At 34.9% G+C, this 57671-nt stretch carries 48 protein-coding genes and 1 riboswitch (1 of these 49 running past the window's edge); of the genes, 39 read left to right on the top strand and 9 right to left on the bottom strand.

Features of this window, described 5'->3' with window-relative positions:
• The 9 genes from BLV35_RS09625 to BLV35_RS09585 all read left to right on the top strand — a co-directional run.
• Nucleotides 1–229, top strand: partial view of a sulfate adenylyltransferase subunit 1 gene (locus BLV35_RS09625; protein WP_091088741.1) — the 3' portion only. 1016 nt of this gene lie to the left of the window's left edge; only the last 229 of its 1245 coding nucleotides appear in the window; its start codon lies beyond the left edge, outside the window; it ends in the stop codon at nucleotides 227–229.
• A gap of 284 nt (nucleotides 230–513) precedes the next feature.
• Nucleotides 514–2604 (top strand): HEPN domain-containing protein, encoded by a 2091-nt coding sequence (locus BLV35_RS09620; protein WP_091088737.1) that lies wholly within the window; start codon nucleotides 514–516, stop codon nucleotides 2602–2604.
• Nucleotides 2597–3391 (top strand): uroporphyrinogen-III C-methyltransferase, encoded by a 795-nt coding sequence (gene cobA, locus BLV35_RS09615; protein ID WP_091088734.1) that lies wholly within the window; start codon nucleotides 2597–2599, stop codon nucleotides 3389–3391. Before BLV35_RS09620 ends, cobA begins: the two co-directional genes overlap by 8 nt.
• Nucleotides 3378–3962 (top strand): precorrin-2 dehydrogenase/sirohydrochlorin ferrochelatase family protein, encoded by a 585-nt coding sequence (locus BLV35_RS09610; protein ID WP_091088731.1) that lies wholly within the window; start codon nucleotides 3378–3380, stop codon nucleotides 3960–3962. Before cobA ends, BLV35_RS09610 begins: the two co-directional genes overlap by 14 nt.
• 249 nt (nucleotides 3963–4211) lie before the next feature.
• Nucleotides 4212–5264, top strand: coding sequence for an NAD(P)/FAD-dependent oxidoreductase (locus tag BLV35_RS09605; RefSeq protein WP_091088727.1), 1053 nt, complete (start codon nucleotides 4212–4214; stop codon nucleotides 5262–5264).
• Nucleotides 5265–5357: 93 nt separating this feature from the next.
• Nucleotides 5358–5478, top strand: a riboswitch (SAM riboswitch).
• Nucleotides 5479–5724: 246 nt separating this feature from the next.
• Nucleotides 5725–6726: a homocysteine S-methyltransferase family protein gene (locus tag BLV35_RS09600; protein ID WP_091088724.1), complete on the top strand. Its 1002-nt coding sequence runs from the start codon at nucleotides 5725–5727 to the stop codon at nucleotides 6724–6726.
• Between the two features lie 349 nt (nucleotides 6727–7075).
• Nucleotides 7076–9757, top strand: a complete 2682-nt coding sequence (metH, locus tag BLV35_RS09595) for a methionine synthase (protein WP_091088722.1) — start codon at nucleotides 7076–7078, stop codon at nucleotides 9755–9757.
• Between the two features lie 106 nt (nucleotides 9758–9863).
• Entirely contained in the window at nucleotides 9864–10820 is a 957-nt protein-coding gene (gene metF, locus BLV35_RS09590) for a methylenetetrahydrofolate reductase [NAD(P)H] (RefSeq protein ID WP_091088720.1), read from the top strand.
• A 118-nt stretch (nucleotides 10821–10938) separates the two neighbouring features.
• A complete protein-coding gene (locus BLV35_RS09585) occupies nucleotides 10939–11391 on the top strand; it encodes a RodZ family helix-turn-helix domain-containing protein (RefSeq protein WP_091088716.1) in 453 nt (150 codons plus the stop codon).
• A 110-nt stretch (nucleotides 11392–11501) separates the two neighbouring features.
• Here BLV35_RS09585 and gldA read toward each other — a convergent pair whose 3' ends face one another.
• On the bottom strand, nucleotides 11502–12401 hold the full coding sequence (gene gldA / locus BLV35_RS09580) for a gliding motility-associated ABC transporter ATP-binding subunit GldA (protein WP_091088714.1): 900 nt from the start codon (nucleotides 12399–12401) through the stop codon (nucleotides 11502–11504).
• 164 nt (nucleotides 12402–12565) lie between these two features.
• On the opposite strand from gldA, the gene tnpA reads away from it, so the two are divergent.
• From tnpA to queA, 16 genes are all read left to right on the top strand, one after another.
• On the top strand, nucleotides 12566–13027 hold the full coding sequence (gene tnpA / locus BLV35_RS09575; protein WP_091088711.1) for an IS200/IS605 family transposase: 462 nt from the start codon (nucleotides 12566–12568) through the stop codon (nucleotides 13025–13027).
• Between the two features lie 623 nt (nucleotides 13028–13650).
• Nucleotides 13651–14904, top strand: coding sequence for a dicarboxylate/amino acid:cation symporter (locus BLV35_RS09570; protein WP_091088707.1), 1254 nt, complete (start codon nucleotides 13651–13653; stop codon nucleotides 14902–14904).
• Nucleotides 14905–15296: 392 nt separating this feature from the next.
• Nucleotides 15297–16124 (top strand): prephenate dehydratase, encoded by an 828-nt coding sequence (locus BLV35_RS09565; RefSeq protein WP_091088703.1) that lies wholly within the window; start codon nucleotides 15297–15299, stop codon nucleotides 16122–16124.
• An 87-nt stretch (nucleotides 16125–16211) separates the two neighbouring features.
• The gene (locus tag BLV35_RS09560; protein ID WP_091088699.1) at nucleotides 16212–17357 is read left to right on the top strand and encodes a pyridoxal phosphate-dependent aminotransferase; all 1146 of its coding nucleotides are present in this window, start codon (nucleotides 16212–16214) and stop codon (nucleotides 17355–17357) included.
• A 234-nt stretch (nucleotides 17358–17591) separates the two neighbouring features.
• Nucleotides 17592–18449 carry a prephenate dehydrogenase gene (locus tag BLV35_RS09555; protein WP_091088694.1) on the top strand — a complete coding sequence of 286 codons (858 nt, stop codon included), beginning with the start codon at nucleotides 17592–17594 and terminating at the stop codon, nucleotides 18447–18449.
• Between the two features lie 74 nt (nucleotides 18450–18523).
• Nucleotides 18524–19606, top strand: coding sequence for a bifunctional 3-deoxy-7-phosphoheptulonate synthase/chorismate mutase type II (locus BLV35_RS09550; RefSeq protein WP_091088692.1), 1083 nt, complete (start codon nucleotides 18524–18526; stop codon nucleotides 19604–19606).
• Between the two features lie 189 nt (nucleotides 19607–19795).
• Nucleotides 19796–20773 (top strand): ribosome small subunit-dependent GTPase A, encoded by a 978-nt coding sequence (gene rsgA / locus BLV35_RS09545; RefSeq protein ID WP_091088689.1) that lies wholly within the window; start codon nucleotides 19796–19798, stop codon nucleotides 20771–20773.
• Between the two features lie 38 nt (nucleotides 20774–20811).
• Nucleotides 20812–21264, top strand: a complete 453-nt coding sequence (gene dtd, locus BLV35_RS09540; protein ID WP_091088686.1) for a D-aminoacyl-tRNA deacylase — start codon at nucleotides 20812–20814, stop codon at nucleotides 21262–21264.
• A gap of 146 nt (nucleotides 21265–21410) precedes the next feature.
• On the top strand, nucleotides 21411–23321 hold the full coding sequence (locus BLV35_RS09535; protein WP_091088683.1) for a DUF3857 domain-containing protein: 1911 nt from the start codon (nucleotides 21411–21413) through the stop codon (nucleotides 23319–23321).
• Between the two features lie 5 nt (nucleotides 23322–23326).
• Nucleotides 23327–25339 (top strand): transglutaminase family protein, encoded by a 2013-nt coding sequence (locus BLV35_RS09530; protein WP_091088680.1) that lies wholly within the window; start codon nucleotides 23327–23329, stop codon nucleotides 25337–25339.
• A gap of 5 nt (nucleotides 25340–25344) precedes the next feature.
• Nucleotides 25345–27414, top strand: coding sequence for a transglutaminase-like domain-containing protein (locus BLV35_RS09525; RefSeq protein WP_091088677.1), 2070 nt, complete (start codon nucleotides 25345–25347; stop codon nucleotides 27412–27414).
• A gap of 5 nt (nucleotides 27415–27419) precedes the next feature.
• Nucleotides 27420–29408, top strand: coding sequence for a DUF3858 domain-containing protein (locus tag BLV35_RS09520; RefSeq protein ID WP_091088673.1), 1989 nt, complete (start codon nucleotides 27420–27422; stop codon nucleotides 29406–29408).
• Between the two features lie 4 nt (nucleotides 29409–29412).
• Nucleotides 29413–31413: a DUF3857 domain-containing protein gene (locus BLV35_RS09515; protein WP_091088670.1), complete on the top strand. Its 2001-nt coding sequence runs from the start codon at nucleotides 29413–29415 to the stop codon at nucleotides 31411–31413.
• 31 nt (nucleotides 31414–31444) lie between these two features.
• The gene (locus tag BLV35_RS09510) at nucleotides 31445–31771 is read left to right on the top strand and encodes a nucleotide pyrophosphohydrolase (RefSeq protein WP_016988618.1); all 327 of its coding nucleotides are present in this window, start codon (nucleotides 31445–31447) and stop codon (nucleotides 31769–31771) included.
• Nucleotides 31772–31870: 99 nt separating this feature from the next.
• Nucleotides 31871–33100: a 3-phosphoshikimate 1-carboxyvinyltransferase gene (aroA, locus tag BLV35_RS09505; RefSeq protein ID WP_091088665.1), complete on the top strand. Its 1230-nt coding sequence runs from the start codon at nucleotides 31871–31873 to the stop codon at nucleotides 33098–33100.
• Between the two features lie 184 nt (nucleotides 33101–33284).
• Nucleotides 33285–34334, top strand: coding sequence for a tRNA preQ1(34) S-adenosylmethionine ribosyltransferase-isomerase QueA (gene queA / locus BLV35_RS09500; RefSeq protein ID WP_074721045.1), 1050 nt, complete (start codon nucleotides 33285–33287; stop codon nucleotides 34332–34334).
• 214 nt (nucleotides 34335–34548) lie between these two features.
• Here the strand turns inward: queA and BLV35_RS09495 are convergent, their stop codons facing one another.
• Nucleotides 34549–35283 carry an SIMPL domain-containing protein gene (locus BLV35_RS09495; RefSeq protein WP_091088660.1) on the bottom strand — a complete coding sequence of 245 codons (735 nt, stop codon included), beginning with the start codon at nucleotides 35281–35283 and terminating at the stop codon, nucleotides 34549–34551.
• 169 nt (nucleotides 35284–35452) lie between these two features.
• Here BLV35_RS09495 and kynU point away from each other — a divergent pair, with 169 nt between their 5' ends.
• Complete coding sequence (gene kynU / locus BLV35_RS09490) at nucleotides 35453–36733, top strand: kynureninase (protein WP_091088656.1); 1281 nt, start codon at nucleotides 35453–35455, stop codon at nucleotides 36731–36733.
• A gap of 113 nt (nucleotides 36734–36846) precedes the next feature.
• Here the strand turns inward: kynU and BLV35_RS09485 are convergent, their stop codons facing one another.
• Nucleotides 36847–37485 carry a flavin reductase family protein gene (locus BLV35_RS09485; RefSeq protein WP_091088653.1) on the bottom strand — a complete coding sequence of 213 codons (639 nt, stop codon included), beginning with the start codon at nucleotides 37483–37485 and terminating at the stop codon, nucleotides 36847–36849.
• A 403-nt stretch (nucleotides 37486–37888) separates the two neighbouring features.
• Here BLV35_RS09485 and BLV35_RS09480 point away from each other — a divergent pair, with 403 nt between their 5' ends.
• The 3 genes from BLV35_RS09480 (at nucleotide 37889) to BLV35_RS09470 (ending at nucleotide 42277) form a co-directional block, all read left to right on the top strand.
• Nucleotides 37889–38299: a YMGG-like glycine zipper-containing protein gene (locus tag BLV35_RS09480; protein WP_091088649.1), complete on the top strand. Its 411-nt coding sequence runs from the start codon at nucleotides 37889–37891 to the stop codon at nucleotides 38297–38299.
• A gap of 168 nt (nucleotides 38300–38467) precedes the next feature.
• Nucleotides 38468–40858, top strand: a complete 2391-nt coding sequence (locus BLV35_RS09475) for a penicillin acylase family protein (protein ID WP_091088646.1) — start codon at nucleotides 38468–38470, stop codon at nucleotides 40856–40858.
• Between the two features lie 60 nt (nucleotides 40859–40918).
• On the top strand, nucleotides 40919–42277 hold the full coding sequence (locus BLV35_RS09470) for an FAD-dependent oxidoreductase (RefSeq protein ID WP_091088642.1): 1359 nt from the start codon (nucleotides 40919–40921) through the stop codon (nucleotides 42275–42277).
• 162 nt (nucleotides 42278–42439) lie between these two features.
• On the opposite strand, the gene BLV35_RS09465 is transcribed toward BLV35_RS09470, so the two are convergent.
• From BLV35_RS09465 to BLV35_RS09455, 3 genes are all read right to left on the bottom strand, one after another.
• Nucleotides 42440–43861, bottom strand: a complete 1422-nt coding sequence (locus BLV35_RS09465; RefSeq protein ID WP_091088639.1) for a carbon starvation CstA family protein — start codon at nucleotides 43859–43861, stop codon at nucleotides 42440–42442.
• Between the two features lie 82 nt (nucleotides 43862–43943).
• Entirely contained in the window at nucleotides 43944–44303 is a 360-nt protein-coding gene (locus BLV35_RS09460; RefSeq protein ID WP_091088635.1) for a cupin domain-containing protein, read from the bottom strand.
• 54 nt (nucleotides 44304–44357) lie between these two features.
• Nucleotides 44358–45902 (bottom strand): helicase HerA-like domain-containing protein, encoded by a 1545-nt coding sequence (locus BLV35_RS09455; RefSeq protein ID WP_091088631.1) that lies wholly within the window; start codon nucleotides 45900–45902, stop codon nucleotides 44358–44360.
• A gap of 374 nt (nucleotides 45903–46276) precedes the next feature.
• On the opposite strand from BLV35_RS09455, the gene BLV35_RS09450 reads away from it, so the two are divergent.
• The 8 genes from BLV35_RS09450 (at nucleotide 46277) to BLV35_RS09415 (ending at nucleotide 52906) form a co-directional block, all read left to right on the top strand.
• Nucleotides 46277–47095 (top strand): MotA/TolQ/ExbB proton channel family protein, encoded by an 819-nt coding sequence (locus BLV35_RS09450; protein ID WP_091088627.1) that lies wholly within the window; start codon nucleotides 46277–46279, stop codon nucleotides 47093–47095.
• Nucleotides 47096–47131: 36 nt separating this feature from the next.
• Entirely contained in the window at nucleotides 47132–47743 is a 612-nt protein-coding gene (locus tag BLV35_RS09445; protein WP_091088623.1) for an ExbD/TolR family protein, read from the top strand.
• A gap of 18 nt (nucleotides 47744–47761) precedes the next feature.
• Complete coding sequence (locus BLV35_RS09440) at nucleotides 47762–48325, top strand: ExbD/TolR family protein (RefSeq protein ID WP_091088618.1); 564 nt, start codon at nucleotides 47762–47764, stop codon at nucleotides 48323–48325.
• Nucleotides 48326–48364: 39 nt separating this feature from the next.
• Complete coding sequence (locus tag BLV35_RS09435; RefSeq protein WP_091088614.1) at nucleotides 48365–49159, top strand: energy transducer TonB; 795 nt, start codon at nucleotides 48365–48367, stop codon at nucleotides 49157–49159.
• Nucleotides 49159–49383, top strand: a complete 225-nt coding sequence (locus tag BLV35_RS09430) for a hypothetical protein (protein WP_091088610.1) — start codon at nucleotides 49159–49161, stop codon at nucleotides 49381–49383. Before BLV35_RS09435 ends, BLV35_RS09430 begins: the two co-directional genes overlap by 1 nt.
• A gap of 9 nt (nucleotides 49384–49392) precedes the next feature.
• Nucleotides 49393–50316 carry a PstS family phosphate ABC transporter substrate-binding protein gene (locus tag BLV35_RS09425; RefSeq protein WP_091088607.1) on the top strand — a complete coding sequence of 308 codons (924 nt, stop codon included), beginning with the start codon at nucleotides 49393–49395 and terminating at the stop codon, nucleotides 50314–50316.
• Between the two features lie 22 nt (nucleotides 50317–50338).
• Nucleotides 50339–52012 carry a tetratricopeptide repeat protein gene (locus BLV35_RS09420; protein ID WP_143031851.1) on the top strand — a complete coding sequence of 558 codons (1674 nt, stop codon included), beginning with the start codon at nucleotides 50339–50341 and terminating at the stop codon, nucleotides 52010–52012.
• Between the two features lie 261 nt (nucleotides 52013–52273).
• The gene (locus BLV35_RS09415; protein WP_091088599.1) at nucleotides 52274–52906 is read left to right on the top strand and encodes a 7-carboxy-7-deazaguanine synthase QueE; all 633 of its coding nucleotides are present in this window, start codon (nucleotides 52274–52276) and stop codon (nucleotides 52904–52906) included.
• 61 nt (nucleotides 52907–52967) lie between these two features.
• On the opposite strand, the gene BLV35_RS09410 is transcribed toward BLV35_RS09415, so the two are convergent.
• On the bottom strand, nucleotides 52968–53513 hold the full coding sequence (locus BLV35_RS09410; RefSeq protein WP_091088595.1) for a YfiT family bacillithiol transferase: 546 nt from the start codon (nucleotides 53511–53513) through the stop codon (nucleotides 52968–52970).
• A 65-nt stretch (nucleotides 53514–53578) separates the two neighbouring features.
• The gene (locus tag BLV35_RS09405) at nucleotides 53579–54286 is read right to left on the bottom strand and encodes a class I SAM-dependent methyltransferase (RefSeq protein WP_091089270.1); all 708 of its coding nucleotides are present in this window, start codon (nucleotides 54284–54286) and stop codon (nucleotides 53579–53581) included.
• 86 nt (nucleotides 54287–54372) lie between these two features.
• Here BLV35_RS09405 and BLV35_RS09400 point away from each other — a divergent pair, with 86 nt between their 5' ends.
• Complete coding sequence (locus tag BLV35_RS09400; RefSeq protein WP_074721079.1) at nucleotides 54373–54867, top strand: YkgJ family cysteine cluster protein; 495 nt, start codon at nucleotides 54373–54375, stop codon at nucleotides 54865–54867.
• A gap of 28 nt (nucleotides 54868–54895) precedes the next feature.
• On the opposite strand, the gene BLV35_RS09395 is transcribed toward BLV35_RS09400, so the two are convergent.
• The gene (locus tag BLV35_RS09395; protein ID WP_091088592.1) at nucleotides 54896–56194 is read right to left on the bottom strand and encodes an exo-beta-N-acetylmuramidase NamZ family protein; all 1299 of its coding nucleotides are present in this window, start codon (nucleotides 56192–56194) and stop codon (nucleotides 54896–54898) included.
• A gap of 86 nt (nucleotides 56195–56280) precedes the next feature.
• Between BLV35_RS09395 and BLV35_RS09390 the strand changes: the two genes are divergently transcribed.
• Nucleotides 56281–57516, top strand: coding sequence for an ABC transporter permease (locus tag BLV35_RS09390; protein WP_091088590.1), 1236 nt, complete (start codon nucleotides 56281–56283; stop codon nucleotides 57514–57516).
• The last annotated feature ends 155 nt before the right edge of the window (nucleotides 57517–57671 follow it).

The raw sequence follows: 57671 nt of genomic DNA, 5'->3' as shown, positions 1-57671 counted from the left end.
CACCAACAGAGTTTTGGCTAAAATTGATAGCGTGAAAAATGTGATTGCAACTGATTTTTCAGGAACAACAGAAGCGTCTCAATTAGCAATTAATGAAATAGGTGAAGTAAACATCAAGTTAAGCAAAGCAATTTATTTTGATGCTTACAATGATAATAAATCAAATGGTGCTTTTATCTTAATCGATGCAGCAACAAATACAACAGCAGGAGTAGGGTTTATTAGGTAGGAATCCCCACCCCGGCCCTCCCCGAAGGGGAGGGAGAGATTGTCGATAAACTTTGTGGTTATAAAATTTATTGTTTAAATGTTAAAATGGCGATAATAATTTTTACCGAACAGGTAATTACGATTAAATAACAAGAATCAAGCTCCTCAATGGCTTTTGTCTTTTTGAAATTGAATAGTAAAGATGAATTGAAAATTCAGAACCAGAATATAACATAATAAAGCTCCTCAATGGCTCCCCCTCCTTCGGAGCGGGCCGGGGGGAGGATAATAGTAAAAATAGGTATGGAAAGTTTTAGAACCGAAATAGAAAACCCGATTGTCCAAAAAGAGATCATCGATTTAGAAAGAAAAATAGCATTATTCAAAGACGGTAAAATTGATGATGAGCGTTTTCGTTCGTTGCGTTTAGCACGTGGTGTTTACGGTCAGCGTCAAGAAGGCGTACAAATGATTCGTATCAAATTGCCTTATGGTAAAGTTACTAGCGAGCAATTGGTGCGTATTACTAAAGTTTCTGATGAATATTCTACGGGGCGTTTGCATATTACAACGCGTCAGGATATCCAGATTCACTATGTGAGTTTAGATAGAACTCCAGAACTTTGGGCACAATTAGCAATCGATGATATCACACTTCGTGAGGCTTGTGGGAATACAGTTAGAAATATTACTGCAAGTGAATTAGCGGGTGTAGATGTAGACGAACCTTTTGATGTGTCGCCATATGCACACGCTATGTTTCAGTTCTTCTTGAGAAATCCTATTTGTCAAGAAATGGGACGTAAATTCAAAATGTCATTTTCATCTTCAGATAAAGATACTGCCTTGAGTTACTTGCATGATTTAGGATTTATTCCAAAGATTGTAAATGGTGAGCGCGGTTTTAAAGTAATGCTAGGTGGAGGATTAGGTTCGCAGCCACATCACGCTGAGTTATTATCAGAATTTATTCCTGTAAACCAAATCATCCCAACTACAGAAGGTGTTTTAAGAGTTTTTGATCGCTATGGCGAAAGAGCCAAACGTTTAAAAGCACGTATGAAATTCTTAATTAAAGATATTGGTCGTGATGAATTTTTACGTTTAGTTGACGAAGAGAAAAAAGCATTATCCTATCAATCATACGAAATTGAGACTACTGCTTTTGACGGTGCAATTCCAGCTACTTTGTTAGAAGTACCTGCAGTAACTATTGAAGATACTGCTGCTTACGAAGCTTGGAAGAAATCTAATGTGATTGCTCAAAAACAAGCGGGTTATTATGCAATTGGTATCAAAGTACTTTTAGGAGATTTTTATACGGATAAAGCGAGAACTTTAGCTGCTTTAATCAAAAATTACGGAGCAAATGAATTGCGTTTTTCACTAAAGCAAAACATTGTTCTTCGAAATATAAAAGAAGAGAATTTACCTTTCTTCTACCAAGAGCTAAGCAAACTAGATTTTGTAACTCTAGGTTACGATACGATTGGCGATATTACCGCTTGTCCAGGAACAGATACTTGTAATCTTGGAATTGCGAGTAGTACTGGAATTGCCGAAGAATTAGAACGAGTTTTAAAATTAGAATTCCCACAATACAAAGAGAACCGTGAAATCACGATAAAAATCAGTGGTTGTATGAATGCTTGTGGACAACACAACATGTCGGCAATTGGTTTTCAAGGAATGTCCATTAACTCCGGTAAATTAGTAGCTCCAGCCTTGCAAGTATTGCTTGGAGGTGGAATTTTAGGAGATGGAAAAGGTCGTTTTTCTGATAAAGTTATTAAGATTCCAAGTCGTAGAGGACCAGATGCATTGCGTTATATCTTAAACGATTTTGAAGCGAATGCTAACGGAAAATCCTTCTTAGATTATTATGACGCTCAAGGTGAAAAGTACTTCTACGAATTCTTAAAACCTTTGGCTGATGTTACTAATCTAACTGACGAAGATTTCATCGACTGGGGAAATGCCGATAACTATGTAAAAGCAGTAGGAGTAGGAGAATGTGCTGGAGTTGTAATTGACTTAGTGGCTACTTTAATTTTGGAAGCAAAAGACAAATTAACTTTCGCTCAAGAAGCTTTCGAAGATAAAAATTGGGCTGATGCTATTTATTTGGCATATGCAGGTTTTGTAAATGGAGCTAAAGCATTGTTATTGGCTGAAAACCAAAAAACAAACCACCACGCGGGAATCATCAATTTGTTTGATACTGTTTTTGTTGAAACTAACAAAATCACTTTAGATAGTAACTTTAAAGATTTAGTATACCAAATTAATCAAAATGAACCATCTGAGGCTTTCGCCAAAAAATACATACAGGAAGCGATTGCTTTCTTTCAAAATATAGAAACCTACAGAGCAAAAGATTTAGCTAATGCATAAAACAGTAAAACCCATAGTAACTTTAGTAGGAGCAGGGCCTGGAGATCCAGATTTGCTAACAATAAAAGGAGCAAAAGCACTTGCCGAAGCCAATGTGGTTTTATACGATGCTTTGGCTAATGAGGAGTTGTTAAGCTATGCGCCTAAGAAAGCTTTGAAAATATTTGTTGGAAAAAGAAAAGGATGCCACGCGTACACACAAGACCAAATCAACCAACTAATTGTAGATAATGCCTTGACTTATGGTCATGTCGTTCGTCTTAAAGGTGGTGATCCTTTTATTTTTGGTAGAGGAAGTGAAGAAATAGAATTCGTAGAAAGCTTTGGAATTCCTACATTTGTAGTTCCTGGAATTTCTTCCTCGATTGCCGTACCTGCTTCTCAAGGAATTTCCTTGACAAAAAGGGGCGTTTCAGAGAGTTTTTGGGTAATAACAGGGACAACTTCTGCACGAAAACTATCAACAGATGTGGCTTTGGCGGCTCAATCATCAGCAACAGTTGTTGTTTTGATGGGAATGAGTAAGTTAGACCAGATTGTGTCGATTTTTCAAAGTGAATCTAAAGGAGAAACGCCTGTAGCGATTATTCAAAACGGAACCACTCCAGAAGAGAAGATAGGAATAGGAACAATAAATTCGATTCAGCAAGTAGTTGCCGACAAGAATTTAAGTTCTCCAGCCATTATCGTAATTGGAGAAGTAGTAGCTGATAGTAAGAAAAGCAGTGGGTTTTATAAAGAATTAAAATCCATTAGCAACAAACAACTAATATATGGAAAGGAATGAATTATACCCCGTATTTCTAAAACTCAACAATCTTAATGTATTGATTGTTGGAGGCGGAAATGTAGGTTTAGAAAAATTGACATTCATGCTGAAATCCAGTCCTAACGCTAATGTTGAGGTGGTTGCTCCACGTTTTTTACCAGAATTAGTTGAGTTGGTCAATAAGCATGATTCGGTAAAGTTGACCATGAAGAAATTCAAGAAAAAGATGCTCAAGAAAAGGCATATGATTATTGCTTGTACCGATGATCTTGAAGTCAATAAAAGGATTTATGATTTATGTAGAGAAAGATATTTAATTTGTAATATTGCCGATACGCCGCCACTTTGTGATTATTATTTAGGCGGAATCGTAACCAAAGGGAATGTGAAAATCGCCATATCAACAAATGGAAAATCACCAACAACGGCCAAAAGATTAAGAGAGTTTTTTGAAGAAGTAATTCCAGAAGACATCAATAAAATGGTCGAAAACCTAAATGAATATCGCAAAACCTTAAAAGGAGATTTTGAAGAGAAAGTTCAGAAAATGAATGAGATTACCCAAAGTTTGAAGAATAAAGAGAATTGAGGTTAGATTTAAGAATCAAGAGCCAAGAGGAAAGAGGAAAGAGCCAAGAATAAAGAGAATTGAGGTTAGAAGCAAGATTTAAGAATTAAGAGTAAAGTGTTCGGATGATATTTATCATTTATATTTGAAACATTCAGTCGTTCCTTTGCAAAAAGAATAATAAGTAAGAACTAGTATAACAAAAGAAACTCTACACAGTCTCCCCCTCCTTCGGAGGGGGGGTTGGGGGGAGGAATAAAATTATTGAACATGATTAAAACAGATATCCTTATAATAGGAGCCGGGCCAACTGGTTTATTTGCCGTTTTTGAAGCAGGATTATTAAAATTAAAATGCCATATATTAGATGCATTGCCACAAGTAGGGGGACAGCTTTCAGAGTTATATCCTAAAAAACCCATCTACGATATCCCAGGATTTCCAGAGGTTTTAGCTGGGGATTTAGTAGATAATTTAATGGAACAAATCAAGCAATTCGAACCAGGATTTACACTTGGAGAACGTGCTGAAACAATAGACAAACAAGAAGACGGAAGTTTCATTGTTACCTCTAATAAAGGGACGCGAATTCATGCTGCAGTTGTTGCTATTGCAGGAGGTTTGGGAAGTTTTGAGCCTAGAAAACCACTAATTGACGGGATCAATTTTTACGAAGACAAAGGGGTAAAGTATTTTATCAAAAATCCAGAAAAATTCAGAGATAAAAGAGTTGTTATTTCGGGCGGTGGAGATTCTGCTTTAGACTGGAGTATCTTCCTGTCAAATATCGCTTCCGAAGTAACTTTAATTCACAGAAGAAATGAATTTAGAGGAGCATTAGATTCTGTAGAAAAAGTACAAGAGCTAAAAGATGCAGGGAAAATCAGATTGATTACTCCGGCAGAGGTAGTAGGTTTAAACGGAGCAGAACATATTGAATCAGTCGATCTTGATGAAAATGGAGCACACCGTACTATTCCTTGTGATTACTTTATTCCACTTTTTGGTCTTACACCAAAATTAGGTCCAATAGGAAACTGGGGGTTAGAAATCGAAAAAAATGCCATCAAAGTAAATAATGCCTTAGATTATCAAACCAATATTCCGGGAATTTTCGCCATTGGAGATGTAAATACATACCCAGGAAAATTAAAGTTGATTCTTTGTGGTTTCCATGAAGCGACATTAATGTGTCAGGCAGCATACCAAATTATCAATCCAGGTAAACGTTATGTACTAAAATACACAACGGTTTCAGGAGTTGACGGATTTGATGGAACTCGTAAAGAAGCTCCAAAAGCAGTGGTTAAAGCCATTGTATAACAATTCGCATAAAAACCAATAAAAAAATATAGCGTTAATACTTGCAAGTGTTAGCGCTATATCTTTTCTTTGCAGTGTTCCTATATTTATTGATCGTTATCACGAAAGGCGGAGGGAAAGACCCGATGAAACCTTAGCAACCCTTTATCTTATAAAGAAGGTGCTACATTCTACTTTATGCTGAACTTATTTCAGTATCTAAGATAGATAACACAAGAATACTTCCATAGTATTTCTCAAACCTTTTCTTGACAACTTTTATATTATTTTTTTAGAGCGAATGATTGGTGTTTTTTTGCCATCATCCTTCCTGCTGTACGCTATATCTTTTATTCTGAACCCCAGAATAAAAGGATGCCGCTTCCATCAGGGCTAAAGAGAGACAATAGTGAACTTTTGTAATTAGTAATCAAAAGTAAAAATCCCAATTCCGATTGTGATTTACAAGAAATAAAAAGTTATGTCCAACATTCACGAAGCCATTAAAAAAAACATACTCATCCTCGATGGAGCTATGGGAACCATGTTGCAACGCTACAATTTCTCCGAAGAAGATTTTAGAGGAGAACGTTTCAAAGATTTTCCACATTCTCTAAAGGGAAACAACGATTTGTTGTCTATAACCCAACCAGAAGCCATTCGAGATGTTCACGCTAAATATTTTGAAGCGGGAGCAGATATTGTAGAAACCAATACTTTTTCAAGTACCACAATCGGTATGGCCGATTACCACCTTGAAGACATTGTTTATGAATTAAACTATGAATCGGCAAAAATTGCCCGTGAAGTAGCCGATGAATTCACCGCCAAAAATCCAGATAAACCTCGTTTTGTAGCCGGTTCAATTGGGCCAACAAATAGAACAGCGAGTATGTCACCAGACGTAAACGATCCAGGATACAGAGCCGTAACTTTTGATGATTTGCGCATAGCATACAAGCAACAAGTGGAAGCGTTGATAGACGGAGGAAGTGATTTATTATTGGTAGAAACTATTTTCGATACTTTAAATGCCAAAGCAGCACTTTTTGCCATCGAAGAAGTCAAAGACGAACGCAATATTGATATTCCAATCATGGTTTCAGGAACAATTACGGATGCATCTGGAAGAACACTTTCTGGACAAACGGTAGAAGCATTTTTAGTTTCGGTTTCGCATATTCCGTTATTGAGTGTAGGTTTCAATTGCGCCCTTGGTGCCGATTTATTGAAACCGTATTTACAAACTTTGTCACAAAATACTTCATTCAATGTATCAGCGCATCCTAATGCAGGATTGCCAAACGCTTTTGGAGAATACGACGAAACACCAGCAGAAATGCAAGCCCAAATAAAAACATATCTCGACGATAATTTAGTAAACATCATTGGTGGTTGTTGCGGGACAACCCCAGAACACATCAGGCTAATTGCTGACATTGCAAAGGATTATAAACCAAGAGTTTCTACGGCGGTGATGTAAGACGGAGTAGAACTATACTATTTTGTCATTCTGAGGAACGAAGAATCTAATCAAGTTGCTCTTGTAACGGAGATTCCTCCTTCGTCGGAAAGACAAAAGTGAGGAAATGGATTGTATTAAATGCTAGATGAGATTGTTTTGCTTCGTGCCTCGCAACTCTTCGCAATGACAGAGTACAACACTGCGTGAGGGATAGCAGTGAAAAGCCCACAGTGAAGTGTAGCGATAGCGAAACGTAGCGAGGACTTGTAACAAATAGCCCGACCCTTTTGGGTCACGCCCAAAGTAATAAGATAATAAAGCTGAACCTCCTTGGTTTTTAAACCTTGAAGGATTAAAAGTAAAAAAAATGGCAGAAAAAGAAACTAGAAGAAACCTTGTATTGGCGGGATTAGAGCCTTTGATCATTACGCCGGATAGCGTATTTGTGAATATTGGGGAACGTACCAACGTGACGGGTTCTAGAAAATTCCTTCGATTAATAAAGGAAGAAAAATACGAAGAAGCACTGAGTATTGCCAAGGAGCAAGTGGAAGGTGGTGCGCAAATCATCGATATTAATATGGATGAAGGGATGCTGGATGGTGAATATGCCATGACCAAATTCTTGAACTTAATTGCTGCCGAGCCTGATATTTCGCGTGTGCCCATTATGATTGATAGCTCAAAATGGGATATAATTGAAGCGGGATTGAAAGTCGTACAAGGAAAAAGTGTAGTGAATTCGATTTCGCTAAAAGAAGGCGAAGAAGCTTTTATTCACCATGCTAAATTGATTAAGCGTTACGGTGCTGCGGCAATTATTATGGCTTTTGACGAAACGGGTCAGGCTGATAATTACGGTCGTAGAGTAGAAATATGCCAACGTTCGTATGATATTTTAGTTGATAAAGTGGGTTTCCCACCTCAGGATATTATTTTCGATTTGAATATATTTCCGGTTGCAACGGGGATGGAAGAACACCGATTGAATGCTTTGGATTTCTTTAGGGGAACCAAATGGGTTCGTGAAAATTTACCGCATGCACACATTAGTGGTGGGGTAAGTAATGTGTCGTTTTCGTTTAGAGGGAATGATACGGTGAGGGAAGCGATGCACTCGGTTTTCTTGTATCATGCGATTCAAAACGGAATGACGATGGGGATTGTAAACCCAGAGATGTTGACGATTTATGATGATATTCCGAAAGATTTATTGGAGCATGTTGAAGACGTGATCTTAAACAGACGAGATGATGCTACGGAACGTTTACTAGATTTTGCCGAAAATGTAAAAGGAGATGTTAAGAGCAATGAAAAGGCAATTCAAGAATGGCGCTCAGGTACTGTTCAAGAAAGAATTACGCACTCACTGGTAAAAGGGGTGGATGCGTTTATAGAATTGGATGTTGAAGAGGCGCGACAAGCTGCAACCAAGCCTATTGAAGTGATCGAAATCAACTTGATGACGGGAATGAACGTGGTGGGAGATTTATTTGGTTCAGGGAAAATGTTTTTGCCGCAAGTGGTAAAATCGGCCCGTGTAATGAAAAAAGCGGTGGCTTATTTATTGCCGTATATCGAAGCGAGTAAACAAGCGGGAGACAAACAAGGGAACGGAAAAATATTGATGGCAACCGTAAAAGGAGATGTGCATGATATTGGTAAAAATATTGTTTCGGTGGTGTTGGCTTGTAATAATTACGAGATTGTAGATCTTGGTGTTATGGTCGCTCCCGAAAAAATTATTGCTGCTGCCATAGAACACGAAGTAGACATTATTGGACTTAGTGGTTTGATTACGCCTTCGCTAGACGAAATGGTATATTTGGCTAAAGAATTAGACAAACGCGGAATGAAAATTCCGGTGATGATTGGTGGAGCAACCACTTCGCGAGCACATACAGCTGTGAAAATTGCACCTCAATATAGAGAAACTGTAATTCATGTTAATGATGCTTCGAGAGCCGTAACGGTTGCTGGAAGTTTATTGAACAAGGATAAAAAAATATATGCAAGTGATATAAGAGCCGAATATGATGCGTTTAGAGAAACGTTTTTAAACCGTTCTCGTGACAAAAACTTCTTGACTATTGAACAAGCTCGAAAAAATAAATTGCAATTGGACTGGGACAATTTTACGCCTGTGAAGCCAAATATTATTGGCGAACAAGTTATCGAAGTAGAATTGGATGTATTGGTTCCTTATATTGACTGGACACCCTTTTTTAGAACATGGGAATTGTTTGGTAAATATCCAGCGATTTTGACGGATGAAATAGTGGGTGAGCAAGCAACTTCGGTTTTTGCGGATGCACAAGAGATGTTAGCCGTGATTTTGAAAGAAAAGAAACTGACTGCCAAAGGAATCTACGGAATCTTTCCTGCGAATCAAATCAATGATGATGATATTGAATTAACGGACGAAAACGGAAAACCATTACAAACGTTTTTGACTTTAAGGCAACAATCACAAAAAACTAAAGGAGCTCCAAATATTGCGCTGTCAGATTTTATCGCGCCAAAGGATTCTGGAAAAACAGATTACATGGGTGCTTTTTGTGTGACTACTGGTTTTGGAGTTGATGAATGGGCGGCTGAATTTGAAAGAGATTTAGACGATTATAATTCGATTATGGTAAAAGCATTAGCGGACCGTTTTGCAGAAGCTTTTGCGGAATACTTACATGAAAAAGTACGTAAAGAAGTCTGGGGTTACTCGGCTGATGAAGCATTGAGCACCGAAGATATGATTGCAGAAACCTATAAAGGAATTCGTCCTGCGCCAGGGTATCCTGCTTGTCCTGACCATTTAGAAAAACCTACAATCTGGAAATTACTAAATGTCGAAAAAGAAATAGGAGTAACCTTGACTGAGAGTATGGCAATGTGGCCAGCATCATCAGTTTCTGGATATTATTTTGGGAATCCGGAAAGTAAATATTTTGGACTCGGAAAAATAAAAGAGGACCAAGTAATAGATTACGCCAAGCGAAGAAGTATCTCAACGGAAAAAGCGACGAAATGGTTGAATCCAAATATAGCAGATTAATCCCCACCCAGCCTCCCCGAAGGGGAGGAGCCGATGTGGAAAAATAAAAATGTTTAATTAAATAACACCCAGTCTCCCCTCCTTCGGAGGGGTTGGGGGAGGAAAGATGAAAGTAACAGAACATATAGCAGCAGCAAAAGGGAAAACATTATTTTCTTTTGAAATTATACCACCTCAAAAAGGGAAGGGAATTCAAGAATTGTACGATAATATTGATCCGTTGATGGAGTTTAAACCCCCATTTATTGACGTAACTACTTCTCGTGAGGAGTTTATTTATGTGGATAAGGGAAACGGTTTATTAGATAAAAAGTTGACTAGAATGCGTCCAGGAACATTGGGGATTTGTGCTTCTATTAAACATAAATATACGGTTGACACAGTTCCTCACGTACTTTGTGGTGGTTTTACAAAAGAAGAAACAGAATATTTATTAGTAGATTGTCACTACCTAGGGATTAATAATGTGATGGCTTTGCGTGGTGATGCTATGAAAGATGAACAGTCTTTTGTTGCTAAAGATGGAGGTAATAACTTTGCAGTAGACTTAGTACAGCAAATCAAATTATTAAATGAAGGGAAATATTTGCATGATGTGATGCATGTAGATAACAAAGCTGATTTTTGCATAGGTGTCGCTGGTTATCCTGAGAAACATTTAGAATCGCCATCGTTGATTTCCGACTTAAAAAGGTTGAAAGAAAAAGTGGATGCAGGAGCTGATTACGTGGTAACACAGATGTTTTTTGACAATGCTAAATATTTTGAGTTTGTTGCCAAAGCACGTGAGATGGGAATTACAGTTCCTATTATCCCCGGGATTAAACCGCTAGCCGTACAAAGACACTTACAAATTTTGCCGCAAATTTTTCGTATCGATTTACCAGAAGATTTGATTGATGCCGTTGATAAATGCAAAACAAATGCTGACGTAAAACTAGTTGGAATCGAATGGGCAATTCAACAATCACTAGAACTTAAAGCGGCTGGAGTTCCTGTGTTGCATTATTATTCCATGGGAAAATCAGAGAATATTAGACAAATCGCCAGTAAGGTTTTTTAATTGAAGATGAATTGATTGCGTTGCCACGCAAGAGTTAAGTGGGTTGGATTTAATTTTATTTTGGTAGAAGATTTTTAAAGGCTTATATTTGGTTATAAACAAATATAAAAACGCTGATATGAAACCATATATTTACTTCCTCTTTATTTTTTTAATTACACTGACATCTTGTAAAGATGAAAGTATAAAACAGGTCGATAGTAGAGCAACGAATGTTGTGCCTTTTTATCAAAATGTTACACCGGTTACTGATCCGGCAGTTGCGCCAGCTGTGAGTCAACAGACAGCTTCAACAGCTACCTCAGGAATGAATCCACAACACGGTCAGGCAGGGCACCGTTGTGATATCGCGGTAGGCGCTCCATTAAATTCTCCGGTTGCAGCCGCATCAAATAGCACAACTGCACCACAAAATAATCAGCCTCAGAATGCTCCTGCGACTACTTATACAGTAAATAATGCAGCAGCTTCGACGCCAGTAACACCTACAGCTGAAGGAATGAATCCGCCACATGGACAAACAAATCACAGATGTGATATTGCAGTGGGTGCGCCTTTGGATAGTAAGTAGTTGTAACTTTGTATAACATAAATAATAAAGCTCGTAAAAGTCTCCCATTTCGGGACTTTAAACGAGCTTTTTCTGTTTTTAAATGTGTTGTAGGAACTTTGAACTAAATACTACTTCTTAGTGATTTCCCTAAACACCGCCTCCAGGTTTTTATTCTTTTGATTAAGCTGCAGAGTTTTTAAGCCATTTGCAGTAGCGAAATCAAACACCGCAGGACGCATGTCTTTATCTGCTAAGAAAGTCAATTCCCAAATCATATCATGCGTATTTTTATAGGAAGTAAGGTTTTCTATTTTGGCAATAGCCTGTTCCTCTATTTTATAATCAAATTCTACTTCGATTACTTGTTCCTTATCGGCAGAGATTAAATGATCTAATTTTTTATCAGCTACGATTTTTCCGTTATTTATGATGATGACACGGTCGCAAATCGCTTCCACTTCCTGCATGATATGCGTGGAAAGAAATACAGTTTTGTCTTTACCCGCATTTTTGATAACGTTACGTATTTCGATCAATTGATTTGGATCTAAACCAGTGGTTGGTTCGTCGAGAATCAAAACATCTGGATTGTGTAGTAAAGCGTTGGCAAGTCCTACACGTTGGCGATATCCTTTAGACAGTTCTCCTATTTTTTTATGACTTTCGGTAGTTAGGCCAGTCATTTGTAATACTTCTTCGACACGAGGTTTGGCAACTTTATAGATATCGGCATTAAATGCTAAATATTCTCGCACATACAAATCCAAATACAACGGATTGTGTTCCGGCAAATAACCGATAGAAAGTTGTACCGCTTTTTCAGATGAGGTTACATCGTGACCATTCACTAAAGCAGTGCCTTCATCGGCAGCGATATAAGTAGTCAGTATTTTCATTAAAGTAGATTTTCCTGCTCCATTCGGACCCAAGAAACCAACTATTTCTCCTTTTTTAACAGAAAAGGATATGTTGTCTAATGCCTTTTGGGCACCATAACTTTTAGAGATATTATTTACTTCTATAGACATGACTATGTATTTGTTGCAAAAGTAAACAGAAAAAGGATTGATTTGTTGTTTTTTGAATACATTTGATAATGAATTTACTGTTGTTTTTTGTCCCATTAGGGACTATCTATTGGTAGAATAATTTTTAATCATGGCAATTTTGTCCCGTAGGGACTTAACAAATTATGGCAAATACATATACCCAAATACATATTCATTTTGTTTTTGCAGTAAAATACAGAAAGGGAATTATCGAATCACAATGGAAAGATTCCTTGTATAAATACATAACTGGAATTATACAAAACAATAATCACAAGCTTTTAAGTATAAATGGCATGCCTGATCATATTCATATTTTGGTTGGACTTAGACCATCGCAATCTATTTCGGATTTAATGAAAGATGTTAAGCAAGGTTCTTCTTTATGGATTAATGAAAATAAACTTGCGAAATGTCATTTTGAATGGCAAGAGGGGTTTGGAGCATTTTCGTACAGTAAATCTCAATTGCTAAATGTCATAGGCTATATTAAAAATCAAGAACAGCACCATAAAATTAAATCTTTTAGAGAAGAGTATTTTGATATTCTTGAGAAATTTGAAGTAGAATATAATGAGAAATTTGTTTTTAAAGAATTGGTGTAAATTGGTATAGTCCCTAACGGGACAAAAAAGAGGGAATTGATTTTGTTTCTACCGATAGAAAGTTCCTAACGGAACAATTAAAGGTTGAAAATTATTGATGATTTAGAGTTTTGTTAAATGTCCCTTTAGGGACTATCTATTGGTAAGACTAATGGAACAATTTAAGGTTGAAAATTATTGATGATAAATAGTTCTGTTTACTGTCCTGTTAGAGACTATCTATTGGTAAAAACAATGGAACAATATAAGGTTGAGAATCATCGATTATTTAGAGTTTTGTTTAGTGTCCTGTTAGGGTCTTTCTATTGGTAGAACTAATAGAACAATTTAAGATTGAAAATTATTGATGATTTAGAGTTTTGTTTACTGTCCCGTTAGGGACTATCTATTGGTAGAATAATTTTTAATTATGGCAATTTTGTCCCGTAGGGACTTAACAAATTATGGCAAAAACATGTTCTTATTGGTAATATATTTTATTTCTACTGGACGAAAGTTCTAAAGTATTAAGGTTAGTATTTGAAATAAATATTTATATCGTGATTACAAGAAAAAGATAATAAACAATATCATTTTCCCAATTAGATTGATATATTTATAAAAATTTAAAAATTGTATAGGATATGAGCAAAGTAACTAGTGATTCGGGTAGTTTATTTAAAACTTATAGTAGTATCATATGGCTCCTTTGCGGGATTACAGCAGGGAGTATACTGGGCTTGGTTTTTGGTAAAGATGTAGAAATTATAAAGCCATTAGGAGATATATTTTTGAATTTATTGTTTACCGCAATTATTCCGTTGATTTTCTTTACGATTGCGTCCTCCATCGCGAGTCTTGAGAAATCAGAAAAACTAGGGAAGTTATTTGTAATTGTCATTGGGGTGTTTTTAAGCACTGTAGTTATTTCTGCAATATTGATGATGATTGGGGTACTACTTTTTCCGATTCATCAGGATATTATTATTTCTAAAATTCCATTAGAAAGTATGCAGAGTGCGAGCGGAGGTTCTCAAATTACGCAATTGCTCACCGCCAATGATTTTTACGAATTACTTTCTCGAAAAAGCATGTTGGCATTAATTATTTTTTCGTTCTTAATAGGATTTGCCAGTTTGCGTTCTGGAGAAAAAGGAGCCAGCTTTAGAAGTTTTCTAAGTTCAGGAGATGAGGTGATGAAACAATTGCTGCATCTGATAATGAAAACGGCTCCAATAGGACTGGGTGCATACTTCGCTTATCAAGTTGGTATTTTTGGGCCACAATTATTTGGCGCGTATGCAAAGCCATTGGGTCTTTATTATGCAGTTTGTGCTTTTTACTTTGTAGTTTTCTTTAGTCTTTACGCGTTTATTGCAGGAGGTACAAATGGATTGAAAGTGTTTTGGAGTAATAATATTACGCCTGCTTTAACCGCTTTAGGAACTTGCAGTAGTATTGCTACAATTCCAGCCAACCTGGAAGCGACAGAAAAAATGCACATACCAACACATATTAGGAACATCGCAGTTCCACTGGGAGCTCCTTTACACAAAGACGGTTCAAGTATGTCATCAATTATAAAGATTGCCGTGATTTTTGCTATGTTCGGAAAAGATTTTACCGATCCACATAATTTGCTAATTGCATTAGGGATTACAATAATTGTTTCAGTAGTGGAGGGTGGAATTCCAAATGGCGGATACATAGGCGAAATTCTTGCTATTACTATTTATGGTTTTCCAATGGAGCAGGCTTTACCGGCAGCCATGATTGTAGGAACATTAGTAGATCCGATGGCGACGCTATTGAATGCTAATGGCGACGTAGTTTCGGCGATGTTAATCACCCGAATTTCGGAAGGAAAAAAATGGCTTTCGAATACATTAACTACATAATCTGTTTTTGAATATTTTATTCAAACAAAAGCAGCTGTTTTTGTTACGGAACGTGTTTGTACGCAGTTGCTTAAAAATTATTTTACACTAGGTTTATTGACTATTGTGTAATTTAAAAGTAGTTTTAGAGAGAATTCCTTTTTTGTTTGGTAAAATCTGTATTTTTTTTTGGTGGGCTCGAAATAATTTATACATTCGCATAGAATTAATACACACACAACACAAAGCATACCATGTTAAACAACCGATTTTATTTTAGCAATACTTATTATTTCTTCTGGAAAGAGGGTAGGGATTGTCGTATGGTTATTTAATTAGAAAATTAAATTGATAATTATAAATATACAATCCCGATGAAAATCGGGATTTTTTTTTGCTTAAAAGTTTGTTATATGAATGCTAAAATTGCAATACAGGGTATAAAAGGTTCTTTTCATCATCAGGTGGCACAGGAATATTACGAGAATAATGTAGTAGTAGACGAGTGTTTGTCTTTTGAAGAATTAGTAGATAGCTTGCTGTCAGGCAGATCAGAACAGGCGGTTATGGCAATAGAAAATTCAATTGCGGGACCTATTATTCCAAATTACGCATTAATAGATAAATATAATTTACATATAATAGGAGAACATTATCTTAGGATTCATCAAAATTTGATGGCACTTAAAGGGCAAAAAATAGAAGATATTGTGGAGGTGCATTCACATCCAATGGCTTTGTTACAATGCATGGATTTTCTTAAAAAGTATCCAAACATAAAATTAGTTGAGGATAAAGATACTGCCGAAACTGCCCGCAGAATTCAGGAAAAACAATTGAAAGGGATAGCTGCAATTGCTAGTGTAGCTGCTTCTGAAATGTATGATTTGGAAATTTTAGCTCCAGAAATTCAGACGATAAAAAACAACATGACCCGTTTTGTAATTATTAAAAAAGAAAATTCATTTCTGGCTGAAGAAGATATTAATAGAGCTTCTTTGAAATTTGAATTGGATCATAAACGAGGTAGTCTGGCAGCAGTGCTAAACGTGATGAGTGATTGCAAGATGAATTTAACAAAGATTCAATCCTTGCCAAAAATTGAAACGCCTTGGAAATATTCTTTTTTTGTGGATGTTACATTCGAAAAATATACTGACTATGCAAAAGCAAAATCACTATTAGAAATTATGGCAGAATACTTTAAAGTGTTAGGGGAGTATAAAAATACGAAACCATAAATTCTTAAGGAATAAAAGGTAAACGATAAGAAAAAGATAAAGTTCCCATTTTCCAGAAATGGCTTGGGAAAAGAAAATACAAATAACATGATTCAAGCAGCGAAACGTTTAGACATAATTGAAGAATACTATTTCTCTTCTAAATTGAGAGAAGTACGACAATTAGCTTCAGAAGGAAAACCGATTATTAATATGGGAATTGGAAGTCCGGATTTACATCCGTCACAATCTGTTATTGATGCTGTAAAGTTGGCGATGGACGATGAAAACGCACATCAATACCAGAGTTATCAGGGATTGCCAGAATTGCGAAAAAGCATGGCTGATTTCTATGTGAATAATTATAATGTGGCTTTGAATCCGAATACTGAAATTTTGCCTTTGATGGGTTCTAAAGAGGGAATCATGCACATTTCACTTGCTTTTTTAAATGAAGGAGACGAAGTTTTGATTCCGAATCCGGGATATCCAACGTACACTTCAGTAACAAATTTAGTAGGAGCGGTTCCTGTTTATTATGATTTAAAAGAGAATACGAATTGGGAACCTGATTTTGAAGCTTTAGAAAAATTAGATTTATCGAAAGTAAAAATCATGTGGATCGGTTATCCTCATATGCCAACAGGAGCAAGAGGAAGTCTAGGTTTGTTTGAAAAGTTAGTGGCTTTCGCCAAAAAACATGAAATATTGTTGATTAATGACAATCCGTATAGTTTTGTTTTGAATGACAAACCGATGAGTTTGTTGCAAGTGGAAGGAGCTAAAGAGGTGGCGTTAGAACTCAACTCTTTGAGTAAAACCTTTAACATGGCAGGTTGGAGAGTTGGAATGGTTTTAGGAAATGCAGAAGCGATTGATGCAATACTGAAAGTGAAAAGCAATATGGACAGCGGTATGTTTTTCGGAATTCAAAAAGGAGCGATTGCTGCGTTGAATAGCGATAAGTCTTGGTTTGACTCGATGAATGTAATCTATAAGAAACGCCGTATTTTGACAGAGCAGTTAGCCGAAAAGTTAGGTTGTAAAGTATACAAAGAGGGAGTTGGCTTATTTGTTTGGGCTAAATTACCGGAAGGAATAGCATCGGCAGAAAAGTTTATTGATCAGATTTTACAGGAAAAATATATTTTTATTACACCGGGAACTATTTTTGGAAGCAATGGAGAAGGATATATTCGATTTGCATTATGTGTGAAAGAAGAAAAAGTACAGGAAGCAATTGATAGATTTTGATCCTCCCCCCAGCCCCCTCCGAAGGAGGGGGAGACGATGTGGATGTGCTTGTGAAATATTGGGATTTATCGTGTCTGAATTATCGTGGTAAATGAGAAAGGTGTGATTAGAAAAGTTGCCCTAGCCCTGATAGTAGTGGAAATCCTTTAATGCTGGGGTTCGGCATTAAAGATTGAAACGGATAGCAGGAAATAGCTCCTGAATAAAATCAGGATAAATGATTAAAAATATAAAATGAAAATTTACATAATAGGAATAGGATTAATAGGCGGTTCAATGGCATTAGACATCAAGATGTTATACCCAGATGCTACCGTTTACGGAATTGATAGTAATGAAAAACATTTACAGGAAGCACTAGTTTTGGGAGTTGTAGACGCAGCGGCTTCAATGGATAATCTGTCAGATGCAGATTTTGTAATTCTATCGGTTCCGGTAGATGTTGCATTGACTGTGCTGCCAAAAGTTTTGGATGTAATTGGAGATAATAGCATTGTTTTTGAAGTAGGTTCGACAAAAGCGCCTATTTGTAATGCGGTAGCAAATCATCCTAAAAGGAGAAATTTCATCGCGACACATCCTATTGCAGGAACTGAGTTTTCAGGACCATCGGCAGCAATAAAAGGATTATTTGAAGGAAAAACCAATATCATCTGTGAAGTAGAGCGTACTGCTTTTAAATTACAGGAAAAGGCATTGGAACTTTTTAAAGCAATCGGGATGAGAATACGTTATATGGATCCAAAAGCGCACGACAAACATATTGCTTATGTCTCTCATTTGTCTCATATAAGTGCTTTTATGTTAGGTAAAACGGTAATAAATAAAGAGAAGCACGAACAGGATATATTTGACATGGCAGGTTCAGGTTTTGAAAGTACCGTTCGTCTGGCCAAAAGTTCACCAGCGATGTGGACGCCTATTTTTAAACAAAATAAGGTACAGGTAATAGAGACTTTAGAGGAGTATATTTCAAATCTTACTCAATTCAAAGATTTGTTGATAAAGGAAGATTATAATGCCATTTTTGAAGAAATGGAAAGCGTGAATAGAATAAAAGAAATTTTGAATGGTATGAATGTAAAAAAGTAATTCCTATTCAAATTAAAGTTAAGAACAAAAGAACAACACATTAAAAAAAATAATAAAATAAATAATTAGAAAAGATGGAAAACAAGAAAGAAATGAGAAATTGGTTGAATGAATTTAATTTAACTCATCCATTTGTGATTGCAGGACCTTGTAGTGCTGAAACAGAAGATCAAGTATTGAAAATTGCTCATGAATTGAAAGATTCAGACGTTAGTGTTTTTAGAGCAGGTATATGGAAACCAAGAACACGTCCAGGAGGATTTGAAGGTGTTGGAGAAATTGGATTAAAATGGTTACAAAAAGCTAAAGCTGAAACTGGTTTATTGATGGGAACTGAGGTAGCAACTTCTGCACACTGTAAATTAGCTTTGGAGCATGATATTGATGTATTATGGGTTGGAGCTCGTACAACGGCAAATCCATTTGCAGTTCAAGAAATTGCAGATACATTGAAAGGAACTGATAAAATCGTTTTAATCAAAAACCCAGTAAACCCAGATATGGCTTTATGGTTAGGTGGAGTAGAGCGTTTGTATAATGCAGGAATTAAAAACTTAGGAGTAATTCATAGAGGTTTTTCTACTTACGAAAAAACAAAATACAGAAATATTCCAGAATGGCAAATTGCTATTGAATTACAAAATAAATTCCCTGATTTGCCATTAATTATTGATCCATCTCATATCACAGGAAATCGTGAAATGATTCTTGAAGTAACACAAGAAGCTTTAGATTTAAATTATGACGGTATGATTATCGAAACTCATATAGATCCAGATAACGCTTGGAGTGATGCTGCGCAACAAGTAACTCCAGACGCTTTGAAACAAATTTTCAAAGATTTAAAAGTTAGAAAAGTAAATGATGCTTCGGATGAGTTTACCAATAAAATGACAAAATTAAGAGCAAACATTGATGTTCTTGATGCTAACTTATTAGAGTTATTAGGAAAAAGAATGAAAATTGCTGACGAAATAGGTCAAGTGAAAAAAGACGCTAACGTGGCGGTATTGCAAAACAAACGTTGGAATGAAATTCTTGGAAAAATGATTCTTGAAGGAGAGAAAAAAGGACTTACTGAAGAGTTTGTACTTAGAATGTTTAAAGCGATCCACCAGGAGAGTATTAGTCATCAAGATAAAGTACTTAATGCATAATTAGTATTTAATTGTAATCGAATGAATCCCCACTTTTTAAAAAATTGTGGGGATTTTTTTATCTATGATTGTGTGGTGATCAAAAACATTACACTTCATACTTTAAACGTGAAACAAAGAATTATCTTTGCAAAGTATTTAATAGGTGCTTAAAGGCATATTGGACGCCGAATATCGTAAATAATAAAAATGACAGGACTCGTATATAAATCTACAGGAAGTTGGTACACCGTAAAATCAGAACAAGGTGATTTTATAGAATGCCGTATGAAAGGGAAATTCCGAATCAAAGGAATTAAAAGTACCAATCCAATAGCTGTAGGGGATATTGTGGATTATGAACTGGAAGAATCTTCGGATACAGTAACTGGAACTATTCATAATATTCATGAAAGAAAGAATTATATCGTTCGAAAATCAGTAAACTTATCCCATCAGATGCATATTATTGCGTCTAATATTGATCGCGTTTTCCTTTTAGTTACCATAAACAATCCACCTACGACTTTCAATTTTATCGATCGGTTTTTAGTAACCGCTGAGGCATACGGAATCGAAACTATTTTAGTATTTAATAAAATAGATACTTTTGACGAAGCTACCTTGGATGAACAATTGTACATGCAGCATGTGTATCAGGAAATTGGATACAAATGCCTTCGAGTTTCCTCTACAGAAATGAAAGGGATAGAAAAGTTGAAAGAAATGATGATTGGTAAAGTGAGTATGTTTTCAGGACATTCTGGTGTAGGGAAATCAACTTTGGTTAATGCTATGGAACCTTCGTTGCATCTAAAAACAAAGACCATATCTGAAGCTAGTAAGCAAGGGCAACACACAACGACTTTTGCCGAAATGTATGATTTGTCTTTTGATGCCAGAATTATAGACACACCCGGAATTAAAGGTTTTGGAGTTGTAGATATGGAACCGGCAGAAATTAGCGGGTATTTTCCTGAATTTTTCAAATTGAAAGATCAGTGTAAATTCAATAACTGCGTGCATAAAGACGAACCAAAGTGTGCTGTAAAAGATGCATTAGAAAAAGATGAAATAGCCTGGTCACGTTACAATAGTTATCTTAAACTGTTAGAAGGAGATGATGAAAATTATCGTACTGACATTCACAATGAAGATCGAGCAATAAGTGACGAAAATAGAAAATAGTAAAGACCTGATGAATCAGGTCTGTTTAAAATAATAAAATGAAAATTGTTCTCCAAAGAGTTTCTTCCGCATCTGTAACCATTGAAGATAAAGTAGTAGCCGATATTCAAAAAGGGCTGCTAATTTTAGTTGGTATTGAAGATACGGACGGTCAAGAAGATATTGACTGGCTAGTGGGGAAAATTACCAAAATTCGTGTTTTTGATGATGAGAATCACGTGATGAATCTATCTGTTCAGGATATCGACGGTGATATAATTGTAGTGAGTCAATTTACACTTCATGCCAATACTAAAAAAGGCAATCGTCCTTCCTACATTAAAGCCGCAAAACCAGATGTTTCAATTCCGCTTTATGAGAATTTTGTAAAAAAGCTTGACATTGAGCTTGGAAAAAAAATACAAACGGGTGTTTTTGGGGCTGATATGAAAGTAAGTCTTTTAAATGACGGACCAGTGACTATAATTATAGATAGCAAAAACAGAGAGTAATCACTTGTTTATTGTAAGATTTACTCTATTTTTGAAAACCACGAATAATAAAAAAAATCCAAAAATGAAAATAAAGTGTCTGTCTTTGACGGACTTCACTTTATCAATGCGCCTATTTGGTAATTTTTTATACTCCCAAAATCCCCATGAAAATCAGAATCCTACTATTAACTGTTTTTGTTGGTATCACTTTCTCGTTAAAAGCGCAGAAGAATGAATATTCCATTTTGCTCATTTCTGACAGCTTAAAAGTAAATGCCAACGCCGTCGTAAGGTTGAACCAAATTGATATCGTTATTTCCTCTCAACGAAATATGACTATCAGTACCAAAAGGGTTATTACAGTCTTAAATGAAAAAGGGCTTTCGGCTATTGACGCCGTAGAGAATTACAATAAGAAAACTACTGTCAAAGACATCGAAGCATATGTTTATGATGGCCTTGGAAACGAAGTAAGAAAAATTAAAAGAAAAGATTTTAAGGATCAAAGTGCAGTGGGTTCCAGTACCCTTTTTTCTGACAGTCGGTATGTTTATTTAGATTATACGCCTACACAATATCCTTTTACGGTAGTTTATGAAAGTAAACTTGAAACTTCTAACACTGCTTTTATACCTCAATGGTATCCAGTATCTAACTTTTTTGTTAGTGTAGAAAAAAGTGTTTTAAATGTAGATTGTCCTGTAAATCTTGGGTTTAAAAAAATGGAATTTAATTTTGAAAATTTCAATATCCAGAAAATAAATGATACGCCAACGCAATTGTCCTATACTGCAAGTAATATATTAGCTCAAAAACAAGAAGACTACAGTCCCGTATTTAGTTTTGTGTTGCCTAAAGTAATGATGGCATTAGAACTATTTCATTTGGAAGATGTCGATGGATCTGCCAAAACTTGGAAGGAGTTTGGTCAATGGTACTCTGATGAGATATTATCGGGAACCACTGTGTTATCCGAAGAAACCAAAGCTAAAATGAGAACCCTTGTTGGGGAGGAAAAGGACCCTATTATAAAAGCAAAATTAATTTATAACTATGTTCAGCAAAAATCAAGATATGTTAGTATTCAGGTAGGAATAGGCGGATGGAAACCTATGTATGCTAATGATGTTGATAGATTGGGCTATGGGGACTGTAAAGCTTTGACGAACTATACAAAAGCACTTTTGGAGGCAGTAGGTGTTCCTTCCTATAATACAATTTTATACGGGGACAGTTATAAGAAAGATATTGAATCGGAATTCGTATCCATGCAAGGGAATCATATGATTTTAGCAATTCCTAATGGGAATAAATACACCTGGTTAGAATGTACAAGTCAAGATGATCCTTTTGGTTATCAGGGGACTTTTACTGATGATAGAAATGTTCTGGTAATAAAACCGGAGGGAGGGGAAATCGTCCGAACTAAATTATATGAAGACAGGGATAATACTCAATTAAGTTCAGGCACCTATTCTTTGTCGAAAGAAGGCGATTTATTGGGGGAAATAACAATCATCTCCGAAGGATCACAATACAATCAAAAAGCAATGCTGGAAAATCTTCAGCCCACAGAAAAAGAAGCACATTATAAAAAGTATTGGTCTAACATAAGTAATTTGAAAATTAATAAAACAGCCTTCTCTAATGACAAGGAGAACGTTAGATTAACTGAAAGAACTGAAATTAGCGCTGTGAATTATGGGAATATTTCAGGAGGTAAAATGATGTTTGCCTTAAATGCCTACAACCAGTATACTGGAACTGTAAAAAGGATTAGAAATCGAAAGAATCCATTTGAAATTCAAAGAGGTTTTACTGATGTCGATGAAATTACGATTGTATTGCCTCATGAATTTGCGATCGAATTTCTACCTAATAATTATGAGTTAAAAAGTAAGTTTGGAGCATATAAAACTGAGTTTATAAAAAAAGACAATGGTTCTATACTATACAAACGCAGCTTGTTTATAAATAAAGGAATGTATTCAAATACAGAATATGACGAGTACCGAGTTTTTATAGAACAAGTTTCAAGAAACGATAATGCTAAAACCATATTAACCAAAATCTAAACCTCATGAAATTAAATCAATTAATCCTTTTTCTATTTGTCGCAACATTTTGTCTGAATGTAAATGCACAAGACTTTAAACTGGGTAAAGTTTCTGTTGCCGAACTTCAAGAAAAATCCCATGCAAAAGATCCTGCGGCAGTAGCGGCCATATTATTCAAAAAAGGCGAGGTTCGATTTGAATATGTGGAAGATAAAGGGTTTGAAATTATTACTGTAGTGCAAACCCGTATCAAAATTTATAAAAAAGAAGGTTATGATTGGGCAAACCAATCGGTACGTTATTATTTAGCAAATAATGGCGAAGAAAAAATTTATTTTAAAGATGCGGTAACCTATAATTTAGTAGGAGATAAAATAGAAAAAACCAAGTTAAAGAACGACGGCGAATTTGATGAGCAAATTAATAAATATTGGGGGCGTAAGAAGATAACAATGCCTAATGTAAAAGAAGGTTCGGTTATAGAGTTCGAATATACCATTAAGTCACCACGGTTTAGCGAACTAATCGATTGGAGCTTTCAAAGTAGCGTTCCAGTAAATTATTCAGAATTCAGAACTTATATCCCAGAGTATTTTGTTTATACCCCGAATCAAAAAGGGTATGTTTTTCCCAAGGTTGCTTCTGAAAAGAATAAGAGAACTATTGTCAGAAACAGCAAAGAAAGAGCAAGTGGTTATGTTGGTAATACTACTTTTTCTCAAGATAAGACTGATTATCAAGAAACGATGACAACTTATTTAGCGGAGAACTTGCCAGCAATGAAAGAGGAAGCTTATGTCAATAATATTGATAATTATACATCAAGTATTTCGCATGAGTTGAGTATGACTAGATTTCCTAAATCATCCATTGAGTTGTATTCCACAGATTGGCCATCGGTTACAAAAAAAATTTATGAGAATGATGACTTTGGAGCAGAGCTTAACAAAACTGGCTATTTTGAGGATGATATAAATAGATTGCTTACGGGTTTGAAAACCCCATATGAAAAAATTGATGCGATTTATAATTATGTAAAGACTAATCTTAAATGGAACGATTATTACGGCTATTCCTGTAATGATGGAGTAAAAAAAGCCTATAAGGACAAGACTGGTAACATAGCTGAAATTAACCTTATGCTTACTGCGATGTTACGTTATTCTGGATTGACTGCAAATCCAGTTTTGGTGAGTACACGATCCAATGGAATTGCATTGTTTCCTAATAGGACGGCTTTTAATTATGTAATTGCTGCAGTTGAAACTCCAAAAGGAATGATGCTATTAGATGCATCGGATAAATTTTCAACTCCAAACGTATTGCCTTTTAGAGCTCTAAACTGGATGGGAAGATTGATTAGAAAGGATGGTACATCAGATGTGGTTGATTTAATGCCTAAAGTGAATTCTAATAGTACAGTTATGATGAATTACAGTATTGATGAGAGGGGTGCAGTTACAGGAAAACTTAGGCAACAGCAAACAGATTATAATGCAATGACTTTCAGGAGAAAAGTTGATAATATTATAGAAGACAGCTACCTTGAAAAGTTAGAGAATGAAAATAGAAAAATAGAGGTGACAAGCTATTCAAGGCAAAATGAAAAGGACCTCAAATTACCAGTTATGGAAACTTACTCCTTTACAGGTTCAAATCTTTGTGAAATAATTGGAGACAAAATATATATAAGTCCAATGCTGTTTTTAGCAGGGACAAAAAACCCGTTTCAGCAAGAAGTACGTGAATATCCGGTAGATTATGGATTTCCCTTCACGGAAAAAAATACTGTGAACATTCAAATTCCAGATGGGTACACTATAGAGAAAATTCCGGATCCCGCAGTTATTACAATGCAGGATGATCTGGGTAGCTTTACATTCATTACAAATGTATTAGGAAACCAGATTCAAATCTCGATAATAAACCAAATAAATACAGCAATTATCCCATCAGAATATTATTCGATGTTGAAAAACTATTATCAGGGGATGCTAGACAAGCAAAACGAAAAAATTATTTTAACCAAAGTCTAATAATAATGCTTTTTAAAAAATTACTACTTCTTTTTTTACTTCTTTTTTTGTTTTCAAAAACAAATGCGCAAGATTTTAAATTAGGGAAAGTTTCTGTTGCCGAACTTCAAGAAAAATCTCATCCTAAAGATCCTGCGGCAGTGGCAGCGATTTTATATAAAAAAGGGGTTACAGGCGTTGGGTATTTTGGTAATCACAAGGGGTTTTCTTATACTGAAGTCGAGATGCGAATTAAGATTTATACAAAAGAGGGCTTCAAGTGGGCTATCCAAACTGTTGATTTAAAAAAAGGAATGTCTATAGAAGAGAGTGTGGTTTTTTCAGATGCGGTTACTTACAACCTTGTAGATGGAAAAATAGAAACAACAAAATTAAGAAGTGAAGGGAAGAATAAAGAAAGCATAAATAAACACTTGGAAATTGAAAGTATAAACATGCCCGATGTAAAGGAGGGGTCGATTATAGAGTTTAAATATTTAGTAAAAACAGATGATTTGAGTTCGCTGAGAGATTTTCATTTTCAAGAAAATATTCCAGTAAACTTTGTAGAATACACTACTCATCTGCCTGAATTTTGCTCATATGAAACCCGTCAAAAGGGATTTTTGAGTCCGAAAATTTCAGTAAGTAAAAAAACAAATTCAATTAAATGGATGGTGGAAAAAGTAACTGTAACCAATGGTAGAAAAACGTACCAGCCAATAACCTTACAGCGAAATTCACATAGTGGAAGAACTGTTGAAAGGGAAACTTACTCAAATGGGAATACGGACTATATTGAAGTGAAAACGAATTATACTTTGGAAAATGTACCTGCTATCGCAGATGATGCTTTTACAAATAACGTCAGTAATTACGCGTCAGTTTTGGAGCAAAAATTATCCGTCATTAATTATCCAAGTGATTCCTTTAAACAATATATACCCACTTGGGAATCTGTAGTAAAAACGATCTATGAATCTGACGATTTTAAAGAGGAGCTTAATAAGACTGGATATTTTGAGGGTGATATAAAAAGTTTACTTATCGGTTTGAATACCCCAAATGAAAAAATAGATGCAATTTATGATTATGTAAAGACAAACATAAAATGGAATGATAGTTATGGCTATTCTTGTGGTGATGGAGTAAAAAGAGCTTATAAGGACAAGACTGGAAACATAGCAGAAATTAATCTAATGCTAACGGCGATGTTGCGTTATGGTGGATTAGAGGCAAATCCAGTTTTGGTGAGTACACGATCCAATGGAATTGCGGCGTTTCCTAATAGTATGGCTTATAATTATGTGATTGCTGCAGTTGAAACTCCAAGCGGAAGAGTGTTATTAGATGCATCCGATAAATTTTCAACTCCAAACGTTTTACCTTTTAGAACTTTAAACTGGGTAGGATGCTTGATTAGAAAAAATGGTACATCAGATGTGGTCGATTTAATGCCTAAAGTGAATTCTAGCACCACAGTTATGATGAATTACACGATTGATAAGAAGGGTGGTATTGCGGGGAAACTCAGAAAACAACAAACGGATTATAATGCAATGACTTTTAGGGAAAAAGTCGATAATGTTACAGAAGACAGCTACCTTGAAAAGTTAGAGAATGATAATAGAAAAATAGAAGTGAGAGGCTATTCAAGACAAAATGAAAAGGAGCTCAAATTACCAGTTATGGAAACATACTCCTTTACAGGTTCTAGTTTTTGTGAGGTGATAGATGGTAAAATGTATGTAAGTCCAATGCTATTTCTAGTAGGAGAAAAAAACCCGTTTCAGCAAGAAGTACGTGAATATCCCGTGGATTATGGATTTCCCTTCACAGAAAAAAACACTATGAACATTCAAATTCCAGATGGATATGCGATAGAAAAAGTTCCGGCTCCCGCGGTTATTACAATGCAGGATGATCTGGGTAGTTTTACTTTCATTACAAATGTATTAGGAAATCAGATTCAAATCTCGATTATAAACCAAATAAATACAGCAATTATCCCGTCAGAATATTATTCGATGTTGAAAAACTATTATCAGGGGATGATAGAGAAACAAAACGAAAAAATTATTTTAATTAAAGTCTAGCCTCGATGAAATTTAACCAATTGATCCTTTTTTTATTTGTATCGCTATTTTATTTGAATGCAAATGCGCAGAAATTCGAACTGGGAAAAGTTTCCCTAGAGGAACTTCAAGAAAAAGCACATCCTGTCGATACCTCTGCCGCAGCTGCTATCTTATATAAAAAAGCAAAAACTTATTTTATCCATGAAATAGGGACAGGATTTTTTGTTTACCATGATTACGAATTGAGAATTAAAATCTATAAAAAAGAGGGCCTGAAATGGGCCGATTTTAAAGTGCATTATCGTGGAGGTGATGAAAATTTAGTACCTGAGGCCGTCAGTTTTTCTGATTGTGTGACATACAACCTAGAGAATAAAACAATACAGGCAACCAAACTTAGAACGGAAGGTAATCTTAAGACAGATATTAATAAATATTGGAACGAAGCGTTAATTACAATGCCAAATGTAAAAGTGGGTTCAATAATTGAAATACACTATACGTTGAAATCTAAAAATGTAGTACAGTTTCCAGTTTTTGATTTTCAATATGAAATCCCGGTAAATTATGCGGAATATGATACCGACATCCCAGAAGTATTTATTTATAAACCAATACTTACGGGCTATCTAAAAGTGAATGCAGGAAGCAAAATAGTCGATGAAAAAGAATCGTTTTCTTATAAATTTTATCAAACATCTGACTTCCCTTTTAAATATCAACTGTCAAATTACAAAGCAGAAAACATACCCGCTTTAAAAGAAGAAGCATATGTAGATAATTTACAAAATTACAGATCATCTATTCAACATGAACTTGAGAGAACCCGATTCCCATTTGAAAAGGTAGAGGATTATTCCATTACATGGGATGGTGTAGCCAAGAATATATTTGATTTTAATAGCTTCGGACGAGAGCTTAATAAAGATGGTTATTATGAAGAAGATTTAAAAAGAATAGGATTGAATGTCAACAGTGAATTCGAGAGACTAGATGTTATTTTTAAATTTGTTAAAAATAAAATGAATTGGAATGAATATAAAGGTATTCTAACAGATAAAGGGGTTAAAAAAGCATACAAGGATGAAACTGGAAATGTAGCAGAAATAAATTTTATCCTTATCGCAATGCTAAATAAGGCAGGTATAAAGGCAGATCCAGTTTTAATAAGTACAAGAGAAAATGGGGTTCCAGTTTATCCTAATAGAACAGTTTTTAATTCAGTTATTGCTGCCGTAGAGATTGATGGAAAACAAATTTTGCTCGATGCAACTAATAAATATGCGTCGTTAAATATTTTGCCTTTGCCCGATTTAAATTGGACAGGCCGTCTAATTAATAAAGACGGGAGCTCAAAAGAAATTAATTTGGTGCCAGATAAGGTTTCGAATGTAAATATCAATCTTTTACTTTCGATTAATGGTCAGGGAAAAATGGTTGGGAATGCCAGGATTCAAAAAACAGATTACGAGGCACTTAATTTTAGAGAGCAAAAATCATCATTGCAAAGTGAAAGATATCTTGAGAAATTAGAAAGTAGTTTAGGAGGAATTCTTATTGATGATTATAAGTTAAATGACGATATTAATTTATCGTCTTCTATAATCGAAAGTTTTAGTTTTGTGTCTAATAAACATAGTGATGTAATAGGAGGCAAAATTTACATAACTCCACTGTTATTTTATAATGACACAAAAAATCCTTTTGTAGAGAATAAAAGACAAATGCCAATTTATTTTGGTTTTCCAAAACAAGAGAAATATAATATTAATATAGAAATCCCTCCTGGATATAAAGTAGAATCGCTACCGGAATCAGTTAAGGTTTCTACTGTCGACGGAATCGCCTCTTTTTCAATTAATATTATGTCTGTTGGGAATAAAATACAAATTGCAGTAACAAAGGAGATCAGCAAGGCAATTGTTTCAGCTGATTATTATGATGTATTAAAAGACTTCTTTCAGCAGGTGCTTGATAAGCAAAATGAAAAAATAATTTTAATAAAAGTATAGATAGATGAAAGATGTTAGGATAGGAATTGTTTTGTTTCTTTTACTTTTTATGTCGGAGATAAGTGCCCAGAAATTCGAACTGGGAAAAGTTTCGCTAGAAGAACTTCAGGAAAAATTACATCCTATTGATTCTAGTGCGGCGGCTGCCATAGTATATAAAGCAGGAAAAACAATCTTTAAATATGACTATGAAAAAGGATTTTATGCACTTCATGAATGTCAAATCAGAATTAAAATATATAAAAAAGAAGGGTTGAGTTGGGCAAATTTTGAAGTGCCTTATTATGTAGGTTATGAGAGCATGAGTGATGATGTTGTCAAGTTTTCAAACGCAGTTACTTATAACCTGGAGGGAACTGAGATTGTTAAAACTAAATTAAATAGCGAAGGCAGCTTTAAAAAAAATGTAAATGAGTATTGGAATGAGGCTTCGATAACGATGCCAAATGTAAAAGTAGGATCCGTTATTGAATTCAAATACATTTTGAAATCAGAGAACGTAGTTACTTTTCCAGCTTTTAATATGCAATATAGTATTCCAGTTAATTACTGCGAGTATAAAACTGAAATCCCAGAATTTTATATCTATAAGCCTGTAGCTACTGGATTTGTGAAAGTGAATACAGAACAAAAATATGAGGATGCTTTTCAGGGTTATGATAACCAGTATCGCAATAGTAGTACCTTAAAATATAAACAAATAAGTTCAATACATACTGCTGAAAGCATACCTGCTCTTAAAGAAGAGAATTACATTGACAATGTAAGGAATTATACTTCTTCAATTAAGTATGAACTTGAGAGAACCCGTTTTCCAGATCAAAAAGTAAAAGACTATTCGATCACCTGGGAAGGAGTTGCTAAGACAATTTTTGACAATAAAGATTTTGGTCAAGCATTAGATGCCGATATAGATCTTGTTACCGATTTGAGATTTATACTGGAAGCACAACATAAAACGGATTTGTCACAGTTAGAGAAACTGGATGTCATTTTTAAATTTGTGCAACAAAAAATGAATTGGAATAATCACTATGGTTATTACGTTGATAAAGGAATTAAAAAAGCATATGTTGAAAAAACAGGAAATACAGCCGAGATTAATTTTATCTTAATCAGGATGCTTAAATTAGCGGGAATTAGTGTTAATCCAGTTTTGTTAAGCACTATTGAACATGGGGTTCCTGTTTTTCCTAATCGAACAATTTTTAATTATGTAATTGCTGGAGTGGAAATTGATGGCAAACAAATACTTTTGGATGCTACAAATAAACAGACGACACCTAATGTGATGCCTCTTAATACTTTAAATAGGTTTGGGAGATTAATAAGAAAAGACGGTACTTCAGAGGAAGTCAATCTTATGCCAAAAACAACCTTAAATGAAAATACTGTTTTATATGTATCGGTTGATGAGCATGGGAAAATAGCTGGGAAATGTCGCATTCAAAAAAGCGATTATCCCGCATTTAGTTTTAGAGAAAATAACAAGGGATTTAATAAGGAAAGTTATCTCGAAAAATTAGAAAACAGTTTAAACGGAATACAGATTAGTGATTATAAAATCGAAAATGTAGCTAATTTAGATAAACCCATTATTGAATCTTTCACATTTGTAACAGGAAATCATTGTGAGATAATAGGCGGAAAAATGTTTATTAATCCCAAATTATTTTTTACAAACAGTAGAAATCCCTTTGTGAAGGAAGAAAGACAAATGCCTATTTATTTTGGTTATCCCAAACAGAAAAAATATCAGATTACTATAAATATTCCAGAAGGTTATTTGGTCGAATCTGTTCCTAAACCGATTAAAATTGCAACTGGAGAAAATGTAGGTCTATTTATTTTTAATATTCTTCCAGAGGGAAAGATAATACAGATTTCTTTTACAGAAGAAATAAATGCGTCACTTGTTTCTTCAGATTTTTATGAGGTATTAAAAGACTTCTTTCAACAAATGATTGATAAACAAAATGAAAAAATAGTTTTAATAAAAGTATAATAGCCCTATCGGGATTAATAAACATAACAACATGAACTTAAAAGATTCCCAACTAGACGTAGACAATTGGATTAAAGAGCACGGCGTTCGGTACTTCAACGAATTGACCAATATGGCACAACTTACCGAAGAAGTAGGTGAAGTAGCACGCATCATTGCCCGTCGTTACGGTGAACAATCAGAGAAAGAAAGTGATAAGAACAAAGATCTTGGTGAGGAATTAGCCGATGTTGTTTTTGTGGTTTTATGTCTCGCAAATCAAACTGGAATCGATTTACAAGCCGCTTTCGATAAGAAAATGGATTTTAAATCGGTACGAGATAAGGATCGTCACAAAAACAATGAAAAGCTGAAATAATTTGTGGATTATAAATTATGAATTATAACCGTGGAGTGGTAAATTGCGTGCTTGAATTATACGGATCATTATTCATAACTCACCACTCATAAGTACAACATGAATTTATTATTACAAACTACCCATTCCAATTTACAAGCGCAAATTGCAGTTACTGGATCAAAAAGTGAAACCAATAGACTTTTATTGTTAAAAGCACTTTTTCCTGCTATAACATTAGCAAACACATCTAACTCTGACGATAGCGAGGTGATGGAAAAAGCACTGATAGGAAAGGAAGAAATTGTAGATATTCATCATGCGGGAACGGCAATGCGCTTTCTTACAGCTTTTTTTGCAGTAAACGAAGGTCGTGAAGTGGTTTTGACTGGTTCGCAACGTATGACGGAGCGCCCTATAAAAGTTTTAGTAGAAGCATTAGAACAACTAGGTGCGAAAATCACGTATGAAAATGAAGTGGGATATCCGCCTATTCGAATCAAAGGACAAAAGATAACCGCTTCTAAGGTAAATATTCCTGCAAATGTAAGCAGTCAATACATTTCGGCTTTAATGTTAGTAGCACCAAAATTAGAAAACGGAATCGAAATAAATTTGGTTGGCGAAATTACTTCTGTGCCTTACATCAAGATGACTTTGGCTTTGCTCAATGATCTAGATGTTAAAACGAGCTTTGAAGGAAATGTGATCAAAGTATATCCAAAGGCAACTGTTGAACCCAAAGAAATGACAGTAGAATCCGATTGGAGTTCTGCTTCTTACTTTTTTAGTTTGGTAGCCCTTTCCGATACAGCTTCGGTTACTATAAGTAGTTATAAAGAAACAAGTTTGCAAGGAGATTCCGCTTTGGTGGAAATCTATAAGCAAATGGGTGTTGATTCTCGATTTGAAAATAACGCGTTAACACTTACAAAGGATATTAACTTTAAACCTGAAACTTTAAACCTTGAGTTAAACAACACTCCAGATATCGCACAAACTATTGTTGTCACATGTCTTGGTTTAGGAGTTGGTTGCCATCTTACAGGACTTCATACTTTAAAAATTAAAGAAACAGATAGACTAGAGGCACTTAGAATTGAGCTTACAAAATTGGGTGCAAATATTTCGGTAACAAACGATAGTTTAACGCTTGTGGCTTCAAATACAATCAATCCTAATATTAAAATTGCAACCTATAACGACCATAGAATGGCAATGGCATTTGCTCCTTTGGCGCTAAAAGTGCCAATAATAATCGAAAATGCTGAAGTTGTTTCTAAATCATACCCTGATTTCTGGGAAGATTTGAAAAGTTTAGGTTTTAATAGTACTGAATTAACGGTGTAATTATCAATGTTTACGGGGGTAAACACTTGTCGCTTTGTTACTTTGCAATTTTGTATCTAAATTAAATAGCAAAACACTTGACAACGCCTATCTCACAGTCGTATATTTGCATTCTTAAATAAGTTTTACTATAGGGCTAAATAAGTAGGTCTTATACTAGAAACTTTTAAACAAAAATATAAAGATGAAATTATCACATTTTCAATTTGATTTACCTAAGGAATTGTTGGCAGAATTTCCGTCTGAACACAGAGATGAAGCTCGCTTAATGGTTATTGATCGTAAGAAACAAACTATCGAACATAAAACGTTCAAAGACGTTATCGATTATTTTGATGATGGCGATGTTTTAATTTTGAATAATACTAAAGTTTTTCCGGCACGTTTATACGGAAACAAAGAAAAAACGGGTGCTAGAATCGAAGTTTTCTTACTTAGAGAACTAAATGCTGAACAACGCCTTTGGGATGTTTTAGTAGATCCAGCACGTAAAATCAGAATCGGAAATAAATTGTATTTCGGTGACGATGATTCATTAGTAGCTGAGGTTATCGATAATACAACTTCTCGTGGAAGAACATTGCGTTTCCTTTACGATGGTTCGTATGAAGAATTCAGAAAAAAATTGACAGAACTTGGAGAAACTCCAATCCCAAAATACATAAGCAGAGATGTTACTCCAGAAGATGCGGAGCGTTACCAAACGATTTATGCTAAAGAAGAAGGAGCTGTAGCAGCACCTACTGCAGGATTGCACTTCTCTAAACATTTATTGAAAAAACTAGAAATCAAAGGAATCAAATTTGCCGAAGTTACACTACACGTTGGTTTGGGAACATTCAATCCTGTTGAGGTTGAAGATTTGTCAAAACATAAAATGGACTCTGAGGAATTAAAAATTACTCAAGCAGCCTGTGATATTGTAAATGACGCTAAAGTGCATAAAAAACGTATTTGTACTGTAGGTACTACTTCTATGCGTGCTGTAGAAAGTTCGGTTTCTTCACATGGAACATTAAATCCTTTTGATGGTTGGACAAACAAATTTGTTTTCCCTCCTCATGAATTTACAATTCCTACTTGTATGATTACCAACTTTCATACGCCAAAATCTACTTTATTAATGATGGTTTCAGCATTTTGCGGACATGATTTAATGAAAAGAGCTTATGAAGAAGCAATCAAAGAAGAATACAAATTCTATTCTTATGGTGATGCCATGTTAATCATCTAATCAACATAAAAGGTTAATTCACAAATCTCGTCAGTAATGGCGAGATTTTTTTTTTGGGCGTGCCCCAAAAGGGTCTGGCTATTTGTTGCAATCGTTTTTATAATTCTGCTAGCGCTACATTATAAAAAAGGATTTCCACTTCACACGAACGATAGCGAACTAGCGAAGTAATCCCTCACGCGACTCTCAGTGTAAAATAATATTTTTTAAAAATCTAATCTACCTGATACACTAATTTTATTGTAATGGTGGCTGTTTTGTTTTTAGAATTGGTATTAAATGAACCGCCATAAGAATAATCTTCAGAGGAGTTTTGAGCTATAATTTGGAAAACCCCCATATCCGATTTCTTTAAATTGCCTAAAGCTGCATCAGCATTCTCAGCAATACTTTTGGCTCTTGAACTGGCATCTTTTGTGGCTTCGGCAATCATTTTTATTTTTAATTCGGCTAGTTTTGTGTAGTAATATTCAGGAGCATTCGAGTAAAATTCAACTCCTGTGTTAATTAATTCGCTGGATTGTCTCGAGATATCTTCAATTTTATTTACGTCCTTAGACTGAATGCTGACATTTTGGTTTAAGGTAAAACCAGTGAATAAAGTTTGTCTAACGGTTCCGTTTGCATTATAACTGGTCTCGTAATCTTTGTTGAAACTAATAGCTGAGAAAATAATATCAGCAGTAGGGATTCCTTTGCTTAATAGATAATTTTTAATTTTTTCTCGGTCAGCGTCTAAAGATGCGTAGGCCTCTTTTAAGGTATTGCTTTTTTTAGAAAAGGATCCTTTCCAAACAATTAGATCCGATACAAAATCTGTTTTTCCTAATCCGGTAACACTTATGGTGTCACTGCTTTTATTTCTGTTCTGGAAAGCGTTAGAAAACAAAAAAGCAGAGATGACCACCGCTATAGAAAGAATAATTACGTTAAGGCTATTTTTAAGCATGTGACTAGAGTTTAAATACAAGTAAATATACTTAAAATTCAGCGGTTAAGTGATTTGCCTTAGCGGAATCTTCCAATTGGTATTTAACTTCATTTAACTTGTTAAATAAAGCAAGGGCACTTTGCGCAGCAATAAATATTAGTTATTTTTACAAAACTAAATTATATCCATGACTTTCGAAAACACTAAGGAATTTGCAAAACAACTTGATTCACAAGACAAATTAAATAAATACAGAGACGAATTCATTTTTCCAAAAGTGAATGATAAAAAAGTAATTTATTTCACTGGAAATTCATTGGGCTTACAGCCCAAAAGAACAAAAGCCTATGTTGATGATGTAATGGATGATTGGGCAAATCTAGCGGTCGAAGGACATTTTTATGCCGAAAAACCGTGGTGGGATTATCACGAACGTTTTGCTGAGCCATTAGCTATAATTGTAGGTGCGCTTCCGTCAGAAGTTACCGTAATGAATACCTTAACGGTAAACCTTCATTTATTGATGGTGTCCTTTTACCGACCTACAAAAACGAGATATAAAATCATTTGTGAGGAAAAAGCATTTCCTTCAGATCAATATATGTTTCAAAGTCAGGTGGATTTCCACGGATACAAAACAGAGGATGCTATTGTAGAAATTAAACGACGCGATGGAGAGCATAACATCCGTTTAGAAGATGTTTTGGCTAAAATTAAAGAAGTTGGTGATGAACTGGCTTTAGTTTTAATTGGCGGAGTGAATTACTACACGGGTCAGGTTTTTGACATGAAAACGATAACTGCTGCAGGACATAAAGCGGGCGCAGTAGTGGGTTGGGATCTTGCTCATGCTGCTGGAAACATAAAATTAGAATTACACGATTGGGATATAGATTTTGCGGCTTGGTGCAGTTATAAATACATGAATTCTGGACCAGGAAATGCTTCTGGATGTTTTGTACATGAAAAACACCACAATAATCCTGATTTACCTCGATTTGCTGGTTGGTGGGGACATAACAAGGAACGCCGTTTCAAGATGGAACCTACTTTTGATCCCGTTCATGGGGCAGATGGTTGGCAAATAAGTAATTTGCCAGTACTTTCTTTGGCGCCTTATTTGGCTTCCGTAGAAATGTTTGATGAAATAGGCATGGACGCCCTAATTGAAAAAAGAGATAAAATAACTTCCTATTTAGAATTTGTTCTTCAGGAGATCGACAAAGAAGTTGACAGTAGTTTTGAAATAATTACGCCAACGAATCCCGCTGAAAGAGGATGTCAATTATCCGTTTTACTTCACGGAGAAGGACGCAGTTTGTTTGACTATTTAATGAAAAATGGAGTGATTACAGATTGGCGTGAACCTAATGTGATTCGGTTTGCACCAGTTCCATTGTATTGTTCTTTTGAAGATATGTATGATTTTGGACAAATATTAAAAAAAGGAATTCAAGAAGTACACTAATAGAATTAGAAACCCATTGACAAGTTAAATGTTTTATTTGTCAATGGGTTTTGTTCTTCTTTAATTCTCTAACATCTAATAATAAATTCAAAGGGACTAAGCAACATGAGTTTTTATTTAAAAATGGATTTTGTTGGAGTGTCTATTCTAGCATATTCAAAACGGTCAATTAACTTGGGTAAGCAATAACCATCAAGACCATTTAAAGCGACTACGTTTCCTTTTTCTATTTGTAGCCAACCATCTTCATGTCTTAGGTTTTCGTCAAAAAACAGCTGTTCGATAGAAGCAATAATATGAATGGTGTCATTTTCTTTAATGTAATATTCATTTACATATTTACAATACAATTGCACTGGGCTGCCTTTTGTAAAAGGAACACTAATACCTTCTTTCCACTCTTCTTCAAGATTTGTTTTGTTAAATTCAGACACTCCACTTTCATAATTAGCTGATGTATGATGTGCATCAACAATCATAGTCTCTGTAACGTGATTTACGGTAAAATGTCCTGTGTCTTTTATGTTTTTGTAGGTGTCGCGCGGAACCGTTGTGGGACGCACCATAAAACCTATCAATGCAGGATTGCTTCCTAAATGGGTTATGCTACTAAAAATAGCAACGTTACTTTCTCCAACTAATGATTTTGTCGCAATTAAATTTGCTGATTTGTAACCCGTGCAAGAATTAATTAAATTTAATCGTTCCACTTTTTCGAGTTTAGAAAGATCATCTTGAGAAATTGCAGTCATAATGGTTTATTTAAATGTTTTGTTTAACAAAAATACAATATTAATAAACAACATTATAATCCTGAATACAATTTGATTTATGATAGGATGGCAACGATCTGTTTTACTTCAGTTCGAAGGGTTTAGTTTATTTGACTAATTAATGAAAAGCGTTAGAATCTCATGTTCGTGTGAACTTAATCTGATTTGGTTAGCTCCAGTTGTTTTGAAGGTGACTAGATTCGAAAAAGAGTTGTTTTTAAATAAGTAAGGGTAATATTGAGGTGTAAGTTTGAATCCCTTAAGTAGTATAGATTGTCAAGTCTTTAACGTAAATTATATAATAAATACTTGAAATTATATAAGTTAGATTAGGTCTTTTCGTTGTTTCTTTGTGAATTATTAATTCTGAAATCATAAAATTATGAAAGCATTATATTTTATAGCACTGTCTCTGTTAATTGTTTCTTGTAAAAATCAAGGAAAAATGGATTTAGAGGCTGCCAAGGAAGCAACTGTTGACTCTATGGAAGTTGCAATTGAAAAACAAAGAGTGATTGACTCTATGCAGGTGGAAATGACAAAAGTTGAAATGCAAAAAGAAACTATTATAGTTAATCAACCAGGAAATAACACAACGACTACTACGACAACCACTACAGAAAAGAAAGGTTGGAGCAGTACAGCAAAAGGAGCTGTAATTGGTGCAGGAGTTGGTGCGGCTACTGGTGCGATTATAAGTAAGAAAAAAGTACAGGGAGCGATAATAGGTGGAGTTGCTGGAGCAGGAGTTGGAGCAGGAACTGGTGCTATTATTGACGGAAGCAAAAAATAATAAATAAGTAGTTGATTGAAGAAAGAGTGTTTGGATTCCAATTTGGAATTTAAACACTCTTTTTGATTTTAAACAATTTCAGATTTCGGGTTTATCGCAGAAGAATGAAAAGCAATTCGTTCAAATGCGTGTGAAATTATTTATATTTGTTAATCACAAATTATAAAAATGAAAATAATCAAAAAAAGCCTCTTAGTCTTAGTTTCAATAATTGCGATTCTAATTGTTGGGTTGGTGTTGTACGGTTTTTATCTAAAGCCAAAATATGAAGGCAAAGTGGAACTGAAAAGTATTCACGACGAAACAACAGTGTATTTTGATGGCTTTGGGGTGCCGCATATCTATGCCAATAATGCTATAGATGCAATGACTGCTTTGGGTTATGTTCACGCGCAAGATCGTTTGTGGCAAATGGAATTAATGCGACGTATTGCACCGGGACGATTGTCTGAAATCTTCGGAAGGGTGGCTTTAAAGAATGATATGTTTTTTGCTGGTCTTGGTATCGAAGAAGCCTCAGAAAAGGCGATTGCAGGTTTAGATATAAATAGTGAAAGTTATAAATTGACAGAAGCTTATCTGGATGGAATCAATCAATATATGGATGAAGGGGTGACCCCAATCGAGTTTCAGTTGGTTGGCGTAAAGAAAGATAAATTCACTATAAAAGATGTGTATAATATTTTTGGTTATATGTCCTTTAGCTTTGCCATGGCACAAAAAACAGATCCGTTGTTGACTGATATTCGTAATAAATACGGAATGGATTACCTAAAGGATTTTGGTCTTGACGGCGAATTTAATACTACTATAATTAAAAACGCAAAAGAAAAGCCGCAAGAGTTTTTAGCCATTTCAAAATCAGTAGCGGCATTATTGGATAATTCACCTATTCCTCCTTTTGTGGGAAGTAACAGTTGGGTTATTGCACCAAAGAAAACTAAAAATGGAAAAGTAATTTTTGCAAATGACCCGCATATTGGATTTTCACAACCGGGAACATGGTACGAAGCCCATATCGTAACTCCTGAATTCGAATTGTATGGTTGTTATCTGGCAGGAACGCCTTTTCCCTTGTTAGGACACAATAGGGATTACGCTTATGGTTTGACTATGTTTGAAAATGATGATATTGATTTATACCAAGAAGAGAATAGTCCTGGTAATGCCAATAAATATAAAACGCCAACAGGTTTTAGTAATTATATAATTAGAAAGAATGTTATAAAAGTAAAGGATAGTGCTGATGTAGTGCTCAACGTAAAAGTGAGTCGACACGGTCCTATCATGAATAATTTAATTGTTGGTTTAGATAATAAGAAACCGGTGGCTATGTCTTGGATTTACACACAGCAACCCATTCATATTCTGGATGCGGTTTATGCTCTTTCTCATGCTGAAAGTAAAGCTGATTTTCAAAGAGGGGTAGCTCTTATTTCGGCTCCAGGGTTAAATGTGATGTATGGAGATGCTAAAGGAAATGTAGCCTGGTGGGCAACAGGTAAATTATACAAACACAATGAAGGAGTAGACACGAATTTTATCTTGGATGGTCCCTCTGGAAAAGATGATATTACGGAATATTTGGATTTCTCCAAGAATCCTTCGGCAGTAAATCCAGAATGGAACTATGTGTATTCAGCAAACAATCAGCCTGAAGCAATTGATGGTTTTGTATATCCTGGTTATTATCTCCCAGAAGACAGAGCGAAAAGAATTACCCAGTTATTAGAGCCAAAGTCAAACTGGGATAAAAAATCTGTAGGTAAGATGATTACGGATAATACTTCGTCAGTAGCTCCTGATGTGGTTAAGAATTTAATTTCCAATTTAGATGTGAATTCACTTTCGAAGAATGAAAAAGAAGCAGTTGCTATTTTAAAATCTTGGAAAGGAACAAATAATACAGAGGATGTGGCGCCTACAATTTACAATAAGTTGATTTATATGTATCTAAAAAATACTTTTAAAGACGAGTTAGGAGAGGACGGATTCAAGCAGTTTTTAGCTACGCATATAATGAAGCAGCTAATTGCCAAACAAATCACAAATGAAAAATCGCTGTGGTGGGACAATGTAGAAACTAAAAACAGAAAAGAATCCAGAAGTGAGATTCTTTCGAAATCTTTTAAAGAAGCAATTACTGCATTAGAAATACAATTAGGAAAATCGGTTCCTGCCTGGACTTGGGATAAAGTACATGTTGTAGAATATCAGCATCCGTTAGGGAAAATTGCTATGCTAAGAAAAATATTTAATGTTGGGCCATTTGAGGTATCGGGGTCTAATGAAGTAATCAACAACCAAATGTTTGATTATACAAATGAATCGGAATACGTTGTAAAGGGAGGCCCGTCTTCGCGAAGAGTGATTGATTTTTCTGATATTGAAAATAGTTGGAATGTACTGCCTACTGGACAATCTGGAAATCCGTTAAGTCCGCATTATAATGATCAGGCAGAAATATACAACGCAGGTAATTTTAGAAAAATGATGCTCAATAAGGAAGAGATTGTTAAAACTTCAACAAAATTGGTTTTTATCCCTGGTAAAAACTAAAGGTTTTTAAAGCCCTTAAAATAATAAATCAGTAATTTTGCTTAACTTTTATAGAAAATAATGCAAACTCCAAAAAAGATAGCAGTCGTAGGTTCCGGTTTAGTCGGATCTTTATTAGCTATTTACTTACGCAGAGCAGGACATACCGTTCATATATACGATAGAAGTCCTGACATTAGACAAATTCAGTTCTCAGGACGTTCTATTAATTTAGCAATGTCAACTAGGGGCTGGAAAGCACTAGATGGCGTTGGAGTAGGGGATTCGGTTCGTGAAATCGCAATACCCATGGACAAACGCGCCATTCACTTGGTTGACAAACTTAATTTTCAAAATTACGGTCAAGAAGGAGAGAGTATTTACTCCATTTCCAGAGGAGATTTGAACAGAAGAATGATTGATTTGGCAGAACAAGCTGGTGCGGAATTTTTCTTCGAACAGAAAATTTGGGACGTTACCTTATCTGAAGCTACTCTACACATTGGAGAAACGGAAAGAGGAGCTTGGGAAGAAAAGAAATACGATATTGTTTTTGGTGCAGATGGTGCTTTTTCGAGAATTCGACACCGTATGCAACGCCAGAGTATGTTTAACTATTCGCAGGAGTTTTTAAATATTGGATACAAAGAATTAAATATTCCTGCAAATCCTGATGGTTCTCATAAGTTGGATAAAAATTCATTTCACATATGGCCGCGAGGGGAATATATGTTGATTGCACTATCCAATTTGGACGGTAGTTTTACCTGTACTTTGTTTATGCCTTTTGAGGGAGAGAATTCTTTTGCATTGCTCGAAAACAGAAAAGATGTAGAGTTGTTTTTTGAAAAAAACTTTCCTGATTCGATTGATGTAATTCCAAAATTAGCCGAAGATTTTTTCAAAAATCCAACAAGTACATTAGTAACTATGAAATGTTACCCTTGGACTTATAAAGATAAAATTGCCTTGATAGGGGATGCTTGTCATGCTATTGTGCCTTTTTATGGACAAGGTATGAACGCCGGATTTGAAGACATTTCGATTCTAAGTGAAATGATGGAGGAATACGGGGATGATTGGGAAATGATTTTTTCAGAATACGAGAAATCACGTAAGCCCAACGCTGATGCTATTGCAGAACTTTCGTACCGTAATTTTATGGAAATGAGTTCTAAAACAGCGGATGATAAATTCCTACTGCAGAAGAAGATTGAAAAATGGTTTTCAGATAAACACCCTGATAAGTGGATTCCACTTTATAGTAGGGTTACATTTAGTGATCGTCCTTATACTGAAGCTTTGGCGATAGGAGATGATCAAAATGCAATTATGGAAGAAGTTTTAAAAACGGAAAACATAGAGGCTGTTTGGGAAAGCAAAGAGATTGAAAATAAGATCTTAACCCTTTTACATGAAAAAGAAGCAGTCAAGAATTAAAGTTTAAATCTTGACTGCTGTATTTACTATTTGAGATGTGCTTTGCGACAGTCCCATGTGAAGGCACTGTAACAATTTATATGAGCTATAATTGTACTGGTAATTCCTGTTCGGGATTGATAATTTTAATCATACCGTGGTGCTAGTCATTAGCTTCTCCAATTATTCGGATTTAGGTAATTCCTTATTATTCTTCATTACAACAAAGAACAAAATCGTTATTAAAACAGCAATCACAATTCCAATAATATCTGAGGTTACTATGTCCAATCCAAAACCGATGGTAGGATCATAAAAAAGGAAAGACCCGAGAACAGATGTTATGAAAAACGCAGGTACTAACGCAATAATATAAAGGGTTTTCCTTTGGTATAAATAAACGGTTCCAATCCATAGGGCAATTGCCGCGATACTTTGATTTGCCCAGGAAAAATATCTCCATAGAAGTTGAAAATCTATTTTAGTTAGAACAAATGCAATAACAAAAAGTGGTATTGCAATCATAAAGCGGTTTTTAAGAGCCTTCTGATCAATTTTTAGGTAATCTGCAATAATCATTCTCGCTGCTCTAAAGGAAGTGTCTCCAGATGTTATTGGTAAAACAATTACACCTAAAATAGCAATTGTTCCGCCAATTGTTCCTAAAAATACTGTTGCGATTTTATGTACTACTCCAGGAAGTCCTTCATTTGCTAGTAAAGCACTAAGACCTTCACCACTCATAAGACTCATAGCGGCTGCGGCCCAAACCATTGCAATAACTCCTTCAACGATCATCATTCCGTAAAATATTTTTCGCCCGTCTTTCTCATTTCTAATGGTTCTAGCAATTATTGGAGATTGGGTTGCGTGAAATCCAGATAAAGCACCACAAGATATCGTTAAAAATATTACAGGGTAATACGGAATGTCTTTAGGATGCATGTTGGTCAGTGTTAATTCCGGAATTGGATTGCCATACATAAACATTCCTATTGCAACACCTACGGCACTCAATAATAGTAGAAGACCAAGGACAGGGTATATTTTTCCAATAATTTTATCGATAGGTAATATTGTAGCGATGATATAATATGCAAAAATAGCTATTACAATTAGGGTGAACATATTTAAATCTTTACCTATAAGGTCATCTATCATACTTGCCGGTGCAGAAATAAAAACAGTTCCTACTAAAAGAAGTAGAAGGACGGTGAAGAAATTAACGACGTGACTAAAATATTTACCTAAAAATAATGAAGCTAGTGCAGGCAAATGAGCGCCACCATATCTCATGGAGATCATTCCCGTTAAATAATCGTGAACTGCGCCCGCAAAAATGGCACCAACTACTATCCAAAGAAAAGCTACTGGCCCATATAGGGCTCCTAATATTGGACCGAAAATTGGTCCTACTCCTGCGATATTTAAAACCTGAATCAAGGAGTTTTTATTGCTGTCCATGGGAACGAAATCTACTCCATCCGCGTGAGTATAGGCAGGGGTAGCTCTGTTAGCATCCGGCTTAAATATGCTTTCGACAAATTTACCGTAAAAAACATATCCTAATACTAATAAAACTATGGCAGTAATAAATGTTATCATAATGTTGTATTCAATTAATTAAAATTCTTTAAGAGTTTGAAGTTAATATTATTAATAACATAAAAGGTCTTTGATATATTTATTATTCTCGATGCACTTTGGTGAAATCAAATGCAGGCTTGCATATCGCGATATACTCACATGGTTCGTCAAATGGATTAGAGTATTGAACTCGTGTATTTTTCTCTATTTTTATGGATTGTCCTGCTTCAAGAACAATAATTTCCTCGTCAATAATAAACTGTTTTTTACCTTTTATGATGTACGTGTACTCTTCAAACTCTGGAGTTTGAAATGGTTCACTCCATTTAGGAGGTGCGATCATATGAGCAATTGATATTTCGGGATTGTTTGTTGTTGCAAGTCCGTGGTGTTCTTCGATTAGCTTTCCGTCAGTTGTCGGAACTATAAAAGGTGTGTCTTGTATGAAGTATTTTTTCATGATCCTGAAAATTAAGGAACCTCTCCTATTAGTTAAGAGAGGTTTTAAATAGTTTTATTTTTTGAATATTTTTGTCAGTACACCAAACACTCCTCTAATAAAGGTAGCGCTAGTAAGTACTTTAATAACCGACTTGCTTACAGCACTGGTTGTGTTACTTGATTTAGTGGCTCTGGTTTTTGTTGCCTTTTGTTCTGCTTTTTCATCCGCTTCTTTTTGAGCTTCCGCAGCAGTCGCGTTTTCGATGACGGTGATTTTCTTATTTAGCATTTCATAAGCACTCTCACGATCAATAAGCTCGCTATATTTCTTGACTAATCTAGAGTTGTTATTGATGTTTTGAATTTCACTTTCAGATAAAACATCCATTCGGCTCATTGGAGCGCGCATCATAGTAGCCACAAGGGGAGTTGGAATTCCTTTTTCGCTTAAAGCCGTAACCAATGCTTCACCAATTCCTAAACTGGTTAATACTTCGCTTGTGTTGTAATAATCAGATGTAGGATAATTGTCTGCTGTCAATTTTATAGACTGTCTGTCTTTAGCAGTAAAAGCTCTCAATGCGTGTTGTATTTTCAGACCTAATTGTGCCAGAACACCACTTGGAACATCCATTGGATTTTGGGTTACAAAGTAAATTCCAATTCCTTTTGAGCGAATCAGCTTTACAATCATCTCTATTTGATCCAGTAATGCTTTACTGGCTTCGTTAAATATTAAATGTGCTTCGTCAATAAAAATCACTAATTCAGGTTGTTCTGAATCACCTTTCTCTGGCATTTGCTGGTATATCTCTGCAAGGAGGCTCAACATGAAAGTAGAAAATAATTTTGGTTTGTCTTGAATATCCGTTAGTCGGATTATGTTAATATATCCTTTTCCATTTTCATCTATTCGCATTAAATCATCGATGTCAAAGGACATCTCTCCAAAAAACAGTTCTGCTCCCTGTTGTTCTAATTCGATTATTTTTCTAAGAATGATTCCCGTCGTCGAAGTGGAAATTCTTCCGTAGTTTTTCGTTATTTCATCTTTTCCTTCTTCTGTTATGAAATTGATTACTTTTTTAATGTCTTTAAGGTCTAATAAAGGCATTTTGTTATCATCACAATATTTAAATATTACTGACATGACACCAGCTTGAGTATCGTTCAAGTCTAAAATCCGCGAAAATAATACCGGTCCAAACTCGGAAACAGTGGCGCGCAGGCGTACTCCGTTTTGTTCGGATAGCGTTAATAACTCAACTGGAAATTTAGCTATACTATATGGTAAGTTGATTTTGGCATGTCTTTCGGTAATAAATGATTTTTCCTCGCCTTCTTTGGCGATACCGCTAAAATCTCCTTTTATGTCCATCATTAATACTGGAATTCCAAATGATGATAGCTGTTCTGATAAAACTTGAATAGTTTTGGTTTTTCCAGTTCCGGTGGCGCCGGCAATTAAACCATGTCTGTTAAGTGTTTTTAATGGGATTTTTACATAGGCGTCTGCTATGGCCTCACCATCGAGTATGGCTCCTCCTAGAATAATACTTTCCCCTTTGGAAGTGTATCCCGCGGTGATATGCTTTATGAAATCTTCTTTTCTGTTCATAACATTGATTGTGTTGGATTTACTTGCAAGATATTATTATTTTTTGAAATGAGGTAATTTTGGATTTTACTGCAGTTTTATTGCTCTTTTGTTGCTAATAGTGGAAAAACTTATTTTAATGTATTAAATTCTGTTTGTTATTATATTAGCTTAATTTTTCACAAAAAGATAGTTTATATATCAAAAAACATTAAATTTGTTTAATGATATTGATTAAAATTCATATATTGAAAAATATTAGTTTTTTTTTGAATAAATTAAATTCGAATAAAATTAAAAAAAGTTTTTTTATTTGAACTAAACATATAAATTTGCGGGACTACAAGTTTATTACAACTAAAATAAATTATTTAAAACTATTAAAATTAAAAAAAATGGCAAACGTTAAAAAAGAAAGCACTTCAAACGGTGGTGGAATGGTTTCAGGAATGATTATTCTTGCATGTATTGGTGTTGGTGTATTGATCTGGAAATTTATCATGGGTAATCCTTCGAATTTTGAAGGAGGGAATATCGAAACTGGACACCCATTGAATACTTTGGGGCAAGTTTATCATGGAGGTGCGGTTGTGCCAGTATTATTAGGAATGTTATTGATGGTTCTTGTTTTTTCTATCGAAAGATATGTTGTTATATCTAAGGCAGCTGGTAAAACTAAACTAGATACTTTTATGACTAAGGTACAAGCTAGTATCAAACAAGGTGAAATTGATGAAGCTATTGCAGCTTGTGATAAACAACAAGGTTCTGTTGCAAATGCAATTAAATCTGCGCTAGTAAAATACCAAGCAGTGAAAAAAGAAGGATTTAATAGTGAAGAAGCGTCAGAGACTATTCACAAAGAAATCGAAGAAGCTACATCTCTTGAAATGCCAATGTTGCAAAAGAACATGACGATTATTTCGTCTTTAGTTTCTTTAGGAACTCTTATTGGATTATTAGGAACTGTATCAGGTATGATTAAAGCGTTTGGTGCGTTAGCAGCAGCAGGTACTCCTGATCAAGCGGCTCTTGCAGCAGGTATTTCTGAAGCACTTATTAATACTGCAACTGGTATTGGAACTTCAGCGGTAGCAATTATCTCTTACAATTTCTTTACTTCTAAAATTGATGATTTAACTTATTCAATTGATGAGGCTGCTGTTTCAATTGTAAATACTTACAGAAGATTCAGAGGAAGTTTGAAGCAATAATATGTTGATATTTATATCAATTAAAAAACAAAAAGAATGGCTAAAATAATAATTAAAAAAAATCCGGGGTCTACGGATATGACTGCAATGTGTGACGTTGCATTCCTTTTGCTTACCTTCTTTGTAATGACTTCGACAGCCAAAATACCTGAAGCTTTGCCAGTGGATACTCCATCTTCAACGGTTCAGACTAAATTGCCTGAAACTGATTTAGCTACATTAACTGTAGGTAAAGGAAAAGTATTCTTTGATTTAAAAGGAAAAGAAGTTCGAGTGAGAACGTTAGAGTTGATGGCAGAGAAGTACGGTGTTACTTTCACTGACGCTGACAAAAGTACATTCTCAAGGATGGATGATTTTGGTGTGCCAATTCTTAATCTTCAACAAATTATTGAAATGAAAGCAGCTGATAGAAGTAAAGCGGGGCAGCCTGGTATTCCTACAGATTCATTAGATAATCAATTGAAGGAGTGGATCTATAATGCGCGTATTGCGAATATAGAGGTAAACGATAAAGAATTGCAGGTCGCTATTAAAGGTGATGCAAAAGAAGAATATCCAGCTATTAAAAAAGTAATGGATATTTTACAAGAGCAAAAAATCAATAGCTTTAGTTTAGTTACTGGTTTAAGAGGAAAAGATTTTTAATAAAAAAAAGACACTAAAATGGCTGAATTAAATACCGGCGACGGTGGAGGCGGAAAAGGTGGTAAAGTAAGAAGTAAAAAATCAAACGCAAAAGTAGATTTAACTGCTATGGTGGATTTGGCTTTCTTATTAATCACATTCTTTATGCTTACCACGACGTTGTCTAAACCTCAATCGATGAGCTTGGGGTTGCCAGATAAAGATCCTAACAAAGACAATGTGGATATGAAAGTTGACGAAAATCGTACTATGACAATTTTGTTAGGTGCTGATAATAAGTTGGTTTACTATGTTGGTTTGTTGGCTACTCCTATTGGAGGTCCTAAAGATTTGGCTTTTGGAAAAGATGGTATACGTAAAGAATTGTTGACTAGACAACAATCAGTTTTGGCGTATTCTGCAGCTAAAGGTAAACCTAAAAACGGATTGATTGTTATTATCAAACCAAGTAAGAAATCAAATTACAAAAATTTAATTGATATACTTGATGAAATGGCAATTGTTGGGATAGGAGATTTTGGTAATTACGCTATCGTTCCTGAGTTTTCTCCTGAAGAACAAAAATTGTTAGAAGGAAAATAAGTTCATTCTTATTCCCCAATAACCTAATAATTAAGAAAAATGAAATTAGATATATTAAAAAACCAATGGCTTGATATCGTATTCGAGGGACGTAATAAAACTTACGGAGCTTATGAATTGAGGAAGTCAAACAGAAAAACTACTATTAAAGCTCTTATTCTTGGAGCTATAGTATTTAGTGTTGCTGTGGCAGCTCCTCTTATTCTAGACTTAATCCCTAAAGGTGATGAGCAAGAGATTGACAGAGATATAAAGATCACTGCGATTAAATTGCCGCCTAAGAAAGAAGAGCCTAAATTAAACGTTCCACCACCACCACCGCCACCACCTAAAGTGGATGTGGTTAAGTTTGTGAAACCAGTAGTTGCAAAGGCTGAAGAAGTGACTGAAGACCCACCGAAAATTGTCGAGATTAAAGAAAAAAAGATTGGTGCCGAAACTATAAAAGGAGATCCAGATGCAGTTTTATCTGTTGCTCCAGTAGGTCCAGGTCCAACAAAAATTGTTGAAGAAGACAATCAAATTTACAACACAGCAGGTATCGAAGTAAAACCTGAATTTCCAGGTGGTATGGATAAGTTCTACAGCTATGTAGGGAAAAACTATCGTGCGCCAGAAGAAGAAGGTCTTAAGGGTAAAGTTTATGTTACTTTTGTAGTTGAAAAAGATGGTTCATTAACAGATATCAAAGTATTAAGAGATATTGGTTATGGAACTGGAAAAGAAGCTATCAGAGTTTTGACTAAATGCCCGAGATGGAATCCAGGAATTCAAAATGGAAAACCGGTTAGAGTACTATACTCTCTTCCGATTACTATTCAAACAGCGGATTAATGTTGAAAAAAATATTTAAAAATATTCAGGAGAAATCGCTCAAAGAGCGATTTCTTCTCGTTTTGGCGATTTTGTTTTTCATGTTTTATTTGGTCTTAGGATTATTTATTATCTTTATGAAAGAATTTCCTTTAGATATGGCTATGGGTTATAGGATTGCATTTGGAATTCTTCTCATTGTGTATTCTATTGTAAGAGGTGTGCGAATTATAAATGATAATTAAGATTAGGGTATGAAAAATTTCGGAAGACGTCCTTATGTATTAGTGCTTTTTATTTCAGTATTATTTTTTGGTTGTAAAAAATCAGTAGGCGAAAAAGAGACTATACTTAAAGGTACAGCCACTATATTAGTTGATGAAACTCTAAAACCTGTATTGGAAGATGAGATTGCTATTTTTCAAAATGGATATAATGCCAAAATACTTATGGAGGTAAGGTCTGAAAAGGAACTGATGCAAGCATTTCTTAAAGATACCTCTCGAATTGTTATTTTGTCCAGGAAATTAAATGAAGAAGAGGCGAAGTATTTTGAACAACTTAAAATAAAGCCTAAAACAACTATGATAGGTACTGACGCAGTTGCTTTTATTTCTAATAAGTCCAATAATGATACTTTGATTGCTTTGAAGGATATTATTCTTTTCATGCAAGGGAAACCGCAAACAAGAGTTAAAGGTTTGGTGTTTGATAATCCAAACTCTAGTACGGTTCGTTATATGAATGAGTTAGCAGGAATAAAGGAAACGCCTAGTGAGGGAGTGTACTCGTTTAAGTATAATAATGATGTTGTGAAATTTGTATCGGAAAATGATGGTATGATTGGTGTTGTTGGATTAAACTGGTTGTATCAGCCATCACCTGACATGAAGAGTCTTATAGAGAAAATTAACGTATTAAGCGTTAAAGGTGAGGGTAGTGTGGAGTTTGTAGCGCCTACGCAAAACAATTTAGCTGAAGGAAAGTATCCTTTGGCACGTGATTTGTATATAATTAATTGTCAAGGATCTTTTGGTTTAGGGATGGGGTTCGCTTCATTTGTTGCTGGGGACATAGGACAAAGGATAATTTTGAAAGCGGGACTGTTGCCAGTAAGGGTGCCTCCAAGAAAAGTTATATTTAAAAACAAATCAAATAAAGAAAATGAAAATGAATAAGAATAAATCAAATAAAGTTAAAATGAACAAATTTAAAATTTTAAGTGTTGCCTTTCTGGCCACAGTATCCGTAATGAACGCTCAGGATATAGATCAAGCTAAAAAAGCAATTGACGCCGAACAATTTGAAAATGCTAAATCGACTTTAAAATCGATAATTAAATCTGACCCATCTGAAGGGAAAGCGTATTTTCTTTTAGGAAACATATATCTTTCTCAAAAGGTATCGGATTCAGCTAAAATAACTTATCAAAATGGTTTAACTGCTAAAAATGATGAGCATTTTAATTATATTGGGCTAGGGCAAATGGACCTTAATAAAGGTGATGTTGTTGCGGCAAAAGCTAAATTTGAATTGGCTAGAAAAGAAATGGGTAGAAGAGATTTTGGAGAGTATGTGTATATAGCTCGTGCTTACATGAATGCTGATAAACCTGATTTTAAAGCTGCTATTCAAACTTTAAACTTGGCAAATGAGAGAAATGCAGCGGAGCCTCAAGTACTTTTAGCTTTTGGAGATGCACATTATGGTGATAAGAACCAAAATGCTGCCTATTCTGCGTATCGTAATGCTTTTCAAGCTGACAATTCGTTGATTAGAGCAAAAATGCAATTAGGTGTTTTGCTTAAAGGTGCTAAAGCATACACAGAGGCTGTAAAAGCTTTCAATGATGTTATTGCTACTAACCCTAATTACGGACCACTATATCGTGAGTTAGCTGAAACATATTACTATTGGGCACTTAATGTTCCTTCTAGAAATGATGAATATATGAAAGAAGCATTGTCGTATTATGAAAAATACATGAGTCTTACTGATTATTCTTTGGCTTCGCGTATGCGTCACGCTGACTTCTTGATTGTTGCGCACGACTATAAAGCTTTAGAGATTGAAGCTGAAAAAATGAAACAGATTGATAAAGTCAATCCTAGAATTTTACGTTATTTAGGTTATTCTGCTTACTATAATGATAATGTTGATGTAGCTATCAAGTCGTTACAAGACTATACTGCAAATACTACGAATAGTGTGATTTCTCTAGATTATTTATACCTAGGTTTAGCTAATATTAAAAAAGCTACTATGGGTGCAGATGTAACTGCTGCAGAGCCGGTATTGTTTAATAAAGGAATTGAACTTATCAAGAAAGCGGTTGCTATGGAAAGTGCTGTTGTGAATGATTTAAGCGAGGCAGGTAAAGGGCTTTATGAGCAAAAATTATATAAAGAGGCTGCTGCAGTTTTTGAGATTTCAACTTCAAATAAAGAATCTAAAAATTTCTTACTTGACAATTTCTACTTAGGTAACTCACTTTATTTTGACAATACAAAAGCGGGTGCAGTAAAAGATACTATTGCTTTACGAAAAGCAGATATTGCTTTTGGAAATGTAATTGAAGCATCACCAGCAACTCAAGATGCTTATGTTTATCGCGCAAGAACGAATACGTTGCTTGGAGACGATGCGCAAATGATTAACTATTACCAACAGTATATTGATATTGTAACTAAGAAAGGCCCTGAAGAAATGGCTAAGGCTGCAGTGAAGGGTAAATTAATTGAGGCTTACAATACAATGGCTGCGGGTTATGCAAACACTGATAAAGTTAAGGCTATTGAATTCTTTAATAAAACACTTGCTATAGATCCTGCTAATGGATATGCACTTCAATCAGTTGAGATGCTTAAGAAATAATAAATAGTATTTTTTTATAATATAAACCGATAGTTGAAAAACTATCGGTTTTTTTTGCAATTACTTTTTCTTACGATGGTGGTTTAGTTGCTTGCGCAGGACTAGTTATATTTATGGTGGATTGTGAGTTGTTAAGTGTGAAAGTTACACTGCTTATTTTTGTGTTTTAGTACCTCGAGTTTATAATTTCGAGCAATCAATTTGATAATATTAATTTAAGTCCTTTTCAAATGACCTATCTTTGCGTTTTAAATTACAATAATGTTATCAAAAGAAATACAATTAGAAGTTAATAAAGGCGCAATGCTTCCTTTGATGGAAGAGTTTTATACAATTCAAGGAGAGGGTTTTCACACGGGAACTGCCGCTTATTTTGTGAGAATCGGAGGTTGCGATGTAGGTTGCCATTGGTGTGACGTTAAAGAAAGTTGGAATGCTGAATTGCATCCGCCGTCAAGCATTACTCAAATTGTTGATAATGCAAAAAAACATGCAGAAACTGTTGTAGTAACAGGAGGTGAGCCTTTAATGTGGGATATGACTTTACTAACACAAGCGTTAAAAGATAATGGACGAAAGGTTCATATTGAAACGTCAGGTGCGTATCCTTTATCAGGAGCTTGGGATTGGATTTGTCTTTCGCCAAAGAAGAATAAATTACCTACGGAAACCGTATATGATAATGCCCACGAGCTAAAAGTAATCATTCATAATAAACATGATTTTATTTTTGCAGAAGAACAAGCGGAGTTAGTAAATGACAATGCGATTTTGTTTCTTCAGCCAGAATGGAGTAAGAAGGAGGAAATGACTCCTCTGATAGTAGAATATGTTATGAATAACCCGAAATGGAGAGTGTCGCTACAAACTCACAAATATCTTAATATCCCTTAAGGAATTTAGGATAAATAGAAAAAGCCAAATAACAATAGTTATTTGGCTTTTTTTCATTTAATTAATTCCAGTTTCTTTTCTTTTTTAATTCAGTGATATGTGCTAGGTGGTGATTTCCGTGCCATGCATACGTTCCTATTTGTTCTTTTATCGATACAATGGTATTATGCTCTGGATGTATAAAGGTTTTATTTAATTCGATTTCAGTCAAACCTTTCATAATGTATGCTAATCTAAAGTGTAAGCCCTCTAGTGTTGCTATTGTTGGAGCGATGGGCATTGTAAGATTGTCATTCAAATCCGACCAACGTTCTTCTAAATACGATTTTATTATAGGATTGTCTTCTGTTAATGCCCATTTTATTCGGATATAACAATTCATATGACTGTCAGTACAGTGATGAATGACTTGTCTAATGGTCCAGCCGTCTTCACGATAGGGCGTGTCGAGCTGCTTATCTATCAAATGAAGTGTTTCCTCTTTTAGGTTTGCAGGAAAGGATTCTATTTCAAATATTTTTTCAGAAAGGTAGTCTTTGGTATAAAGAACAGGAGCTATAAACTTTCCAATCGGATAACGTAGTTTCTCTAATGCTGAATTTTCCATTTAGTATTAATTTAGTTGAATAGCCTCTTTTATCAGCCTAATATTGTCCTCCTAGTATTCTAATTCTATATGGAAAGCTTTGCTAAATAATCATAATGTTGTCCTTCAAGAATTAATTCAGCTTGTAAGTCATTGGCGAAAGCTGCATTTTGCAAAGTATTGTAGTCAATATACATCCAATTGAAAGGTTTTTCTTTTTCACCCTTGTAGCCAATGTTAAAAACTACTTCCCCATAATATTCATTGTCAGATGGAATCCATTTTCCTCCGTCTTCATCATCATCAAACATGTATATAATATCAGAACTGTCTAATAAAATTTGGCCGCCCGGATTCAATAGTGATTTTAATTTTATAAGGAAATTTGGAATATTTTTTAGTTTCCCACACATTCCTGCGCCATTCATCAGTAATAAAATCGTGTCGTATGTTTCATTTTCTAATGTCATGACATCCTGTACGCGGGCATCTTTGATTCCTCGAAGTGAACAAGCTTGTATTGCATTTGACGAAATGTCTATTGCAGTCACTTCTAAATTCAATTCGTTCTGTAAGTACAAACTATGGCTTCCTGCGCCGCAACCTACATCCAGGATTTTTCCTTTGGCAAGTTGTAGGGCTTTTTGCTCCATAGATGGCATCTCTTTGTAGGAGCGAAATAAATAAGCAACACTCATTTCATCTTCTTCAGATATAGTCGTTTCTGTAATTAAGTCCTCAGGGGAATTATTCGTTTGATAATCGAGGATGGCTTTGCCAAAAAGGTCTTTCATTGTTTGTATTTCAAAATTCAACATTCATTAATCATAGTTCATCGTTCAAAAAGTGTAGTTTTGCAAAGAATTTTTAAACTCTAAATTTGAAACCTACTTTAAACGAACTTGGAAAACTTGCCAAAGATAAGCATATAGAAAACAAAAAGTATTTCGATAAGCTTAAAAAGAAGACGCCCAAAAATTTAGATTATGTGATGCAAGATCTGCATGATGCGGAATTTAAAAAAACCGATTGTTTGAAATGCGCGAATTGTTGTAAAACTACTGGGCCTTTGTTTACATTAGCCGATATTGAACGAGTGTCAAAATACCTTAAGCAAAAACCACAGCAGTTTATAGCGCAATACCTTCGCGTTGATGAAGATCAAGATTATGTGTTGCAGAGTGTGCCTTGTACTTTCCTAGATCATGAAAATGCCTGTATGATTTATGATGTGCGACCAAAAGCATGTAGAGAATTTCCACACACTGATAGAAAGAAGTTTCAGCAAATAACAGATCTTACTTTGAAGAATGTTGCGATTTGCCCTGCTGCCTTTAATATTGTAGAAGAAATGAAGAAAAAATTGCCGCTGTAGCTAATGCGGATAATTTGCTATGTCATTTCTAATAGATCAAATATTTCTCTCTCATTTTTTTAAATTGGTCTAATGCAGTTTTCCAACTCTGTCTGATCTCAGATTCTGATTCTCCGGCTTCGATTTGCTGTTGCAATTTTCTTGTTCCAGCTAGTTTTGTAAAAAACGGATTAAAGAATTTTGATTTGTCGGTTGTGGTAGCGTACGCTTTGATAAGCCATTTCAATTCTAGTTGGCGTACTTCAGTTTGTGTTGACAAATCTTCACCAAAACATACTACTCCATTGTAAACTGGATTTTGTGCTCCCATATTTGGTTTTGGAATAAAGCTAAAATTGCTTTTTGGTAAGTAAGGTGAACCGTAAATTTGAAATTGTTTTTCAGTTCCTCTTCCTACACTAACATTTGTTCCTTCAAAAAAGCACAAGCTAGCATATAGATTAATCGATTGATCGTTTGGTAAATTGGGAGAAGGTTTTACAGGGAGACTGTATTTCATTTTTCTGTTATTGTACGAACATGGTATTACAGTTAGTTTGCAACTTATCCCGTTTTTAAGCCATTGCTCTCCATTAATCATTTGCGCATATTCGCCAATGGTCATACCGTGTAAAACAGGAATGGGATGCATTCCTACGAAACTGCTATATTCCTTTTCGAGAATTGGACCGTCAACAATATTACCGTTAGGGTTGGGTCTGTCTAAAATTATTAATTGAATATTGTTTTCTGCACAAGCTTGCATTATATAATGTAGTGAAGAGATGTAAGTGTAAAATCGAGCTCCCACGTCTTGCAAATCAAAAATCATAATGTCAATTCCGGCTAATTGTTGTGAGTTAGGTTGTTTGTTATTGCCGTAAAGTGAAATAATAGGTAGTCCGGTTTTAGTGTCCGTGCCGTCAACTACGTGTTCACCTGCATCGGCAGTGCCACGAAAGCCATGTTCTGGGGCAAATATTTTTTGGACATTGGTTTTTTGGTCTAATAAGAAATCAACTAAATGGATTTGCTTTTTATTAGTAGCGAGTCTTACAGGGGATTCTTTTATTAAAACGATACCGGATTGATTGGTAACGATACCTATTTTTTTATCTTTTAAAAGAGGCAGATATAGTTCGTAATTATCTGCGCCGGTTTTAATCGAATGTATTTCGATAACTTTATCTGGTAATGTTGCTTCTTTGGGGTAGATAGAGGTGGCTGTGACGCTATCTTTCGGTTTGTCCTGTTGTAATTCTTTTGTTCTGTTGATTGAGCTGGAGCAAGAAAGCAAAATTACTGTTAGAATAAAGGCTAATGGAGTATTTTTGAAAATTGAAATCATATAGTAGAGTAGAATAAAATTAGTGGCAATTAGCGTTATTCGTGTTTTAGGTGTATTTTTGAATCCAAATCAGATACTTAATCAAATTGAATTTAGAATACTTTATTGCCAAAAGACTTATAACTGCTAAAGATTATAAAAGTAGTATATCTGCGCCTATTATAAAAATTGCAATTTCAGCCATTGCTATCGGAATGGTGATGATGATTGTTTCAGTGGCGACAGGAATTGGTCTACAACAAAAAATCAGAGAAAAAATTTCCGCTTTCAATGGGCATATTAGTATTTCTAATTATGATAGCAATCAATCTGAAGTCACCTTAGTTCCCATTTCGAAAAAACAAAATTTTTATCCCAAATTTAATACTGTAGAAGGGATAAAGCATATTCAAGCTATCGCTAGTAAAGCCGGCATTATTCGAACCGAAAATGCTTTTGAAGGAATCGTATTCAAAGGGGTAGGTAGCGATTACAAGTGGGATAATATAAAAGAGTATCTTGTTGAAGGAAAACTGCCTGATTTTTCTAAAAAGTTAAATGAAGACGTGGTACTATCGCAATTCCTTGCTAATAGGTTAAAACTTAAAGTAGGAGATGCGTTTAATACCTTTTTTATGAAAGAAGGTCAGAATAAATTACCGAATATTAGGAGATTTAAAATTGTTGGAATCTTTAATTCTGGTTTTCAGGAATTCGACGCTACTTATGTATTAGGTGATATACGACATATGCAACGCATTAATAAATGGAAAGCGGATCAGGTAGGGGCATTTGAAGTTTTTGTAGATGATTTTGATAATATAAAATCGGTAGGTGAAGAAGTGTATCAGCAAACGGGATCGACGCTTGATACTAAAACCATCATCGAAAAATACAATTATATATTCGAGTGGCTTCAGTTGTTTGATTTCAATATCATCGTCATATTAATAGTCATGATTTTAGTGGCTACAATCAACATGGTGGTGGCTTTATTGGTGCTTATTCTAGAACGAACACAGATGATTGGAATATTGAAAGCGTTAGGGGCTAACAATTGGAGCATCCGTAAAATATTTCTGTACAATGCGTCCTATTTAATTGTTCGAGGATTATTCTGGGGGAACTTGATTGGAATAGCGATTCTATTGCTTCAGAAATATTTCGGGATAGTCAAACTGAATCCTGAAAATTACTATGTCGATCAAGCGCCGGTATATCTTAATTGGGGATATATTTTATTATTAAACGGACTTACGATAAGTGTTTGTTTTTTGGTGTTGCTAATTCCTTCTTATATAATAACCAAAATTTCACCGGTTAAAGCAATCCGTTTCGACTAATATATTATTTGGGCGTTCCCCATTATAAAAAAAGAGGCTATACCTATATATATAAAGGAGTAGCCTCTTTTTTTATAATGGGTCGGGCTATCCGCTACAAGTCCTCGTCTCGATTCCACTTCGTTGCATCGAGACTGTGGGCTTTCCACTACTAT

It is taken from the genome of Flavobacterium gillisiae, assembly GCF_900107635.1.
Taxonomy (GTDB): Bacteria; Bacteroidota; Bacteroidia; order Flavobacteriales; family Flavobacteriaceae; genus Flavobacterium; species Flavobacterium gillisiae.
This window is presented reverse-complemented; position numbering and strand designations above follow the sequence as displayed.

Coding starts and splice junctions, on each gene's coding strand:
- BLV35_RS09520 (WP_091088673.1), top strand. CDS start 27,420: ATGAAATTTAACCAATTGATCCTTTTTTTATTTGTATCGCTATTTTAT.
- BLV35_RS09585 (WP_091088716.1), top strand. CDS start 10,939: ATGAAACCATATATTTACTTCCTCTTTATTTTTTTAATTACACTGACA.
- metH (WP_091088722.1), top strand. CDS start 7,076: ATGGCAGAAAAAGAAACTAGAAGAAACCTTGTATTGGCGGGATTAGAG.
- kynU (WP_091088656.1), top strand. CDS start 35,453: ATGACTTTCGAAAACACTAAGGAATTTGCAAAACAACTTGATTCACAA.
- BLV35_RS09555 (WP_091088694.1), top strand. CDS start 17,592: ATGAAAATTTACATAATAGGAATAGGATTAATAGGCGGTTCAATGGCA.
- BLV35_RS09485 (WP_091088653.1), bottom strand. CDS start 37,485: ATGACTGCAATTTCTCAAGATGATCTTTCTAAACTCGAAAAAGTGGAA.
- BLV35_RS09455 (WP_091088631.1), bottom strand. CDS start 45,902: ATGAACAGAAAAGAAGATTTCATAAAGCATATCACCGCGGGATACACT.
- aroA (WP_091088665.1), top strand. CDS start 31,871: ATGAATTTATTATTACAAACTACCCATTCCAATTTACAAGCGCAAATT.
- BLV35_RS09480 (WP_091088649.1), top strand. CDS start 37,889: ATGAAAGCATTATATTTTATAGCACTGTCTCTGTTAATTGTTTCTTGT.
- BLV35_RS09600 (WP_091088724.1), top strand. CDS start 5,725: ATGTCCAACATTCACGAAGCCATTAAAAAAAACATACTCATCCTCGAT.
- BLV35_RS09395 (WP_091088592.1), bottom strand. CDS start 56,194: ATGATTTCAATTTTCAAAAATACTCCATTAGCCTTTATTCTAACAGTA.
- BLV35_RS09535 (WP_091088683.1), top strand. CDS start 21,411: ATGAAAATCAGAATCCTACTATTAACTGTTTTTGTTGGTATCACTTTC.
- queA (WP_074721045.1), top strand. CDS start 33,285: ATGAAATTATCACATTTTCAATTTGATTTACCTAAGGAATTGTTGGCA.
- BLV35_RS09560 (WP_091088699.1), top strand. CDS start 16,212: ATGATTCAAGCAGCGAAACGTTTAGACATAATTGAAGAATACTATTTC.
- BLV35_RS09510 (WP_016988618.1), top strand. CDS start 31,445: ATGAACTTAAAAGATTCCCAACTAGACGTAGACAATTGGATTAAAGAG.
- metF (WP_091088720.1), top strand. CDS start 9,864: ATGAAAGTAACAGAACATATAGCAGCAGCAAAAGGGAAAACATTATTT.
- BLV35_RS09450 (WP_091088627.1), top strand. CDS start 46,277: ATGGCAAACGTTAAAAAAGAAAGCACTTCAAACGGTGGTGGAATGGTT.
- BLV35_RS09470 (WP_091088642.1), top strand. CDS start 40,919: ATGCAAACTCCAAAAAAGATAGCAGTCGTAGGTTCCGGTTTAGTCGGA.
- BLV35_RS09425 (WP_091088607.1), top strand. CDS start 49,393: ATGAAAAATTTCGGAAGACGTCCTTATGTATTAGTGCTTTTTATTTCA.
- gldA (WP_091088714.1), bottom strand. CDS start 12,401: ATGTCTATAGAAGTAAATAATATCTCTAAAAGTTATGGTGCCCAAAAG.
- tnpA (WP_091088711.1), top strand. CDS start 12,566: ATGGCAAATACATATACCCAAATACATATTCATTTTGTTTTTGCAGTA.
- dtd (WP_091088686.1), top strand. CDS start 20,812: ATGAAAATTGTTCTCCAAAGAGTTTCTTCCGCATCTGTAACCATTGAA.
- BLV35_RS09440 (WP_091088618.1), top strand. CDS start 47,762: ATGGCTGAATTAAATACCGGCGACGGTGGAGGCGGAAAAGGTGGTAAA.
- BLV35_RS09405 (WP_091089270.1), bottom strand. CDS start 54,286: ATGAAAGACCTTTTTGGCAAAGCCATCCTCGATTATCAAACGAATAAT.
- BLV35_RS09495 (WP_091088660.1), bottom strand. CDS start 35,283: ATGCTTAAAAATAGCCTTAACGTAATTATTCTTTCTATAGCGGTGGTC.
- BLV35_RS09530 (WP_091088680.1), top strand. CDS start 23,327: ATGAAATTAAATCAATTAATCCTTTTTCTATTTGTCGCAACATTTTGT.
- BLV35_RS09525 (WP_091088677.1), top strand. CDS start 25,345: ATGCTTTTTAAAAAATTACTACTTCTTTTTTTACTTCTTTTTTTGTTT.
- BLV35_RS09570 (WP_091088707.1), top strand. CDS start 13,651: ATGAGCAAAGTAACTAGTGATTCGGGTAGTTTATTTAAAACTTATAGT.
- rsgA (WP_091088689.1), top strand. CDS start 19,796: ATGACAGGACTCGTATATAAATCTACAGGAAGTTGGTACACCGTAAAA.
- BLV35_RS09475 (WP_091088646.1), top strand. CDS start 38,468: ATGAAAATAATCAAAAAAAGCCTCTTAGTCTTAGTTTCAATAATTGCG.
- BLV35_RS09435 (WP_091088614.1), top strand. CDS start 48,365: ATGAAATTAGATATATTAAAAAACCAATGGCTTGATATCGTATTCGAG.
- BLV35_RS09415 (WP_091088599.1), top strand. CDS start 52,274: ATGTTATCAAAAGAAATACAATTAGAAGTTAATAAAGGCGCAATGCTT.
- BLV35_RS09430 (WP_091088610.1), top strand. CDS start 49,159: ATGTTGAAAAAAATATTTAAAAATATTCAGGAGAAATCGCTCAAAGAG.
- BLV35_RS09610 (WP_091088731.1), top strand. CDS start 3,378: ATGGAAAGGAATGAATTATACCCCGTATTTCTAAAACTCAACAATCTT.
- BLV35_RS09410 (WP_091088595.1), bottom strand. CDS start 53,513: ATGGAAAATTCAGCATTAGAGAAACTACGTTATCCGATTGGAAAGTTT.
- BLV35_RS09565 (WP_091088703.1), top strand. CDS start 15,297: ATGAATGCTAAAATTGCAATACAGGGTATAAAAGGTTCTTTTCATCAT.
- BLV35_RS09420 (WP_143031851.1), top strand. CDS start 50,339: ATGAACAAATTTAAAATTTTAAGTGTTGCCTTTCTGGCCACAGTATCC.
- BLV35_RS09515 (WP_091088670.1), top strand. CDS start 29,413: ATGAAAGATGTTAGGATAGGAATTGTTTTGTTTCTTTTACTTTTTATG.
- cobA (WP_091088734.1), top strand. CDS start 2,597: ATGCATAAAACAGTAAAACCCATAGTAACTTTAGTAGGAGCAGGGCCT.
- BLV35_RS09620 (WP_091088737.1), top strand. CDS start 514: ATGGAAAGTTTTAGAACCGAAATAGAAAACCCGATTGTCCAAAAAGAG.
- BLV35_RS09460 (WP_091088635.1), bottom strand. CDS start 44,303: ATGAAAAAATACTTCATACAAGACACACCTTTTATAGTTCCGACAACT.
- BLV35_RS09445 (WP_091088623.1), top strand. CDS start 47,132: ATGGCTAAAATAATAATTAAAAAAAATCCGGGGTCTACGGATATGACT.
- BLV35_RS09605 (WP_091088727.1), top strand. CDS start 4,212: ATGATTAAAACAGATATCCTTATAATAGGAGCCGGGCCAACTGGTTTA.
- BLV35_RS09465 (WP_091088639.1), bottom strand. CDS start 43,861: ATGATAACATTTATTACTGCCATAGTTTTATTAGTATTAGGATATGTT.
- BLV35_RS09550 (WP_091088692.1), top strand. CDS start 18,524: ATGGAAAACAAGAAAGAAATGAGAAATTGGTTGAATGAATTTAATTTA.